The sequence below is a fragment of the Azospirillum sp. SYSU D00513 genome, assembly GCF_017356015.1.
Classification (GTDB): Bacteria; Pseudomonadota; Alphaproteobacteria; order Azospirillales; family Azospirillaceae; genus Azospirillum.
The window spans coordinates 1-57,671 of sequence record NZ_JAFIQV010000039.1 but is presented as its reverse complement, the minus strand read 5'-3'; the positions used below and the strand labels follow the sequence as shown (position 1 = coordinate 57,671).

The window sequence follows — 57,671 nt, the reverse complement described above, 5'->3', positions numbered from 1 at the left end:
AGACGGCGTGCCAGGGCGGCGGTCGCCTCCTCGTCGGGAAGGGTCAGGGTGCGTGTCGTCGTGCGGTGCGGCATGGCGCGGGATTGTGGCCGACCCGCCCCCGCCCCCGCAAGCCGGAATGGCGACCATCCCGTGCAAGTCACGGGGAGATGCGGCGGAGCATCGGACGCGCACGAAAGCTCTGCCTTCCCGGGCTGCGGCGTGCGGACCTATCGCGCGGCAGCAAGTGCCTGCAAAGAAATGAATTTTTCCGTCATCCCCGCGAAAGCGGGGATCCAGAAGTCCCCACTGCGTGCTGTTTTGGGGAACCCTGGATCCCCGCTTTCGCGGGGATGACGGTTAAGTGGTTGTTTTCTCCCGACGATGTTGCATCGCAAGAAGTTCGCATCTCCTCCCCGCCGGGGAGAGGAGATGGCGAGCGGCATCACGCCCAACAGGGTTGACCCGCGCCGTGAAACCGGACATGGAAGGGCCGTTTTTCGTCCTTTCGGCCCATTCCATCAGCCCCCACCCATCAGACAAGGTATCGCGCCCATGTCGCAAGCTCCCCTTCGCACCGATGTCGTCATCATCGGCGCCGGCCCCGTGGGCCTGTTCGCCGTGTTCGAATGCGGCATGCTGAAGATGCGCTGCCACGTGGTGGACGCGCTGGACATGGTGGGCGGGCAGTGCACGGCGCTCTACCCGGAAAAGCCGATCTACGACATTCCCGCCCATCCCGGCATCGAGGCCGCCGACCTCATCGACAAGTTGGCCGAGCAGGCGGCCCCCTTCGCGCCGACCTACCATCTGGGCCAGCAGGTCGAGAAGCTGACCCGCACCGACGAGGGGCGCTGGCTGGTCGAGACCAGCATCGGGACGCGGATCGACGCGCAGGCCGTTGTCATCGCGGCGGGTGCCGGCGCCTTCGGCCCGAACCGCCCGCCGCTGGAAGGGCTGGAGGCGTTCGAGGGCAAGTCGGTCCATTACATGGTCCGCCGCCGCCAGGACTTCGCGGGCAAGCGGGTGGTGATCGCGGGCGGCGGCGATTCCGCCGTGGACTGGACCCTGTCGCTGGCCGACATCGCGGAGAAGGTCTACGTCATCCACCGCCGGCCGAAGTTCCGCGCGGCGCCGGAAAGCGTCGCCCGGATGGAGGCGCTGGTGCGCGACGGGCGGGTGGAGATGGTGGTTCCCTACCAGCTCTCCGGGCTGGACGGCGCTGACGGGCAGCTCACCGCCGTGCGCGTGGCGACGCTGGACGGGGAGGAGAAGGCCCTGCCGGCCGACGCGCTGCTGGCCTTCTTCGGCCTGTCGATGGACCTCGGCCCCATCGCGTCCTGGGGGCTGAACCTGGAGCGCAGCCACATCGGCGTGTCGCTCCCCGGCTGCGCCACCAGCGCGCCGGGCGTTTACGCCATCGGCGACATCGCGACGTATCCCGGCAAGCTGAAGCTGATCCTCTGCGGCTTCGCCGAGGCGGCGCAGGCGGCCCACGCCATCCACCCGCTGGTCTATCCGGGCGAGGCGCTGCACTTCGAGTATTCGACCTCGAAGGGCGTTCCGGGCGCGTAAAGGGCGCATCTGGACGGAAAAAGGGCCGCCGGTGGGGAAACCGGCGGCCCGCTTTCACGGCGGCCCAGGGGATGTGCGGGGGAGCGGGCCGCCGCGAAGGGCGTCAGCCCGGCTGCTGGCCAGCCGGCTTTTCACCCGCCGGCTTCTCGCCGCCACGCTCGTGGCGCATGCCGCCGCCGTGGTGGTCGCCGTCGCGGCCGCCGTGGCGCATCCCATGATGGCCGCCATGCCCGCCGAAGCCGCCGCCGTGGCGCATCGCCTGGCGCATCAGCCCGTCGGCCGTCTTCTGCTGGTCCGGGGTGAGCTGGGCGTAGAGCGTGTCGAGCGCCGGACGCACCTTCTGGAGCTGCTGGAGGCGGGCCGACATCATCGCTTCCATCCGCTCCAGCCGCTGGGGCAGGGCCGCGTCGCGCGGCTGGTCCTTGCGGGCGGCGCAGAGGTCCTTCATCGGCTGCTGGCTGCTCTTGACGGCGTCGGCGAAGCCGGTCCAGGCGGCGCGCTGCTGCTCGGTGATCTTCAGCTTCGTCTCGGCGAAGGCCAGCATGCCGGCAAGGCGGGCGTCCTGGTCCTCGCACATGCGGGCGGCGTGATGGCGGCCGGGGCCGCCCTCGTTGCCCGGACCCGGCTGGGCGAACACCGGCACGGCGAGGCCGAGGCCGAGGGCGAGCGCGGCGGTGGTCAGCAGGGTGCGTTTCATGAGAACTCTCCTTGAAGCATGAAGCTTGGTGTTCGGGCCGGGATGCCGGAGACCGTCGCTCCGTTCCCGATGACCAGACAATGGGCCGCCGACTTTGCGGGTTGATGTCCGCGAACCCGTCCCTTGGTAACAGTGTGTAACGGCCTGTCACCCGCCCCCCGCCGGAACGGAAGGCGGAGCAACGGGTTCGGCGCGGCGGGCGGGTGCCGGGGGCCGGAACGGGCCGGTTTCCGTTACCCTGCGTTACACGTTTCCCCTTCCCCCTCGCGCGCGCGCGTTCGAAACTGGGACCCATGGAACGGACACCGCATCTGCTGGTCGTGGACGACGACCGTGAAATCCGCACCCTCGTCGCGCAGTTCCTGACGCGCCACGGCTTCCGCGTGACCGGCGTGAAGGACGGGGCGGAGATGATGCGCGCGCTGGAGACGGCGCGCATGGACCTGATCGTGCTGGACCTCATGCTGCCGGGGGAGGACGGGCTGTCGCTCTGCCGGCGGCTGCGGGCCGCACCCGACACGGCGCAGACCCCCGTCATCATGCTGACCGCGATGGGGGAGGAGACCGACCGCATCGTCGGGCTGGAGATGGGCGCCGACGACTACCTCGCCAAACCCTTCAGCCCGCGCGAGCTGCTGGCCCGCATCAAGGCGGTGCTGCGCCGGGCGTCGGGGCCGGCGCCGGCCGTGGGTGCCGCCCCCGGCAAGGTGCTGCGCTTCGAGGGCTGGAGCCTCGACCTCGCCAAGCGGGAGCTGCGCTCCCCCGACGGGGCGCTGGTGCAGCTCTCGGCCGGCGAATACGACCTGCTGGTCGCCTTCGCCGAGCATCCGCAGCGGGTGCTGAACCGCGACCAGCTGCTCGACCTCGCGCGTGGGCGCTCGGCGGTGCCCTTCGACCGCTCGGTGGACGTCCAGGTCAGCCGCCTGCGCCGCAAGATCGAGCCCGACCCCGCCGACCCGGCGCTGATCAAGACCGTGCGCGGCGGGGGCTATCTCTTCACGCCGGCGGTCACGGCCGGCTCCTGAAAGCGGTCTCCCCTGAAAGCGCCCCCCTGAAAGCCATCCGATGAAAGCCCTGGTCATGATGCGCCGCTGGATCCCCGACAGCATCGCGGCGCGGATGGCGCTCACGGTGGTGCTGGCCCTGCTGCTGACGCAGGCGATCAGCGCGGCCGTCTACATCACCGACCGCAACGACGGGCCGTCGCCGCACGGTCCGCGCGTGCTGCTCCAGCGCATCACCGCCATCGTCCAGCTCGTGGAGAGCACGCCCGCCCCCGGCCGGCAGCGGCTGGTCGGCGCCATCGACGACCCCTTCCTGCGCGTGGAATGGTCGGAGAAGCGGTCCCGCTTCGGCGCCGTGAAGGAGGGCTTCCCCTTCGACATGATGGCCCGGCGCCTGCGCGACGCCCTCAACGACCCGGCCCGCCCTGTGGTGGTGGAGGTGCGGCGCGATCCCGTGCCGCCGCCGATCGCGGTGGAGCCCGAGCGCCCGCGCTGGAACGAGAATGTCCGCCTCTCGGTCCGCCTCGCCGACGGAAGCTGGCTGAGCTTCACCGGCGGGGACCCGCTGGAGGGGCCGTTCCGGCTGATGCGCTTCGCGCTGTGGATGGGTGCGGTCCTGCTGGTGATCCTGCTGCTGTCGGTCTGGGCGGCGCGCCGCCTGACGGCCCCGCTGGCGGGTTTCGCCACGGCGGCGGAGCGGCTGGGCGTTGACCCGGAGGCGCCGCCCCTGCCGGAATCCGGCCCGCGCGAGCTGCGCGTGGCGATCCGCGCCTTCAACCGCATGCAGGGGCGGCTGGCGCGCTTCGTCGCCGACCGCACCCAGATGATGGCCGCCATCAGCCACGACCTGCGCACGCCGCTGACCCGGCTGCGGCTGCGCGCCGAGCTGGTCGAGGATCCGGAGATGCAGCGCAAGATGCTCTCCGACCTCGACGAGATGGAGGCGATGGTCACCGCGACGCTGGCCTTCGCCCGCGACGACGCCAAGCGCGAGCCGCGCGGGCCGCTCGACCTCGCCGACCTGCTCCAGAGCCTCTGCGAGGACCGGGTGGACGCCGGGCACGAGGCCGCCTACGAGGGGCCGGCGCATGCCACCATCGACGGCCGTCCGGTCGCCCTGCGCCGCGCCTTCGCCAACCTGATGGACAATGCCATCGCCTATGGCGGCGGATGCGCCGTGCGCCTCCTGCCGGAGGAGGGCCAGATCCGCGTGGTGATCGAGGACGAGGGGCCGGGCATCCCGGAGGAGGAGTTCGAGAAGGTCTTCGCCCCCTTCTACCGTCTGGAGCGCTCCCGCTCCCGCGACACCGGCGGGGTGGGGCTCGGCCTTTCCACCGCCCGCACCGTCCTGCGCGGCCATGGCGGCGACGTCGCGCTGGAGAACAGGGCGGAGGGCGGTTTGCGGGTCACGGTCACGCTTCCCCGCTGAGGCCCCATCCGGCGGCCGGGCCATCATCGGCCGAGTTCCGAAAGGCTGCCGTTCCAACACCACGCGCCACGAACGGCCCGCGACCGGATTCTGGTCCGGTTGACAAAGCCCTCCTTTCACATGTAAGAAAATTCTGACACGTAAAAGGAGAGTGGGAGTGCAGAGCGAGGGCGACCGTTTGCTGGCGATGATGTCGGCGCTCGCCAATCCGCAACGGTTGCGGATCGTCGCCGCGCTGACCTTCAAGGGGCGGACATATGTCAGCCAGCTCGCGCGCGAGATCGGCATCAGCCGCCCGCTTCTCCACCTTCACCTGCGCAAGCTGGAGGAGGCCGGGCTCGTGACCAGCCGCCTCGAGCTGTCGAGCGACGGCAAGGCGCTCAACTATTTCGAGGTCGCATCCTTCGACATCGCCCTGACGCCGCAGGCGATCGCCGAGGCGGCTCAATCGCTGAGCGACCCGCCCGCAAAATCCGAAGAGTGAAAGGGGACCGCCATGGCCGACAGGGCCACCATCTTCCTGCTCATCACGATCCTCGTGCTCGTGACCGTTCTCTTGGTCTTCGCCATGAAATATTTCTCCGCCGCCCATCAGGCGCGGCTTCGGATCACGAGCGAGACTGCCTACCGGGATCTCGCGGAGAAGGCGGTCACGGCGCAGGCCGAGAGTGCGGCGGCCCTGTCCTCGCTGCAGGGCAATGTCGCCACCATCAACGCTCGTCTGACGACCGTCGAGAAGGTCCTGAAGGACGTCGGATGATGACGCCGCAGGACATCGCCGAGGAGCGGCGCCAGCTGCGCCGGATGCGGATGGTCTCCCTGCTGGAGGGCTGCACCCTTCTGCTTCTCGTCTTCGTCGCCGTGCCGCTGAAGCATCTGGCGGGTTGGCCCATCGCCACGAGGATCATGGGGCCGGTCCATGGGCTGGCCTTCGTCCTTTACGTCTGGATGCTGATCCAGACCGTTTCCGGCGGCGGCTGGTCGCGCGGCGAGACGGTCCGCATGGTCATGGCGGCCTTCATTCCGTTCGGCGCCTTCCTGAACGAGCGCGCCCTGGCGCGGCGGCAGGCGGCGCTGGCCCCGGCCGTGTGATACCGGGTTCGGAAAATTCCGACCTCCGAACCCGGTACAGGGCCGCGACTGCGGCCCCGCGCCCCATGGCGCGGAAGTCCCGACCACAGGTCAGGACTTCATGAAAGTCGCGTGAGAGGCGAAGAATGGACTATCTCTGGCTGAAGGCGCTCCACATCGCCGCCGTCGCCACCTGGGCCGGCGGAATGCTGGCCGCCGCGCTGACGATCACCGCCGTGACGATCACCGCCGTGACGTTCGCGGCGGCCGGATCGAAAGCCGGGGGCGAAACGGCTGTCCCGTCCGCGACCCTGAACGCCGTGCGGCGCTGGGACCGCCGGGTGACCTCCCCGGCGATGCTGCTCGCCTGGGCGCTCGGGCTGACGCTGGCGCTCCAGGGCGGCTGGTTCACCGCGACCTGGCTGATGGCGAAGCTGGCCCTGGTCGTCCTGCTGTCGGCCCTGCACGGCATGCTTTCCGGCACGCTGCGTCGGCTGGCGCGCGCCGACGGAACGTCCCCGCCCGCGATCCTGCGCTTGGCACCCGCCGGGATCGTCGCATCGCTTCTGGTGATCGCCATTCTCGTCGTCGTCAAACCGTTCTGAGCGGGCGCCCCTATTCGGCGGCGGCCGGGCTGCCCTGCGGGCGGGGCGGGAGGCTGTTGTCCTGGACGGCCTCATTGACCAGGGCCATGCGCGGGATCTGGAGGGAGATGCCCAGCTCGTCGAAGCGGCGCTTGAGACGGCGGTTGTACTCGCGCCCGACGCCCCATTGCTGGAGCGGGCGGGTGCGCAAGGCGCCCATGATGACGACGCCCTCCGGGGCGAACTGGTCCACGCCCCAGATGTCCAGCGGCGCCAGCATGTTGATGGCGAAGGCCGGGTCGGCCTGAAGCTCCGCGCCCACCTCCCTCATCGTCGCCATGACTTGGTCGGGGTCGGCCCCGTAATCGACCGGCACCTTCACCATGAAGACGCCGTAGTCACGCGAGCGGTTCTTCAGCGCCTTGATCTGGCTGAAGGGGATGGTGTGCAAGGCGCCCTCGCCGTCGCGCACGCGGACGGTGCGGATGGTGATGCTCTCCACCGTGCCGGCGCGGTCGCCGGTGTCGATCACGTCGCCGACGGAGATGGTGTCCTCGAACAGGATGAACAGCCCGGTGATCAGGTCCTGGACGAGCTGCTGGGACCCGAAGCCGACCGCGAGCCCGACCACGCCGGCGCCGGCCAGCAGCGGCGCCACGTTGAGGCCGAGGTTGGCGAGCACGGCGATCACCGTCAGCACGCACAGCACCACGAAGGCGACGTTGCGCAGCAGCGGCAGCAGCGTGCGCACCCGGTTGCTGAGCGGCCGGGGCCGGCCACGGCTGTCCACGGGGGTCAGCGCGTGCTCGATGACGCTGTCCACCGTGATCCAGAGCAGCCAGCCGGCGGTAAGCACGGCGGCCATCGACAGGATCGGCGTGGCGATGCGCCAGCCCAGGTCCGTGGAGAACCAGCCGATCAGGTCGATGCCCCAGATCCGCAGGCAACCGAAGACGATCGCCAGGGTGAAGAAGGCCTGGGCGTAGACGCGCAAGGTGTGGACCATCCGCGCGCCGAACCGGTGCCGGCTGCCATGGCGCCGGGCGTCGAGCCGCGTCTGGACGTTCAGCAGGTAGCGGTCGAGCGTCAGCGCGACGGCCAGCCCGAGGATGACGACGAAGATGGCGGCCATCGCCGACAGGATCGACCAGCCGCCGCCGAGCCGGAGCATCCGCGCCAGCAGGTTGCCGCCGACGAACAGGAAGCCAAGCACGTGCCAGCGCGCGGCGAGCCGGGCCAGGACGCGCCGGTGCAGGGGCTCGTTCGCCGCCGGGGTGCTGCCGTGCCGCCGGACCATCAGGTGGCGGACGGCGCGGCGGTGCCGGACGATGAACCAGATCGCCAGCCCGCCGATGGTCAGGTCGAGCAGCAGGGACAGCACGTCCGCCGTGGCGTAGCCGATGGTGATGCGCGTCACCGGGTCCTTGAGGACGCCGCTGATGATGGCCGCGCCGGCGATGGTGGCGATCAGCGGCACGACCCGGCGCTGGCTGTAGGCGACGAGCCGCCAGCCGCGCGTGGGGCCGGTCAGCATCAGACCGTGGTTCACGATCTCCCGGACCAGCGCCGCCCAGACCACCGGGGCCGCCACCATGAACATGATGCGGGTCTGCGCCGGGCTTTGGACGGACAGCACCGGCCAGACGGCGAGCACCGCCACGGCTGCCGCGACCGGCAGGACCGACCAGGCGAAGTTCACCAGCACGCTGCGCAGGAGCTGGTGGTTCTTGGGCGGCGGCAGCCAGCGGCCGCGCCGTCGGCGGATCAGCGCGCGCGACAGCCCCCAGGCGGCCAGAGCCAGCGCCCAGGCCGACCCGGCCCAGACGGCGAAACGCTCCAGCGCGCCGCTCTCCACCCCGCGCTCCAGCCGCGTCCGGAGCTGTACTGAGGCGCCGTCCAGCGTGTCGCCCAGCGCCACGCCGGGCAGGTCCTGGCCGGCGGTGGCAAGGCCGGTGCTGATGGCGCCCAGCAGGCCGCTGTTCTCCGCGTCCTCCGCCGCCTCGCCGGCCGGCGCCGTCCCCGACGCGCCGGTGCCCTGGGTGCCGGCCTGTCCGGAGCCAGCTTGAGCGGCGAGGCTCGCGCGGAGCTGTTCCAGCCCGGCGACGAAGCCGTCCCGGCTCTGCGCGTCCTTCAGGAGGGACAGGACGCGGTCCACCGCCTCCAGGCTGGCCCGGGGGTCGGCGGCCGGTGTTCCGGGCGCGGAAGCCGGTGCCGCGGCAGCTTGCGGCGTGGTGGCCGGCGCCTGGGCTCCGGCGCCATTCGGGAGCGCGAGGAACGAGAGGGCGAGCGACAGCAGGAGTGCGAGGAACGGAAAGCGTCTGAAAACCACGAAATACCCCTTTGCTGCGCCGGCGCCCGGACGGCCCGCGTGCCCTGCAAACAGGAGCCGGCGGGATCGGGTTGCATGCGCCCGGCGCGGTGCTCCGTCCGGAGGCGTCCCTTCGGCCTGCCTCTCCGGATCGCTCCGGCGCGGCGCCGGGCGGAACAAAGTGGCTGCCGGCGCGGCACGCCGGGACCTTGCGCGCGTTAAGGAATCGCCGCCTGTCCGGCGCCATCCAGGGAGACCGTCCATGCCCGATATCGACCGCACGCCAGCCCCGGTGGATTCCCGCCCCCATGTCGTGATCGTCGGGGCGGGGTTCGGCGGCCTCGCCTGCGCCTCCGCGCTGGGCGGCACGAACATCCGGGTCACCGTCATCGACCGGAACAACTACCACCTGTTCACCCCGCTGCTCTACGAGGTCGCGACCGCCACCCTGTCGCCCGCCGACATCGCCGAGCCGATCCGCCGCATCCTCAGCCGCTACCCCAACGTCGACGTCGTGCTGGGCGAGGTGCGGGGCGTGGACCACGGCGCCCGCAAGGTGGTGCTCGCCGACGGCAGCTTCGTGCCCTACGACCGGCTGGTGCTGGCGACCGGCTCCGTCTACAGCTACTTCGGCCATGACGACTGGGCGAAGATCGCGCCGGGCATGAAGACCATCGAGAACGCCCGCCAGATCCGCGGCCGGCTGCTGATGTGCTTCGAGCAGGCGGAAATGTCCCGCGACCCCGCCCAGCAGCGCGCCCTGATGACGGCCATCGTGGTCGGCGGCGGGCCGACCGGGGTGGAGACGGCCGGCTCCATCGCCGAGCTGACCCGCCACACGCTGGCCCGAGATTTCCGCCGGATCGACCCGCGCCTGTCCCGCGTCCTGCTGGTGGAGGCCGGCCCGCGCATCCTCGCCAGCTTCCCCGAGGAGCTGTCCGGCTACGCGGAGCGCAAGCTGGCGCGGCTGGGCGTCACCGTGATGACCGGCAAACCGGTGGAGGAGATCCGCCCCGACGGCGTCACCATCGCCGGGGAGTTCATCCCGGCCGGCACCATCGTCTGGGGCGCCGGGGTGAAGGCCTCGCCCGCCGGTGGCTGGCTCGGGGTCGAGACTGACCGGGCAGGCCGCATCCCGGTGGCGCCCGACCTGTCGGTGCCCGGCTTCGAGGGCGTCCATGCCCTCGGCGACACGGTCGCCCTTCCCGGCGACGATGGCGCGCCGCTACCCGGCCTGGCCCAGGTCGCCAAGCAGCAGGGCGAGCATCTGGGTGCAGCACTGGAAGCGAACCTCCTGCGCGGGGAGGCGATGCGGCCCTTCCGCTACCGCAGCCGCGGCAACACCGCCATCATCGGCCGCAACGCCGCCGTCTTCGATTTCGGCAAGCGCCGGCTGAAGGGCTGGCTGGCTTGGGTGCTGTGGGCCTTCATTCACGTCTATCTGCTGGTCGGCTTCCAGAAGCGCATCCTGGTGACGATGCAATGGCTGTGGCGCTACGCCACCTACCAGCGCGGCGCCCGGCTGATCACCCAGGAAACCCCGGCCCCCTTCGCGAAAACCACCGCCTCGCCCGTGGCCGAGGACAGCCAGCCCTTCGAGCGGCGGCGGTCGGTGGGGTAGGGGCGCAACGGAAAGCCGCTGGACATCCTCCCCAAGGGGCGCTTCCCTCCGGGCGGCAACGCCTGGAGGAGTGCTCTCATGTCCTTTCCCTCATTCCTCATCGACGCGGTCATCGACCGGGCCATCGACGCTGGGCGCATCGTCGGGGCGGTGGTGCTGGTCGCGCGCGACGGGGAGGTCCTGCACCGCCGCGCCGCCGGCCTCGCCGACCGGGAGGCGGGCCGGCCGATGCGCGAGGACGCGCTGTTCCGGCTGGCCTCGGTGACGAAGCCCATCACGTCGGCCGCGGCGCTGGCGCTGATGGAGCGGGGGCGGCTGGGGCTCGACGACCCGGTGCGGCGCTGGCTGCCGGACTTCCGGCCGAGGCTCGCCGACGGGCGGGAGCCGGTGCTGACGGTGCGGCACCTGATGACCCACACGGCCGGGCTCGCCTACGGCTTCCTAGAGCCGGACGGCGGCCCCTACCAGCGGGCCGGCGTGTCGGACGGGATGGACCAGCCGGGGCTGTCCTTCGCCGAGAACCTCCGCCGCATCGCCTCCGTCCCGCTCGCCTACGAACCCGGAACAGCCTGGAGCTATTCGGTCGCGACGGACCTGCTGGGCGCCGTGCTCGCGGAGGCCGCCGGCATGCCGCTGCCGGACCTCGTGGAGGAGCTGGTGACCGGGCCGCTCGGCATGGTGGACACGGCCTTTTCAGTGCGCGACCCCGCGCGCCTCGCCGTGCCCTACGGCGACGCCCCGGACAAGGTGGGGGCGCCGGTCCGCATGGGGGAGCCGCACCGGGTCCGCCACGGCCAGGGGCATGTCCGCTGCTCGCCGGCCCGCGCCTTTGACCCGGCTTCCTTCCCGTCGGGCGGGGCGGGCATGACCGGCGGCGCCGGGGACGTGCTGCGCCTGCTGGAGGCCCTGCGACGGGGCGGCGCGCCGGTGCTGGCGCCGGAGAGCGTCCGGGCCCTGACCACGAACGCCATCGGTGATCTCACCGTCACCACGGCGGCACCGGGCTGGGGCTTCGGGCTCGGCGTGGCGGTGCTGAAGGATCCGCGCCCGAGCGGCACGCCGCAGGCCGCCGGCACATGGCGCTGGGGCGGGGTCTACGGGCATAGCTGGTTCGTCGATCCGGCCGAGCGCCTGACCGTCGTCTCCCTCACCAACACCGCCGTGGCCGGCATGACCGGCGCCTTCCCGGACGCGCTCAGGAACGCGGTGTACGGGCGGGCGTGAGAGGGGCGGGCCTCACAGCACCGGCGCCGTGACGGGGAGGATGCAGCGGATGCGGTTGCCGCCGCCGACGGAGGCCTCGGCCTCCATCCGGCCGCCGTGCAGCTCGATCACGTTGCGGACCACGGACAGGCCGAGTGCCGCGCTGGCGCGCTGGTCGGTCGGGTCGAAGCGGGCGGTGGCGTGCGCCTCCTCCAGGCTCGGGCAGCCGCCGACGCTCAGGGTGATGAACTCGCCCTCCCGCTCGCCGGTCAGCAGGATGCGCCCGTCGGGCGGGTGCTGGCGGATGGCGACGACGACCAGGGTGAAGAGCGCCTGCTTCAGCCGCTTCGGGTCGCCGTCGATCACGCCCAGCGTGCCGGGAGCTGCGACCTCCAGCTTCAGCCCCTCGCGCCGCGCCCATTCGCGCGTCAGGCCGGCCACGCTGTCCAGCAGGTCGGGCACGTCCACGGTGGAGCGGTCGAGCCCATCGACCCCGGCGCCGATGCTGGTCAGGTCCACCACGTCGTCGATCAGCTCCAGCAGCCGTTCGCCCGCCGTCAGCACGCCCTTCACATATTCCATCTGGCGCGGGTTCAGCTCCCCGAAATACTGGTTCGCCAGCACCTCGGCGAAGCCGATGATGCCGTTCAGCGGTGTGCGCAGATGGTGGGAGACGTTGGCGATGAACTCGCTCTTGAGCTGGTCGGCGGCCTCCAGCGCGGCGTTGGAGGCGCGTAGCGCCTGCTCCAGCCGGGCGCTGTCGGTGACGTCGAGGTAGCTGTTCAGCACCGCCCCGTCGGGAAGAGGCAGGGTGGCGAACTCCACGACCGAGCCGTCGGCGCGCTCCAGCCGGCCGGAGCGCACGGCGCGCTCCAGCGTGGTGCCGATCATCTCGTCCTTCAGCTCCTCCCAGTCGGAGCCGCCGTCGAGCAGCGGGCGCATGCGCTCCACCATCTCGGCGATGTGCGGCTCGCCCTGGAGGTCGGCGTCGCGCAGGTTCCAGACGCGGGCGAAGGCCGGGTTGAACAGCTTCAGCCGGCCGTCGCCGCCGAACACGGCGATGCCCTCCGCCAGGTTGTCGAGCGTCTCCTGCTGCACCGCGATCAGCGTGTTGTAGGAGGATTCCAGCGCCAGCGTGTTGGTGACGTCCTCCATGATCATCATCAGCCCGCCGAGCGGGTGGGGGGCGGCCAGCGCGCGCAGCGTCGTGCCGTCGGGGAGGTGCAGAAGCTCCTCCATCGGCTCGATCAGGCGGGTGTAGCGGGACAGCCGCTCCTGCTTGAAGCTCTTGTAGTCGGCGTATTCCGGCAGCCGGCGGTTCGCCCGCAGGTCCTCCAGGATCTCCGCGTGCAGGGGCTCGGTGCGCAGCCACGCCTCGTCCAGCTCCCAGAGCTGGGCGTAGGCCTGGTTGAAGAAGGTCAGGCGCGTGTCGGGGCCGAAGATGGCGATGGCGGTGTTGAGCCGTTCCAGCACGGCCGCCTGGGCGTCGTTGTGGCGCTTCAGCGCGGCGCGGAGATCCTCCAGCGCCGTCAGGTCCAGCGCGTAGCCGACCAGCGCCCCGCTCCCGCCCGTGGCCTGGGCGGCACCATGCAGGGGCGCCTCGGTCACCTCCAGCAGGCGCCGCTCGTTGCCGACCACCACGGGGACGCGCTCGGACTGCGCGAAGCCGCCGTCCCGCGCCCGCTGGGCGAGCGGGCGGCCGGCGCCGTCGGCGGTCAGCTCCGACTGCTTGGCGACCGCCAAGGCCGGATCGCCGTCCACCGCGCGGGCATAGGCGCGGTTGCACCAGAGGATCGTCAGGTCGGCCGAGCGCAGCCAGAGCGGCACCGGCAGCGCGTCGGCGGCCGAGCGCAGGTCCGCGAGCGCGGAGGCGGCGGTGTCCCGGGCCGTGACCGCGGCGGCGGCCGCGTCGGCCTCGGCGCCGATGTCCTCCAGCCAGACCGCATCCTGCCGGACGCCGTCGCCCCGGTCACCATTCAGCGCGGCGCCGCGCCGGCCGGTGAGCCGCAGGAGGCGGCCGTCGCGGGCCCGCGCCTCCATCCGGAACCCCTCGCCCGCCTGCCGCAGCCGTTCCAGCGCGCGGGCCACCGGCTCGGGCTCGGCGAAGGCGGCGGCGAGGTCGCCGGGGGAGAGGGGGTCCGCGCCCTCCCTACCGGCCGGGGGGATGCCCAGCCCTGCCGCGAAGTCCGGCGAAAGGGCGGAAACGCCCGCCGCGTCCCAGGCGCACCAGGGCAGGGGGGCCGCCGCCAGCCTAGCCTCCAGCCGCGCGGCGTCGCCGCACAGCCGGTCGCCATCGCGGCGCCGGGCACGGTCCGCGCGGTGGAGTCCGGCGAGGCCGGCGGCGCTCAGGACCGCGCCGAGCCCGACGACGAGCGGAGCCGGCCCGTTGGCGAGGCCGGCGCCGGCCAGAAGGGCGGCACCGGCGGCGGCGGAGATGTATGGCAGGGACGTCAGCTTCACGGCGGCGGAGACTAAATCACGGGAGGGGCAACGGCAAGCCGGGCGGGGCGGGCAAAGGGGGGTGTGTCACTCGACCGCCTCCAGCCGCAGGGCGCCGATGGCCGAGGCCACCGGGGGCAGTGCTGCCCGCGCGGCGTCGAGCCGCCGCCGGACCTCGGCATCCCCGGCGTCCGGGGCCGCCCGCTCCAGGGCGGTGCAGGCCTCGGCCAGCCGCTTGGCACCGGCGGTGCGGGCGGCACCCGCGGCGGCGTGGGCGGCGGCGCGTACCCCCTCGCGGTCGCCGTCGGCCCAGGCGGCCTCGGCGCGGTCGAGGTTCGGCACGAAGGTCTCCAGGAAGAAGTCCAGCATGTCGAGCGCGTCGGCGTCCAGGGTCCCGAAGGTCTCGCGCAGATGGTGCATGTCCAATACCGGGAGATCGGACGCCAGGGGATCGGGCTCCCGGTCCTGGCGGGCCGTATCGGTGGCGGAATCAGTGGGGGGCGTCTCGCCCGGACGGGCGAGCCAGCGGTCAAGCACCGCCGCCAGCTGCTTCAGCGACACGGGCTTGCTGATGTAATCGTCCATGCCCGCGTCGCGGCAGCGCTCCATCTCGCCGGCCAGCGCGTTGGCGGTCATGGCGACGATGGAGGTGCGCGGGATGGAGTTGTCCGCCCGTTCCCCTTCGGCGATGCGGATCCGGCGCGACAGCTCGTAGCCGTCCATGCCCGGCATGTGGCAGTCGGTGATCAGCAGGCGGTAGGGCTTCGCCCTCCAGGCGGACAGCGCCTCGAGCCCGTCGGCGGTGATGTCCGCCTCCAGCCCGAGCTGGCGCAACTGGCGGAGGATGACCTGCTGGTTCGTCGGATGATCCTCCGCCACCAGGATCGGCGCGTCCCGGCCGCCGCCGCCGAGCGCGGGCGCGGCCAGCGCGGGCGTCTCCGCGGCCGGCTGGCCGCGCCCGGTCAGGGCGGCGACCCCCTGGAACAGCCGGTCGCGGTGGATCGGCCGGTGCAGTTGCCCGATCCTGATGCCGGGGCGCTCGATGCCCTGCTCGCGCTCGTCGACGAGGAGGAGGCAGGGCGGCGGGCCCGCGCCGCAATCCCCCTCCCAGGCATCGGTGATGCGGTCCAGGACCTCCTCCGCCCCGCCGCCGGGCAGCCGGCCCGACAGAACCAGCAGGTCCGCCCCGGTCTCCGTCGCCAGCTCGACCGCCTCGTCGGCGTCGGTCGCGTCGTACACGATGGCCTGCCGGCTCTCCAGATAGCGGATGAGGACGGAGCGCTGCACCGGGTCGCCCTCCGCCACGACGATGGACAGGCCCGACAGGTCGCCGTCGTCGCGCGCCGCCGACCAACGGTCGGCCGTGGAAGAGGTCCAGCGGTCCGTCGTGGAAGAAGCCCAGTGGTCGCCCCCGACCGGGTCGCTGACGGGCAGGTCCACCGTGAACCAGAAGTTCGAGCCCCGCCCCGGGGCGGATTCGACGCCGATGCGCCCGCCCATCATCTCCACCAGCCGGGTGCAGATGGCCAGCCCCAGCCCCGTGCCGCCGAAGCGGCGGGTGGTCGAGCTGTCGGCCTGGCTGAAGGGCTGGAACAGGCGGGTCTGGCCGGCCTCGCTGATGCCGATGCCGGTGTCCTCGACCTCCAGCCGCAGGCGGACGCGGCCACCCGTTCCACCGGCCCGGTCGAGCCGTGCGCGCAGCACCACGCGCCCGGCCTCGGTGAACTTGATGGCGTTGCCGGCGAGGTTGAACAGGATCTGGCGCAGCCGTCCCGGGTCGCCGCGCAGCACCGGCGGAACGGTCGGCTCCACGTCGCAGACCAGCATCAGCCGTTTCTGGTTGGCCTGCGGGGCGAGCAGGTCGGCGACCCCCTCCAGCAGTTCGCCGGGCTCGACCTCCAGCTCTTCCAGGTCGAGCTTGCCCGCCTCGATCTTGGACAGGTCGAGGATGTCGTCGATGATGCGCAGGAGCGCGATGGCGCTGTCGCCCACCGTGGTCAGCAGCCGCTGCTGTTCCGCGTCCAGGGGCGTCAGGGCGATCAGCTCCAGCATGCCCAGCACCCCGTTCATGGGCGTGCGGATCTCGTGGCTCATGGTCGCCAGGAACTCGGACTTGGAGCGGGCGGCCACCTCCGCCTGCTCCTTGGCCTCGCGGAGCTGCTCCTCGACGCGCTTGCGCTCGGTGATGTCGTAGCTCCAGGCGAGGATGGCGGGCTCCCCCTCGAACTCCGTGCGCTGGAGGGTCTGGAGCGCCCAGACCCGGCTTCCGTCGGGGCGGTCCACGGCCACCTCCACGTTGCGCGCCATCACGCCGGCCATGATCGCGCCGACCGCTCCGCGCTCGGTCCCTCCGCCGGCCGCCTCGCCGGCCCCCTCATCGCCGGCCCCCTCATCGCCGGCAGCGCCCCCGGCGCCGCCGGAGGCCAGCGCGTGCCGGTTTCCGACGAAGGCGTCGAGCGGGACGCCGGCCAGCTCGGCCGCGCGGCCGTTGGCGAAGGCGACCGTCCCGTCGGCGCGGGCGATGAGCACGCCGACCGGGCTCTGCTCCAGGATGGCGCGCAGGCGCCCCTCGCTCTGCGACAGCTCGTGCTCGCGCGCCTGGATGGTGGACACGAAGAACTGCAGCGCGCGCGCCATGTCGCCGATTTCGTCGCGCCCATGCGTCGGGATGGCGACCGACTTGCCGGCCTCGTGCGCGACCATCGCCGCCTGCAGGGTCCGCAGCCGGCGCACCACGTTGCGGTGGATGTAGACGAAGATGGCGAGCGCCCCCAGCACCGACAGCAGCGCCATGGTGACGATCCAGCGCTCGCCGCCCCGGATCACCCGCTCGAACTCCGTGGACCGGCGGCCGACATCCTGCTCGATCGCGAAGAAATAGTCCGACACCGCGGCGACCAGCCGGTCGGACACGGTCTGGTTCCTGGTGACGGCGCCCTTGATCGCGCGCTGCAGCGCCATCTCGCTCATGCGGCCGGCGAAGATGTTGCGCTCGCCCAGCCCCAGCGCGGACAGCTCCCGGTGCAGGGGCTCCAGCCGTTCCGCGGCCGCCGGACCCAGGGACGGATGCAGGGCGGGATCCAGGCGGGTCAGGTGGGCGGCGGCCGTGTCCAGCGCCTCCCGGAATTGGCGGCGCATGGCCTCCACCCTGGCCTCGTGGTCGGCGCGGGTGGCAGCCAGCATGATGACGATGGCGCGGGTGGCGGCGCTGTGCCAGCCCCACACCTCGTCCTGGGCCTTGAGGCCTTGGGCTTCGGGCGTCCCGGTGCCGAGGAGCCCGGCTTCGGCGCCGTGGATGCGCCTGGAGAGGTCCACCAGCCGCGCCACCAGCGCGCTGGTGTCCGCGCTGACGTTCAGCTGCCGTTCCACGAGGCTGTTGAGCCGTTCGAGATTTTCGACCAGCTCGTTCTTCCGGCGCTCCAGCTCGGCGACGTCGGCGATGTCGGTCCCGCGGTCGCGCAGCCGCGCCAGCATGTCCTCCAGCAGCATGATCTGGTCGCTGATCCGGGCCATGACGGCCTCGCGCACCGCCTGGCTCTGCACCGCGACCAGGGCGGGAGCGTTGGCAGCGATGGTCCCGCTCTGCTGGGCGAGCTGCGAGGCGCTGATCAGACCCGGCAGCTTGGAGGTGGCGATCTGGTCGAAGGCCTCGTCGAAACGGGAGAACAGCGACACGGCGACGACGCTCGTCACCACGGTGAGGCCGCAGATCGCGACCAGGCCGGCGAAGATGCGGAACGCGACGCCGATCCGGGGAAATCGCATGCGGCAAGACCCCCATTCTCGGCGTTTCGGGCGGCTGTTCCGGCAGTTCTGGTGGCGTTCCGGACCGTTCCGCCGGAAGAGCGCCGCCACACATACGGAATAGCATGCCGCAGCCGGGCCGTGCAATTCGCGCCCGCCACTTTGTCGCGATGATGCCGCAGGATTTTCGCGCGCCTTCCATGCGCCGCGCTTGACCGGCGGCGATTGCGTGTCCGCAATGGAAAGGCGCGCCTTCGGGCGCGCCTTTCAGGAGGGCGGAGAATGGGGCTGGTCCGGTGCCTCGCTGCCTTGAGGCTGTTGCTGGCTGTGCTTTTCTTGGGGCTGCTGTCCCCGGGAATGCCGGCCGCTTCCGCCGGCACGCTCGACCGCGTGCGGCAGGCTGGCGTGCTGCGCTGCAGCATCATCGCCAACGGGATCGGGCTGGCGGTGCTGGACCAGGCCGGCAACTGGCAGGGCTTCTATCCCGACATGTGCCGGGCGGTGGCCGCGGCGGCGGCCGGCAGCGCCGCCAACGTGGAGTTCGTCGAGACGGACGCCGCGGGCCGCTTCGATCTGGTCCGCGACGGGACCGTGGACGTGTCCATGACCAGCGCCACCTGGACCCTGCAGCGAACCGCGTCCCTGGGCATCGATTTTCCGGTGGTCTACCTGTTCGACGGGCAGGGGCTGATGATCCACCGCTCCCAGGGTGCCCGCCGGCTGGAGGAGGTGAGGGGCGGCACGGTCTGCGTGCTCGAGGGCACCACGACCGAACGCAACCTCGACAACTGGGTCGCCCGCACCGGCGGGGCCTTCTCGATCCGCCGCCTGCGCACCCTGGACGGCGCCTACAGCGCCTTCTTCAACCGTCATTGCGACATGATCACGAGCGACCGTACCGGCCTCCATGCCCGGCGCCTGCTGAACGGCTCGAACGGCACCGACCACCTCATCCTGTCCGAAATGCTCTCCAAGGAACCCCTGGGGCCGATGATCCGGGCCGGCGACCGGCAGTGGTTCGACATCGTGCGCTGGGTGGTGCTGGCGATGGTGCTGGCCGAGGAGAAGGGGCTGTCCTCCCGCAACGCCGCCGACATGGCCGTTTCCCTGAAGGAAAGCGACGATCCGGAGATCAGCCGGCTCCTCGGCCTGGCTCCGGGGATGGAGGAGGCCTTCGGGCTCGACAAGGGCTGGGCCGCGCGCGTGATCCTCCAGGTTGGCAATTACGGCGAGGTGTTCGAGCGCAACCTGGGCAGCCGTTCGCCGCTCGGGATCGAGCGGGGGTTGAACGCGCTGTGGACCCGCGGCGGCCTGCATTTCGCGCCACCGCTCGGCTGGTGAAACCAAGCCGGGCAAAAGCGGAAGCTTGACCGCGGGCCTGTCATGCTCCGAAATCGCGGGTGGGCATCGTGGGGGCGGGCAATGCGGTCGGTGGGATGGCTGGGGGCGGCTCTTCTGGGCCTGATGCTGCTCGGCCCGGCGGCCTCGCCGGTTTCGGCGGCCGGCGGTCGGCCCGGGGCCGGCGGCTTGGCCGCCGGGGAAGCCGGGGACACGCTCGACCGGGTCCGCCAGGCGGGGCTGCTGCGCTGCGGCGTGATCACCAGCGGCATCGGCCTGTCCATGCTGGACGAGGGCGGCCAATGGCGCGGCTTCTACCCCGACCTGTGCCGGGCCATCGCGGCGGCGGCGCTGGGAAGCGCGGACAGCGTCGATTTCGTGGAAGCCACGCCGGAGACGCGCTTCACGCTGGTGCACGACCGCAGCGTGGACGTGGTGATCCAGGGAACGACCTGGACGCTGCGGCGTGACGCCGCGATGGAGGTCGACTTTCCGGTGGTCCACCTGTTCGACGGGCAGGGCTTCCTGGCGCACCGCTCGCTCGGGCTGCAGAGCCTGTCCGACCTGAAGGAGGGCACCGTCTGCGTCATCGAGGGCACCACCACGCTGCGCAACCTGGAGGACTGGATCGCCCGCACCGGCTCAGGCCTGGCGGTGAAGGCGATGCGCTCGACCGAAGGGGCGCTGAACGCCTTCTTCAACCGGCACTGCGACCTCTTCACCAACGACCGGATCAGCCTGCACGCGCTGCGGCTGCGCGCGCCCGCCAGCGGCGAGTACGTCGTCCTGCCCGACGTCATCTCCAAGGAGCCGCTGGCCCCGATCATCCGGGCCGGCGACCGCCGCTGGCACGAGATCGTGCGCTGGGTGGTGCTCGCCATGCTGCTGGCCGAGGAGAAGGGCATCACCTCGGCCTCGCTTCCGGCCCTGCGGGAGAGCGGCGATCCGGAGGTGGTGCGGCTGTTCGGCCTGACGCCTGGCATCGGCGCCCCCTTCGGGCTGGACGACGGCTGGGCGGCGCGGGTCATCCTCCAGGTCGGCAATTACGGCGAACTGTTCGACCGCAACCTGGGCGGCGGCTCGGTGCTCGGGATCGAGCGCGGCCTGAACGCGCTGTGGACCCACGGCGGCCTGCATTTCGTCCCGCCGCTCGGCTGGTAGGGGCCGGGCTCCAACACCACTGCCGACACCACCTCCACCCCCGTGGCCGTCCTTCCGGGGCGCTGATTGCCGGGATGTTGCGCATCCGTGACGGCGGAGGCTTCAAATCCGCGGCTTGCGCCGCTATGGTGGCGCCTTCCCGTGGGCGCCGCCCCGCAGCAGGTCCTTTGCGCACGCCATGAACAGACCCAACACCTACCGTTCCGGGCCCGACGAACGCGGGCATTTCGGTATTTATGGCGGGCGTTTCGTCGCCGAGACGCTGATGCCGCTCATCCTCGACGTGGAGGCCGCCTACAAGGCGGCCAAGGCCGATCCGGCCTTCGAGGGCGAGATGCGGACGATCCTGAAGCAGTATGTGGGGCGGCCGAACCCGCTCTACTTCGCCGAACGCCTCACCGAAAAGCTCGGCGGCGCCAAGGTCTACTTCAAGCGCGAGGAGCTGAACCACACCGGCGCGCACAAGATCAACAACTGCATCGGCCAGATCCTGCTCGCCCGCCGCATGGGCAAGAAGCGGATCATCGCCGAGACGGGCGCCGGCCAGCACGGTGTCGCGACCGCCACGGTCTGCGCGCTGTTCGACATGCCCTGCGTCATCTACATGGGCGAGACGGACATCGCCCGCCAGCAGCCCAACGTCTTCCGCATGAAGCTGCTCGGCGCCGAGGTGCGCGCGGTCACGTCCGGCGGCAAGACGCTGAAGGACGCGATGAACGAGGGCCTGCGCGACTGGGTCACCAACGTGTCGGACACCTTCTACATCATCGGCACCGCCGCCGGGCCGCACCCCTATCCCGCGATGGTCCGCGACTTCCAGTCGGTGATCGGCGACGAGGTGCGCGCGCAGATGCAGGAGCTGGAGGGGCGCCTGCCCGATTCGCTGGTCGCCTGCATCGGCGGCGGCTCCAACGCCATCGGCATGTTCCATCCCTTCCTGGACGACCCCTCGGTCCACATGATCGGCGTCGAGGCGGCGGGCCGCGGCATCGACAAGGGGCCGCTCGACCACGCCGCCTCCATCACCGGCGGCCGTCCGGGCGTGCTGCACGGCAACCGCACCTACCTGCTGCAGGACGAGGACGGCCAGATCCTGGAAGGCCACTCCATCTCCGCCGGTCTCGATTATCCGGGCGTCGGGCCGGAGCACAGCTGGCTGCACGACTCGGGCCGCGTCGAGTATGTCTCGGCGACCGACGAGGAGGCCCTGTCGGCCTTCCAGATCTGCGCCAAGACCGAGGGCATCATCCCGGCGCTCGAGTCGGCCCACGCGCTGGCCGAGGTGATCAAGCGGGCGCCCACCCTGCCGAAGGACCATCTGATGGTCATGTGCCTGTCGGGCCGCGGCGACAAGGACATCTTCTCCGTCGCACAGCATCTGGGAGTGAGCCTGTGAGCGCCGACCAGGGTAGAATCGCCAAGCGCTTCGCCGCCCTGAAGGCGGAAGGGCGCGCCGGGCTCGTCACCTTCATCACGGCGGGAGACCCGGAGCCGGGCACCAGCCAAGCCATCCTGAACGGCCTGCCGGAAGCGGGCGCCGACCTGATCGAGCTGGGCATGCCCTTCACCGATCCCATGGCCGACGGGCCGGCGATCCAGGCGTCGGACCTGCGGGCGCTGGCCGCCGGCATGACCGTGCGCCGGACGCTGGAGCTGGTGCGCGGCTTCCGGGCCGGCGACGCCGAGACCCCGATCATCCTCATGGGCTATTACAACCCGGTCCATGCCTATGGCGTTGACCGCTTCCTCGCCGACGCGGTGGAGGCCGGGGTGGACGGGCTGATCGTCGTCGACCTGCCGCCCGAGGAGGACGAGGAGCTGTGCATCCCGGCCATGAAGGCCGGGGTGAACTTCGTGCGGCTCGCCACCCCGACGACCGACGACCGGCGGCTGCCGACGGTTCTGCGGAACACGTCGGGCTTCGTCTATTACGTGTCGATCGCCGGCATCACCGGTGCGGCCAGCGCCGCCAGCACCGACGTCGCCTCGGCGGTCGGGCGGCTGAAGCGCCACACCGACCTGCCGGTCGCCGTCGGCTTCGGCATCAAGACGCCGGAGCAGGCGGCCGAGGTCGCCCGCGTCGCCGACGCCGCTGTCGTCGGCTCGGCCATCGTCAACCGCATCACCGAAGGCCTCGACGCCGAGGGCCGGGCCAAGCCCGGCCTCGTCGGGGAGGTGCTGTCCTTCGTCCGCACGCTGGCCGACGGCGTGCGCGCGGCGCGGGCCTGACCGGCCCCGCGCATCTGGAGTCCGAGACCACCATGAACTGGCTTACCAACTACGTCCGTCCCAAGATCCAGGCTCTCTACGGCGCCCGCAAGGACGTGCCGGACAACCTCTGGCACAAATGCCCGAACTGCGAGGCGATGCTGTTCCACCGCGACCTGGAGGAGAACCTCCACGTCTGCCAGCATTGCGGCTTCCACATGCGGCTCGACCCGGTCAAGCGCATGCAGACGCTGTTCGACGAGGGGCAGTATCAGACCGTCGAGCTGCCGAAGCCGGTCGTCGACCCGCTGAAGTTCCGCGACCAGAAGCGCTACACCGACCGCCTGAAGGAAGCGCAGTCCAAGACCGGCCGCAGCGACGCCATCATCGTCGCCCATGGCGAGATCGGCGGGCAGCCGACGGTCGTCGCGGCCTTTGACTTCGGCTTCATGGGCGGCTCCATGGGCATCGCGGTGGGCGAGGGCATCGTCGCCGCCGCCAAGCTCGCCATCGACCGCAAGGCGCCGCTGATCGTGGTGCCGGCCTCGGGCGGTGCCCGCATGCAGGAAGGCATCCTGTCGCTGATGCAGATGCCGCGCACCACCATCGCCGTGGAGATGGTGAAGGAGGCGGGACTGCCCTACATCGTCCTGCTGACCGACCCGACCACCGGCGGCGTCACCGCCTCCTTCGCGATGCTCGGCGACATCCACATCGCCGAGAAGGGCGCGCAGATCGGCTTCGCCGGCGCCCGCGTCATCGAGAGCACGATCCGCGAGACCCTGCCGGAGGGCTTCCAGCGCGCCGAGTACCTGCTGGAGCACGGCATGGTGGACATGGTCGTCCACCGCCGCGACCTGCGCGCGACGCTGACCCGCACGCTGGGGCTGCTGATGCGTCCGACCGTGCTGGACGGCGAGCTGGAGCTGGCGGAGCGTCCGGCGGCGGCGCCCGAGATGGCCGCCCCGGTCCAGGCCGAGGCGCCGGACGAGACCCCGTCCCAGCAGGGCGCCGACGAGCTGGCCGAGCGCGCCTAACGGTTCCCCGGGAGCATCATGACGACGCAAAACGGTCCCGCCGCCGCCCCTGCGGGCGGCGGCGCCGATCCGGTGCTGGAACGGCTGAAGGGGCTGCACCCGAAGGTCATCGACCTGTCGCTCGACCGGCTGCACCGGCTGCTCGCCGCCCTGGACCATCCGGAGCGGCGCCTGCCTCCGGTCGTCCATGTCGCGGGCACCAACGGCAAGGGCTCCACCGTCGCCTTCCTGCGCGCGATGCTGGAGGCGGCGGGGCTGCGCGTGCATGTCTACACATCGCCGCATCTCGTGCGCTTCCACGAGCGTATCCGGCTGGCCGGGCGGCTGATCGACGATGATCGTCTCGCGGCGCTGCTGGAGGAATGCGAGATCGCCAACGGCGGCGCCCCGATCACCTTCTTCGAGGTGACGACGGCCGCCGCCTTCCTCGCCTTCGCGCGCGAGCCGGCGGATGTGGTGCTGCTGGAGACCGGACTCGGCGGGCGGCTCGACGCCACCAACGTGGTGGAGCGTCCGGCGGTCACGGCGATCACGCGCATCTCCTATGACCACCGCCAGTTCCTCGGCGACACGCTGGCGGCCATCGCCGGCGAGAAGGCCGGCATCCTGAAGCCGGGCGTGCCCGCCGTGATCGCCCCCCAGCCGGCCGAGGAGGCCTGGCGCACCCTGGCCGCGCGGGCCGAGGCCGTCGGTGCCCCGCTGGTGCAATGGGGCGTCGAGCCCCGGGGTGACGGGTTCGTCTATGAAAGCGGCCGGCGGCGGCTGGAGCTGCCCATGCCGGGGCTGCTCGGCGCGCACCAGATCGGCAACGCCGGGGTGGCGCTGGCGGTGCTCGACCAGCTTCCCTTCGCGGTCGGCGAGGAGGCGGTGCGGCGGGGCCTCGCGGGCGTGGAATGGCCGGCGCGCCTGCAACGGCTGACCCGCGGCCCCTTGGCCGAAGGACTGCCGGTGGGCTGGGAGCTGTGGCTGGACGGCGGCCACAATGATTCCGCGGGCGAGGCGCTGGCCGTGCAGGCCGCCGCCTGGGAGGCCGCCGAGCCCGGCCGGCCGCTGCTGCTGGTCTACGGCATGCTGGCGAGCAAGGAGCCGCGCGAGTTCCTGGCGCCGCTCGCCCCGCATGTCCAGGCCATGCGGACCGTCGCCATCCCCGGCGAGGACGCGTCCCTGCCCGCCGAGGGCACGGCGGCGGCGGCGCGCGCCTGCGGCATCCCCGACACGGAGACGGCGGAAAGCGTCGCCGCCGCGCTGGCCGGCCTCGTGGAGCGGCACGCCGCAGCCGGACGCGCGCCGGCGCGGGTACTGATCTGCGGCTCGCTCTATCTCGCGGGCACGGTCCTGGCGGAGAACGGCTGAACGGCGCGGGAAGCGCCGCCCTCAGCGGCGGCGCTTCCCGTCCAGTTCCAGCATGCTGCGCAGGGCGGAGATCGTCTTCTCGAACGCGGTGGGAGCGGCGGCCTTCGCCGGCGGCTCCTTCACCTCTTCCACGAGGTCGAGCGTCTCATCGGGCGCGGGCTCGAACGCTCCGGCCTTGCCGGGGACCCCGTCCTTGCCGTCGGGCTGCCGGCCGCGCCCGCTTTCCGCGACATCCCGCAGCAGCGCCTTGAAGTCCAGCTCCGGACCGTCCTCGGCAGGGTCCTCCACTGCCGGAGCGGAGGGGCGTGCGGCCGCTTCGCCGCGCACCGGCGCCTTCGTGCTTTCCCGGTCCTCCTCCCAGTCCGCGACGGCGTCCATGGCGGCGTCCGTGCCGGGCAGGGTGGCGGTCTCCCCGCCGCCGGAGGGCTTGCGCGCCGCCGGGGGCTTGGGCTTGCGGAGCGGCGCGGGGCGCCCGGCGCCGGAGGCCGGGTCGGCGGCGGCGCGCTGCACCATGTGGCGCAGGGCCTCGATGGTCCGGTCGATCGGCTCCTCCTCGTCCATGGGCGGGCGGTCCCGCTCCCAGGGGGGAGGTTCGCGGTCCGGGTCGCGGATCGCGAAGCCCAATATGTCCCGCGAGGAGGGCTCCTCTTCCTCCGACTCCTTGCCAGCCGGCTTGTCGTCTTCCCAGCCGCCGTCCTCGCCCACATCCTCGCCCATATCCTCGTCGTAATCGTCGCGGACCAGCGCGCGCGGGGAAAAGGCGGGCGGCGGACCGTCCGTGGAGCCGTCCTCCTCCTCGCCCCAGATCTCGGCGAAGCTCGGCAGCGGGTCCCGGGGGAGGGGCGCCCCTGGGGGCGCGAAGGCGGAGCTAGGCTCCTCGTCCTCGCCGCCATCCTGCTCCGTCCGGGAGGGGGCCGCGCGCCGACGGGTGCGTTCAAAATCCTCGTCGTCCGCTTCCAGTATGCCGCGCAGGGCCGCCAGCGTGTCGGCCAGCGATCCTTCGGACGCCGCGGGGCGTGCCGGAGGGCGCTCGGCAAGGACGGGTTCCTCCTCCGCGGTGTCATCCTCCTCGGCGATGTCACCGGCGTGATTCCAGGCCGCGCGGCCGTCCGTATCGGCCTCCTCGACCTCGTCGGTCCAATCCGCCGCGTCCTCGTCGGTCCAATCTCCGGTCCGCCTGCCCGTTCCGGCGGCAGGCGTTTCGTCGAACGCCGCCTCATCCGAGGCGGGCATGCCGAAAACCGGCTTTCCGGGGGCGGCGTCTTCGGTGGGGAGCGGACCCCATTCGTCCTCTTCCGGCGTTCGGTCCACATCGTCCCCGGTGAGCGCGTCCAGATCGGCCGCCGAGATCGGCGCCCAGGCGGTGGAACGCCCGCCGTCCCGCGGCGGCGTGTCCGCCACGGTCTTCTCAGGCGCTTTCCAGTCCGAAGCTCTCGGCGGTTCCGGCGTGCGGGGCTCGGGTAACGGCGCGCGGACGGCGTTCAGCAGTCCCTGGAGCGCGGCCAGCGGCGCGTCGAAGGCCGCCTCGGTCTCGGGCGCGACGCGGTGCCGCTCGGGCATGGCCTCGGCCGGAGCCGGGCGGCTTTCGACGTTGCGCGAATTGCAGCGGGAGCAGCGGAAATGCGGCGCGATCGACAGGACGGGATAGCTGGGGCCGAACCGCCGCACCAGGTCGGCGCGCGGCAACAGGCCGTCATGTCCGCAGGCACAGCAGAGGACCTGCACATCGACCTCGATGTCGCGTAGGTAGAGCATGCGAGCCATGCCCGCACTATACGCCACGGCGGCCGCTTTCCCAATGGAATCCTAGGGCTGTGGGGCAGGCGAGGAGTGATCTTTTCCGTCCCCGCGGCCCTGGCCTTCGAGCCGCTCGCGCACCCTCCGCAACGCATGCGGGTCCCCATGGTCCAGCCGGATCAGCCGCTCCTCCAAGCCCAGTTCGGCGAGCCGGCGGAGGTCGGCCTCCTCCGGCGCGTCGTCCACCCACCACCAGCCGGCGGGGTGCGCCAGATCGATGCCCTCCAGCTTCAGCGCGGACCAGCCCGACGCCGGGATCCCGCCGAGCACGGCGCGCCAGTCCGGCGGCAGGCTGGCGGCTCCCAGCGCGAAGCGGAAGGCCCGGAGCGCGCCATCAGCCGAACCGTTGCGGCAGCGCGTGGAGAGCCAGCGGCACTCGAAACGGGCGGTCGCCCAGGTCAGGAACTCCAGCGCGTCCGGGTCGGGTTCGTAGGCGTCCTGAAAGGCGTCGGTCTGCGGACGGCGCAGCAGGAGCGTTCCGTCGATGTCCAGATAGAGCAGCGGGCGGTCCGATGAAGCGGCCCGATCAGCGGCGTCGGTCATTCACCCTCATCCAAATCCTATCCTTCCTTCAGCGTTGCCCTTGCCGGGTCAGGATGGGCCGGAGCGGAGCGATCTCAAGCGCTCCGGCGGGGTTGCGCCGGATTTTCCGCTGAATCGCAGCGAAAGGCGTGCTATAAGCACCCGCGACGGCCCCGTAGCTCAGCTGGATAGAGCGGCGGTTTCCTAAACCGTAGGCCACAGGTTCGAATCCTGTCGGGGTCACCATTCCAAGAGAGCGCTGTTCCTCCGAAGCAGCCTTGCCGTTGTCAGACTCCGCCAGATTTGCCGGCTCCGTTGGTGACGACAGCCCGATACGCCATGATGCCGTGTATGCCGCGGCCACTGCTTCGGTCGGCCCACCGCGAGTGGACCTTACGCCATGTCTCGGCCGCTTGCCCTGACGGTCTCTCACTTTCCCAAACGGGAGTGATGTAGGGCTTGGACCATTGAATTCGTTTCCGTCGTCCAATCCATGTGGATGAAACCATTCGATTGAAATATCTGGTAGGGAAGGCCGTCTGGAACGAAGAATTGCAGGGCAAGATTTTTTGAGTTGCCTGGCCGTATAGGGAGGCAGAACGGCAAGGCGTCCGTCGCCGCCAAGGGGCGAGTGCCGCTCATGAATTGTTTTTGTTTCGTGCGCACTCCGAACAAGCTGTTACTGCGACCGCGTTGGGATGCGTGGCGGGTGTGAGGTGGTGTTGGTGAATGCTCCGGCCACTTCTCCGCGCCCCTGGTGATTGCCCGCGCCCCAAGGATTTGCCTGCATGCGGATGCGCGTTGAACGAGAAAGCCCTGCCAGCGGAGGACAGGATTGAGCACATCTTCCGCCCCTGGACGGAACGTTTCGACATTCGTGCCCGACTCGCCTGCGGCCTGGCGACGATTGCTGATTGCACTCGCGATAGCCACGGTCGGCAGCGTGGGCGTGTGGTCGGTCGTGATCGTGCTGCCGAAGGTCCAAGCCGAATTCGGCGGCACGCGCGGCGTGGCGTCGCTCGCATACGCCTTGGCGATGATCGGTTTCGGGCTCGGCGGGGTCGTCACAGGGCGCCTGACGGACCGCGTCGGCATCATCCCTGCAATGGCGATCGGCGTACTGTCACTGCTGTTCGGTTATCTCGCGGCTGGCGTTTCGAGGGCGTTCTGGCAATTCAACATGGCGCATTTCCTGATTGGGTTCGGCGCATCGGCGACCTTCGCGCCGTTGATGGCGGAAGCGTCGCGTTGGTTCGTGCGCCGGCGCGGAATCGCGGTGGGGATCGCGGGCAGCGGATTCTATCTCTCCGGCGCCCTCTGGCCTCCGCTCATCAACCGGGGCCTCAACCAGTATGGCTGGCAGACGACGCACATCGCTCTCGGCATTCTATGCGGAGCCGCGATGACGGTTCTTGTCCTCATGCTCCGGTCGAGCATTGGCAGGACGCAGCAGCGCCGGATCGGTGCCGAGGGTCGTCCGAGCGTCGATACCAATCTCAGCCCCAACGTTCTGACGGTGGTTCTCTCGATCGCAAGCTTCTGCTGCTGCATGGCCATGGCGATACCGCAGGTGCACATCGTCGCTTATTGCGGCGATCTCGGTTACGGCGTCGCGCGCGGAGCCGAAATGTTGTCGCTGATGCTGGCCTTCGGTGCCGTCAGCCGGGTCGGATCGGGTCTTATAGCCGACCGGCTCGGCGGCCTCGCGACACTGCTGATCGGATCGGTCGCGCAAGCCTCGGCGCTCACGCTGTATCTGTTCTTCGATGGCCTCACGCCACTCTATGTGGTCTCGGCCTTGTTCGGCCTGTTCCATGGGGGGATCGTGTCGAGCTATGCCATCATCGTTCGCGAGACGATGCCGGCAAGTGAAGCGGCAACGCGCGTCGGCACGGTGATCATGGTCTCCTTGCTCGGCATGTCGGTCGGAGGTTGGATCTCCGGTGTGATCTTTGACATCACCGGCTCATACGACGCGGCCTTTCTGAACGGGATCGGATGGAACGCGCTGAACGCCACCATGGTGCTTCTGCTGCTGTTGCGCTCGCGGGCTCGCGCGGCATTTGCCTGATCCATCCTGGAGCGGAACGGAAAACCTCGCCGACCTTGTTTGGAACCCTCTCCGCCGCCGCGCGGTCCCTGCGAACCTCAGGGCTGCCGTGGCCTGCCCGTGAGCAAGGCTCCTGTCGGGCTGCATATAGGTACAAGTGCTTATCTGGGATTTTAATAAATTTTTACGTGTTTTGTTGGCCAACTGATCTTCAGGCGGTCGGCTTGCTACCGGAGGGGGTCCGGGGGGTGACTGCCCCAGGAAGGATCCGGGAATGAACAGCGTCTCCGTTCGCTCGAAGCTGGCGGCCAGTTTCGCGACACTCTTTCTACTGATCCTCGGGTTGGGCTGGTTCTCCGTGGACCGTCTCGAAGTGGTGAATGCTCTCTCCACGGAGATGGACGAGAACTGGCTGCCGAGCACGCGCCTGACCGGCGCCCTCAACACGGCGACCTCGGATTTTCGCATTGCCGAGGGGATCCATATCCTCTCGCTGGACGAAGCGGGAATGTCCAAGGCCGAAAGCGAGATGGCGGCGATCATCAAGTCCATGGAAGCCATGGACCGCGATTACGAGAAGCTCATCTCCTTGGACGAGGAGCGCCGCCTGTACCAGGACTACAAGCGGCAGTGGGCGGAGTACATGGGGCTGAACAAGCAGGTCGTCGCGCATTCCCGCAAGGGCGAGAACGAGCAGGCGACGACGCTGTTCAAGACCGCCTCCAGCAAGGCCTTCAATGAAGCGAGCGCGGCGCTCTCCAGGCTGGTCGATCTGAACGTCGCCGGCGGTACCGAAGCGAGCAGGCGCGGCGATGTCATCTACGACTCCGCGCGAGGCCTGCTGATCTCGGCGGTCGCTTTCGCGGGCCTCTTCTCCGCCGCTGCCGCCGTCTACATGATGACCAATGTCTCCGCCGCCGTGGGGCGCATGACCGAGGCCATGAGCAAGCTGGCTGGAGGGGACAAGGAAACCCTCGTTCCGGCCACCGATCGCCGCGATGAACTCGGGGCGATGGCCAAGGCCGTCCAGGTCTTCAAGGACAACATGATCGAAGGCGATCGCCTGCGGGCCGAGCAGGAGGAGATCAAGGCCAAGGCGGAGCGCGAGCGCAGGGCAGCGATGCTGAAGCTCGCGGATGACTTCGAGGCGAGCGTGAAAGGCATCGTCGAGACGGTGGCCTCGGCCGCGACCGAGATGCAGGGCGCGGCTTCCTCCATGTCCGAAACGGCGGAAGAGGCGAGCCGGCAGGCCATGGCGGTGGCCTCCTCCGCCGAGCAGACCTCCGCCAATGTCCAGACGGTGGCGACGGCCACCGAAGAACTCTCGGCCTCGATCCAGGAGATCGGGCGCCAGGTCACGGCGTCCACCGGCATCGCCGGGCAGGCGGTCGGAGAGACGGAGAGGACGACCCAGACCATCCGCAGCCTGGTTGCCGCCGTCGAGCGGATCGGCGAGGTGGTGGGCATGATCCAGAACATCGCGGCCCAGACCAACCTGCTGGCGCTGAACGCCACGATTGAGGCGGCCCGCGCCGGCGAGGCCGGCAAGGGCTTCGCCGTCGTCGCGAGCGAGGTCAAGGCGCTCGCCAACCAGACGGCCAAGGCCACCGAGGACATCCAGACGAAGGTTCAGGAGATCCAGCAGGCGACCGGCGGCGCGCAGGTGGCGGTGCAAGGGATCGGGGAAACCATCGGGCGCATGAGCGAGATCGCCGGCACGATCGCCGCGGCCGTCGAGCAACAGGGGGCGGCAACCCGCGACATTTCCAGCAACGTTCAACAGGCCGCGCGCGGAACACAGGAAGTGACCGGGAACATCTCGGGAGTGAACCAGGCCGCTGCGGAAACCGGATCGGCCGCCACGCAAGTCCTGGGTGCTGCCAGCGGCCTCTCCCGCGAGGCGGAAACGCTGCGGCGGGAGGTTCAGACCTTCATCGCGACCATCCGGGCCGCTTGAGGCTTCAAGCCGGCAAGCCTTGGTAAGGAGTGGCCGAGCAGGAATGGGAACGTCTCGGGGGCGGGACGGCGCGGCTTGCCGATGGTCGAGGCGATCCCGCCCGTCCAGCCCCCCTGAACGTGTTCCTCCCGCACCGCGACGAAACCATACCGCACCTGTTCTCCGCATTCGGCCGGCAGACGGGGGAGCTGTCCCGGCCCCCAACAAGCCGGAGTTTTAAAGACATGACGGAGAACGCGCGTCCCCTGGCCATCGTCACCGGGGCTTCCGCCGGCATCGGCTACGAGCTGGCAAAGCAGTGCGCCGAAAACGGCTTCGACCTGATCGTGGCCGCCGACCAGGACGCCATCGAGGAGGCGGCGCGGGAGTTCCGCGGCCTCGGCGCCTCGGTCGAGGCGGTGCAGGCGGACCTCGCGACGCTGGAGGGCGTGGACACGCTCTGCGCGACGGTGCGGGGGCGGCCGGTCGAGGCGCTGCTCGCCAACGCCGGGCACGGGCTCGGGAACGGCTTCCTGGACCAGGATTTCACCGAGGTCCGCCACGTGATCGACACCAACGTCACGGGCACGCTGTACCTGCTCCAGAAGATCGGGCGGGACATGCGGGCGCGGGGCAAGGGCCGGATCCTCATCACCGGCTCCATCGGCGGCTTCCTGCCCGGCAGCTTCCAGGCGGTCTACAACGGCACCAAGGCCTTCATCGACAACTTCTCCTTCGCGCTCCGCAACGAGTTGAAGGACACGGGCGTCACCGTCACCTGCCTGATGCCCGGCCCGACCGACACGGAGTTCTTCGAGCGCGCGGGCATGACGGACACCAGCGTCGGGCAGGGCAAGAAGGACGATCCGGCCATGGTCGCGCGGGTCGGCTTCGAGGCCATGATGAAGGGCGAGGGCGACGTGGTGAGCGGCTGGAAGAACAAGCTCCAGACGACGCTGGCCAACGTCACGCCCTCTGCCATCCTGGCCGAGCAGCACCGCAAGATGGCCGAGCCGGGATCGGGCAAGGGCTGAGGGTCGGCGGATCGCGGCCAGGATCGACCCGCCGCGTCTTCGTTGGCGACGTCCTCGCCGTCGGTCGGTCGGGCCGGCTGGCCAGGACGCCGGCTCAACGGAACAGGTCCCCCTGCCGGGAAGCGCCCCCGCCGGCGGCCCGGAGCCAGCGTTCGATGGCGGCGACGGCGTGCGCCCGTTCCTCGGTCGTCAGCGCCCGGCCGCGCGGGATGCCGTGCCATTTTTCCAGGCAGGAGCGGCAGCAGGTCCCCGTCGCGTGCTGGGCCACGAAGACGGGATGGCCGCGGAAGGGCGTCTGCTTGCCGTCTCCGGGGGGCTGGGCGGGGGCGAGCCGCCGGCCGATCAAGGCGTGCGCGTGCTCGACGACGAGGGCAAGCCCCTTCTCCTCGAGATAGGCCCGGTCCCGCCCGTCCAAACGGAACCGGCGCCGGAAGGGGGATTCCGCCAGGCGGAAAAAGAGTTGGTCCAGGTTCCTCATCGGCAATCTCTCCCTCGGACCAAACCTCACCTCCTTGCCCGGCTGGGCTGGACTTTCCGACGATCCGGCTTGCTCCACAAGCGCCGTTGCGGCCCTGGCCCCTGCTCTGCGACGCTCCTTGGCAGGGTGTTTCCCTGCCCACCTGAATACCGGACTATTCGCATTCATAGATATGTGTTAAGGAATTTGGCGGTTTGAGCAAGCCGGGAGGCGCGGGTGGGAACAACTGCGGGACGACGGGAGCCCGCCCGGAGCCCGGGATGGTCGGTCCGCCGCCTGCTGTGCCTGCTGTTTCTGGCCGCACTCCCGCCGCTTGCCTTCGAACTCTGGGCCATCGCCGAGCTGTACGCCGCCCGTGAGGCGGAGATCCGGCAGGAGGTCCAGCGCCTGCTCGACCTCGTCGAGGACGAGCAGCAGCGCATTGCCCAGGACATCGAAAACGTGCTCGTCACCCTGGCCGAGATGGGGGTGGGGCGCATGGACCCGCCGGTCTGCCAGAGGACCATGGCCGCGCTCCGCGAGCGCTATCCCGGCTACATGGCGGTCAGCGTTTCCGACCGCCAGGGCCGGATCTGGTGCTCGACCGAGCCGTCGGCCCTCGGCATCTCGGTGGCCGACCGCTCCTACCGGCGGGAAGCGCTGGAACAGCCGGGAGTCGTCATAGGCCAGTACATCGTCACCCGCACGACCGGACGGCCCGCCATCCCCTTCGCGCTCGCCTATCCCGGCGCGGGCGGCGCCCCGGCGGGGGTCGTGACGATCCTGCTCGATGTCGGCTGGCTCGAGGGGTACCTTTCGGGCAAACCCTACCCCAGGGACATCGCGGTTCTCATCGCCGACCGTTCCGGAACGGTGCTCGCCCGCATGCCGGAGGTGGCCGGCTTGCCCGGCCAGCCGCTGCCCGACCGTTTCCAGCCGCTTCTGCGCGGCACGAGGAGGGGACTGGCCGAGGTCGAGGGGCTGGACGGGGTCGCCCGGCTCACCGCCTACGCCCCGCTGGCGGTCGGCGTTCCCGGTCTCTACCTGCATGTCGCCCTGGACCGGGCGGCGGCGATGCGGTCGGTCAACGAGGCCGCGATGCGGTCCCTGCTGATCTTCGCGGGGCTGCTGCTGGTGACGGGCGGGGTAGGCGCCTGGGGCATCACCCGTTTCCTGCGCGTCCGCGAGGAGGCGCGGGAGAGCCGGATGCGAGCCGCCACGGTGCTGTCGAGCACCGTGGACGGTGTCGTCGAGGTCGACCGGGGCTGGCGATTCACCTATCTCAACGACCGCGCCAGGGACATGATCGGCATGGGGCAGGAACTGCTCGGCCGGACGGTGTGGGAGGCCTTCCCCGAACTGGCGGCCAGCGAGCTGCGCGCGCGGGTCCAGCACGCCATGGACGCAGCCGAGCCGATCGAGGTCGAGTTCCGCGGGCCGCGCACCGGGCGCTGGTTCTGGGCGCGCGGCTTCCCCTCCTCGGGCGGGCTGGCCGTCTATCTTCTGGACATCTCCGGGCGGAAGCGCGCGGAGGAGGAACTGCGGGGCAGCAACGAGCGGCTGAGCCTCGCGCTGGAATCCGCCCGCGCCGGCACCTTCGAATGGGACATGCGCACCGGCAGCGGGAGCTGGTCGGAGGAGAGCTACCGCATCTTCCAGCTCGATCCCGGCCGCGACCCGGCCACCACCGAGACGTGGCTGCGGGTCGTCCACCCGGAGGACGCGGAGGCCGTTTCCCGGGCCTACCGGACGCGGATGCTGCAGGAGCGGGTGCCCGACTACCGCCTCGAATACCGCATCCGGCACCCGGACGGGAGCCTGCGCTGGGTCCAGTCGATCGGGCGCATCGTCTACGGCGCCGACGGGACGCCGCTGCGGTCCAGCGGCCTCAACATCGACATCACCGAGCGCAAGGCGATGGAGGAGGCGCTGCGCGAGGCCAAGGCGAAGGCGGACGAGGCGAACCTGTCGAAATCCAAGTTCCTTGCCGCCGCGAGCCACGACCTGCGCCAGCCGCTCCAGTCGGCGCTGCTCTTCGCCGGCGTGGTGCAGGCCCATGTCCGGGACGAGGAGGCGCGCGGGCCGCTGGCGTCGCTGGAACGCGCGCTGGACACGCTGAAGAACCTGCTCGACAGCCTGCTCGACGTGTCGCGGCTGGACGCCGGGGTCATCGTCCCGCAGCCGGTCGACCTCGCCGTCGCCCCCTTGCTGGATGAGATCGCCGACGCCTATGGCCCGATCGCCTCGGCCAAGGGTCTGGATTTCCACCTCGACCGGCCCGCCCCGGAGCTGGCCGTCCACAGCGACCCGCTGCTGCTCGGGCGCATGCTGCGCAACCTGGTCGAGAACGCGCTCCGCTACACCGACCGCGGCGGCATCCGCGTCACCTGCGCCGCCGCGGGCGCCGGCCTGCGCATCGGGGTCCATGACAGCGGCATCGGCATTCCGCCCGAGCATCTGAACCGCATTTTCGAGGAGTTCCATCAGGTCGGCAACCCGGAGCGCGACCGCAAGGAGGGGCTCGGACTCGGGCTCGCCATCGTGCGGCGCCTGTCCGGTCTGCTCGGCCATCCGGTCGAGGTGCGGTCCGAGCCGGGGCAGGGCTCCTCCTTCTCCATCCTGGTGCCGCGCGCGGCGGCGCCGGTGCCGCCGGACACCGCCGCCGGAGGGGAGCCGGAAACCGAACCGGCGTTCGGCGTTGAGGGTGGCGGGCAGGGGCGGCTCGCCCTGCTGATCGACGACGACGTCATCGTGCTGACGGGCTTGCGCCGCCTGTTCCAGGAATGGGGGTTCGACACGGCCGTCGCCGGCTCGGCCGAACAGGCGCTGGAGTGCCTCCGTACACTGGCGCGCGTTCCGGACATCATCGTGTCCGACTACCGGCTGCGCGAGAACGAGGTGGGGACGGCCGCCATCGCAAGGGTCCGGGAGCGGGTCGGCCGGCCGGTGCCCGGCATCATCCTGACCGGCGAGATCGGGCCGGAATGCCGGGACGAGGCGGCGGCATTCGGCATTGCCGTCATCCACAAGCCGGTCACGCCGCGCCAGCTCCAGGGCGCCGTGCGGGACACGCTGGGACGCGCCGGGTGACTGTCTTCCGCGACCGGAAGCCCGGTGCCCCGAAGCGGGGGCTGAACGCGGGGCCTTGAAGCGCCTGGGGCGGGAATGCGCATGGGCTGCGCGTCCCCGCCCCTGTCTCCCCCGGATGGAAAGGGGAGGAAAGCCCCGCGCCCGAGGGCGCGGGAACCCATGCTACACCGTTTACTTCGCCAGTTCGACCGCTTCGGCGAGCTTCTGCACCGCTTCCTTGGAGGTCATGTCCGAGTTGAAGTGCGAGGTGACGACGTCGAGGAAGGCGCCGCGCACGGCACCCGGCACGGCCATCTCATGCGCCATGGAGGGCACGAGGCTGTTGGCAGACACGGCCGTCTTCAGGTCGTCCATGGACTTCACAGCGCACTCGTCGAACTTGTCGCGCGGCATGTCCTGGCGGGCGGGGATGGAGCCCTTCAGCGTGTTGAAGGTCTCCTGGAACTTCGGGCCGAGGATCAGCTTCGCCAGCAGCATCTGGCCGGCCTTGCGGTCGGCATTGTCCGACTTGAACATAACGAAGCTGTCGGAGTTCAGGATGAAGCCGGACTGGCCCGGCATGGGCGCGCACAGGAAGTCCTTGCCCGGCACCTTGCCGGCGGCCAGCAGCTCGCCCTTGGCCCAGTCGCCCATGATCTGCATGCCGGCCTCGCCGTTCATCAGCATGGCGGCGGCGCGGTTCCATTCGCGGTTGGAGAAGCCGGCATCGACGTAGCCGCGCAGCTTGCGCATCTGGTCGAACACCTTGACCATCGTCTCGCCGGTCAGGGCCTCCTCGTCCAGCTCCACCAGGGCCTTGCGGAAGAAGTCGGCGCCGCCGAGGCCGAGCACGACGTTCTCGAACAGGGTCGCGTCCTGCCAGGGCTGGCCGCCATGGGCCAGCGGGACGACGCCCGCGGCCTTCAGCTTCTCGGCGGCCGCGTTGAACTCGTCCCACGTCTTCGGAGCCGTCAGGCCGGCCTTCTCGAAGACCTTCGGGTTGATCCACAGCCAGTTGACGCGGTGGATGTTCACCGGCACGGCGACGAAGCGCCCGTCCTGCTTCACGACGTCGAGGATCAGCGGCGGCAGGGTCTTTTCCCAGCCTTCGGCCTTGGCGACCTCGTCGAGGCTGGCGAGCTGGCCCTGTTCGGCCCAGTCCTTGATGTTCGGGCCCTTGAGCTGCACGGCATTCGGCGCGTCGCCGGCCAGCACGCGCGAGCGCAGCACCGTGCTCGCCGCGTCCCCGCCGCCGCCCGCCACCGGCGCGTCGATCCATTTGCCGCCCGCCGCCTCGAAATCCTGGCGCAGCGCGCCCGCGGCCTTGGACTCGCCGCCGGAGGTCCAGAAATGCAGCACCTCGACCGTCGGCTCGGCCTTGGCCGGCGCCGCGGCAAGGCCGCAGGCGAGCACGGTGGCGAGCGCGGTCATCGCGGCCCGGGACATGAACGGAAAGCGCATGGTCCTTCTCCCTCCCTTGTGTGGGATCATTGGTGACCGCCGGTCCGGGCGGCTTTGAGGGGAAATCTAGTGTTCAGTCAGTTCGGCGCACGGATTAATTGGTAACGGCGGCCTTTCACCGGAGCGGCCCTGTTACACGGGTGTTACAAAGCCCGAGTCCCCGCTTCGGCCGCCGCCGGTCTAAACTCCGGAACCACGCTGTACGGAGCTGGAACCCCCGCGCTACAATCCACCGAGCACCCCCCATCCCCTGGCTTCGGGACCGGACGACCATGGAACGCGCGCGCCATCTGCTGATCGTGGACGACGATCCCGAGATCCGGGACATGCTCCATGACTTCCTGGTCAAGAGCGGCTTCCGCGTCTCCACCGCCGAGGACGGGCGGGAGATGGCGAAGGTGCTGGCGCAATGGCCGATCGACCTCGTCATCCTCGACCTGATGCTGCCGGGGGAGGACGGCACCAGCCTGTGCCGGTCCCTGCGGGCGCGCTCGGAGACGCCGGTCATCATGCTGACCGCCATGGGCGGCGAGGTGGACCGGATCGTCGGGCTGGAGGTCGGGGCCGACGATTATCTGGTGAAGCCCTTCAGCCCACGCGAGCTTCTGGCCCGCATCCGGGCGATTCTGCGCCGCTGCGGCAACCAGGAGCCGGCCCGCGAGCGGCTGCGCATCCTGGGCTTCGCCGGCTGGTCGCTGGACCAGGGTCGGCGGGAGCTGCGGACTCCGGACAATGTGGTCGTGCATCTCAGCCACGGCGAGTACGCGCTGCTCTGCACCCTTCTGGAGCGGGCGCCGCAGGTCGTGGAGCGGACCGAGCTTCTGGAAAAGCACCGTGGCGACACCTCCATCCCCTTCGACCGCAGCATCGACATCCAGGTCAGCCGGCTCCGCCGCAAGCTGGAGGAGGGGCCGGCCGGATCGGGCCTCATCAAGACCGTGCGCGGCATCGGCTACCAGTTCACGGTGGAGGTGGCCGAGCTGGGCGAGTCGAGCGCTGCCCTGGCGCGGGGCGCCGGCGGTAGCGGCCGTGCCGCGTGATGGGCTGCGCGGGACGCTGCGCGCCCGCCTGCGGGCGGTGCGCCTGCGCCACCGCATCCTGGCCTCGCTGGCGGCCCTGCTTCTTCTCACCCATGGCGCCGCACTGGTCGCCGACCGGATCATGGACGGCCGCGCGCAGGACCTGCTGAACGCCCACCGGCTCGGCCCCGCCATGGCCGAGGCGGTGGAGGCGGCCGAGCGCGCGCTGGCCGAGGGCAACCCCGCCGGCACGCCCCTGCTGCCCGAGGCGCCGGACCTGACCGCCATCTGGCACGCCTCCGGCCCGCCCGTCCTGCCGCCGGGCTGGCTGCGGGAAGCGGTGCCGGACTCCCCACGCCGCATCCTGGTGGCCGCCGAGGGCGCGCTGCTGCCGCCGCGCGCCGTGCCGGCCACCGCCGTCTCGCAGGGAGAGGCGCTGGCGACGGTGGCGGAGGACACGGCCGCCCAGCTCCACGAGGCGCGGGTCCAGGTCCGGCTCGCCGACGGGAGCTGGCTGGAGTTCGCGAGCCCGCGCTTCTGGCGCGCGCGCGCCACGCCCTTCGAGCTGATGCTGGGCGGGGCGGCGGCGCTGGGGCTGGCGGGGGCGCTGCTGCTGTGGCTGCCCGGCCGGCTGGTGCGGCCGCTGGAGGCGCTGGCCGAGGAGGCGACGCGCCCCGACGACCGTCTGCACCCCCGCCCGCTGACCGAGGACGGGCCGGAGGAGGTCGCCGCCGTCGCCCGCGCCTTCAACCGCACGCGCGACGCCCTGCGCGACACGCTGGAGGGGCGGACGCACCTGCTGGCGGCGATCGGCCACGACCTGCGCACCCCGGCGACCCGGCTGCGGCTACGCGCCGAGTATGTGGAGGACGAGACGCTGCGGACCAAGATGATGGCCGACATCGACGAGATGGCGGCGATGATCGCGGCGACGCTGGAGTTCCTCGGCGATGACGTGCTGCGCGAGGAGGTGGAGGTGGTGGCCTTCGCCAGCCTGCTTCAGAGCCTGTGCGACGACTACGCCGACACCGGCTCGCCGGTGGTCTATCACGAGCCGCCGCCGCTCCAGTTCGAGTCGGTGCGGACCATCTTCGGCGGCGGCGAGCGGCGTGACCGCTTCGACCAGCCGCGCCCCCTGCGCCTCGCCGGCCGCCCGTCGAGCCTGCGCCGCGCCTTCGCCAACCTGATCGACAACGCCATCAAGTACGGCGAGCGCGCCCATGTCGCGGTGGACGCCGACGCCGCCGAGATCACCGTGGAGGTCTGCGACGACGGCCCCGGCATCCCCGAATCGGAGCTGTCCAAGGTCTTCAAGCCCTATGTCCGGCTGGAGGGTTCGCGCAACCGCAAGACCGGCGGCAACGGGCTGGGCCTGTCCATCGTGAAGTCCATCGTCGAGGCCCACCAGGGCCGCATCGAGCTGTCCAACCGCCCGTCCGGCGGCCTGCGTGTCCGCGTGACGCTGCCCCGGATGCTGTAGCGGCCTTCCCGACGGTCAGTCCGGCCAGCGCCGGTGCGTCCAGAGCCACTGGGCCGGGCGCTCCCGGATCCAGCCTTCCAGCAGCAGGTTCAGCCGTTCCATCAGGATGCGGGCCTCGGCGCCGCGGTCGCCGACGTCGGGATGCTCGATGGGCGGCAGGGCGGTGATGCGGAAGCGGGTGCCCTCGATCCGCTCGGTGCGGACGGGCACGATGGGAATGCCGTAGCGGCGGCCGAGCTGGGCGACGGCCGGGGCCGTCATGGCGTCGCGTCCGAAGAAGGGGATGGGGATGCCGTCGTTCATCTTCTGGTCGATCAGCATGCCGGCGTGGCCGCCCTGGGACAGGTGGCGGATGAGCTGGCGGGCGCCCTCGGGGCCCTTGGGGATGTTGATGCTGGTCGCCGCCCCGCGCATCCGCAGCAGCAGCGGCCCGACATGGGGGTTGTTCGGCGCGCGGTAGACCAGCGCCAGCTCCACCCCGCGCTTGCGCATGATGACCGAGGGCATCTCCCAGTTCGACAGATGCCCGCTGACCATGATGCCGGCCCGGCCGTCGTCGCGCATGGCGTCCACATGCTCGGCCCCGACCAGTTCGGCCCGGTCGCCGATGGCGTCGAGATGCGGGTACTCGGCGAAGGTGCGGCCGAGATTGTCCCACATCTCCAGGATGATGCGCTCGATCTCCGCCGGGCTCTTCTCGGGAAAGGCGCGGGCCAGGTTGCGGCGCGCGACGCGGGTGCCGCGCAGCATCGGCCCGACCCGGCGCCCGATCCAGCCGCCGAGGTCCGACGCCCGGTCGGGCGTCAGGGATCCGAAGAAGCGCACGACCGCATGGACGAACAGCCCTTGCAGCGGGTAGGCGACGCGCCGAGTCAGCCAGCGGCGCAAGGGTCCCTGCGGCTTAGCCATGGCGACGCGGGGACGGGACGGTGGGGAGGGGTATCGAGCGATGCACGGGAGGGAAGCTGGAACCGGACGGGATGCGCCGGCCTTGAGCGGCCACGCGGGGGCCGCAGCTTAGCACGCCCGCGCGCGGCGAGGCCACAGCCCGGAACGCCGGCCGGAAAAGGCCCGCCCCCCCCCGCCTTGCGGAAAGGGAACGGGCGGGCTTCGGCCGTCAGATGCGCTGTTCGGTCCGGGGATCGAACAGGTTGGCGCGGGACATGTCGATCATGAAGTCGGCGGGCTCGCCCTCCACCGGCCGGTCGCTCGGCTTGATGCGGGCGACGACCTCCTGGCCGCCGAGCTGGATGTAGGTGATCGTGTCGGCGCCGGTCGGCTCCAGCACGCTGACGCGGCAGCTCACCCGGACCAGCGCCGGGTTGCCGGCGGCGATCGCCGGGTCGTAACAGGTGATGGCCTCGGGCCGTACGCCGAGGATCACCTCCTCGCCCAGCCAGCGGTCGGCCTCCGCCGGGGCTTCGGCCAGGGGCAGGAAGCGGCTGGGACCGGACTCGGACGGACCCTTGGCGGTGACGCTGACCCCCAGCCGGTCGCCCTCGGCCGACAGTGTGCCGCGGATGAAGTTCATGGTGGGGGAGCCTATGAAGCTCGCCACGTACATGTTGGCCGGCCGCTCGTAGACCTCCTGCGGCGGGGCGAACTGCTGGACGACGCCCTCCTTCATGATGGCGATGCGGCTGGCGAGCGTCATCGCCTCGATCTGGTCGTGGGTGACGTAGACCACCGTGGTGCCGAGCCGCTGATGCAGCTTCTTGATCTCGGTGCGCATGTCCACGCGCAGCTTGGCGTCGAGGTTGGACAGCGGCTCGTCGAACAGGAAGATCTTCGGGTCGCGCACCAGCGCGCGGCCCATGGCGACGCGCTGGCGCTGGCCGCCGGAGAGCTGGGCCGGCTTGCGGTCGAGCAGATGCTCGATCTGGAGCAGCTTGGCGACGCGCCCGATGGCCTCGTCCCGCTCGGCCTTGGAGAGGCCGCGCATTTCCAGCGAGAAGCCGATGTTCCGCGCCACCGTCATGTTGGGGTAGAGCGCGTAGGACTGGAACACCATGGCGATGTCGCGGTCCTTCGGGTGGACGCCGTTGATCACGCGCTGGTCGATGCGGATCTCGCCCGCGCTGATCGTCTCCAGCCCTGCGATCATGTTGAGCAGCGTGGACTTGCCGCAGCCGGACGGGCCGAGCAGGACCAGGAACTCGCCGTCGTTGAGGCTGAGGTCGATGCCCTTCAGGACCTCGACGCTGCCGTACTGCTTGCGGACGTTGTTGATGCTGAGAGTCGCCATGTGTGGGTCACCCCTTGACCGAGCCGGCGGTCAGGCCGCGGATGAAGTATTTCCCGGCGAGCGCATAGACGACGAGGGTGGGCAGGCCCGCGATCATCGCGGCCGCCATGTCGACGTTGTACTGCTTCACGCCGGTGGTGGTGTTGACGAGGTTGTTGAGCGCCACCGTGACCGGCTGGGCACCGCCCGCCGCGAAGGACGCCCCGAACAGGAAGTCGTTCCAGATCTGCGTGAACTGCCAGATGATCGTCACCACCATGATCGGCAGCGACAAGGGCAGCATGATCTTCGTGAAGATCTGGAAGAAGCCCGCGCCGTCGATGGTCGCGGCCTTCACCAGATCGTCGGGGATGCTGACGTAGTAGTTGCGGAAGAACAGGGTGGTGAAGGCCAGCCCGTAGACCACATGCACCAGGATCAGCCCGCCGGCCGTGCCCGCCAGACCGAGGAAGCCCAAGGTCTGCGCCATCGGCAGCAGGATCACCTGGCTCGGCAGGAAGCTGCCGAACAGGATCATCGCGAAGACCAGGTTGGCACCGCGGAAGCGCCATTTGGTGAGCGCGTAGCCGTTCAGCGCCCCGAACAGGGTCGAGATGATTACCGCCGGCACGACGATGATGACCGAGTTCAGGAAGTAGGGCGCCATGCCCCGGCAGTCGGCGCCGATGCAGGCGTTGGTCCAGGCGTAGCTCCAGGCGTCCGTGCTGATGTCGCGCGGCAGGGACAGGAGCGAGCCCGTGCGGATCTCGTCCAGGCTCTTGAAGGAGGTCGAGACCATCACGACGAGCGGCAGCAGGTACCAGACCGCGAAGAGCAGCAGGATCAGGTACAGGCCCCAGCGGGCGGCCCTGGCGCCCGCCCCGTCGGCGCGCGGCAGGGACGAGGTCAGGCTAGACACGCTTGCCTCCCTTCAGCTCGGAATAAAGGTAGGGCACGATGATGGCGACCACGGTGGCGAGCATCATGAGCGCGCTGGCCGAGCCGATGGCGATCTGGTTGCGCCGGAAAGTCATCTCGTACATGAAGGTCGCCGGCAGGTCCGAGGCGTAGCCGGGGCCGCCGCCGGTCAGCGCCACGACGAGGTCGTAGCTCTTCACCGCGAGGTGGGCGAGGATGACGAAGGCGCTCATGAAGACCGGCCGGATGGACGGCAGTACGATGCCCCAGTAGATGCGCGGCAGGCTGGCCCCGTCGAGATAGGCCGCCTTGATGATCTCCTGGTCCACCCCGCGCAGCGCCGCCAGGAACAGCGCCATGACGAAGCCGGAGCTTTGCCAGACCGCGGCGATCACCAGCGTGTAGACGGCGGTGTCCTGCTGGACGATCCAGTCGAAGGTGAAGGTCTCGAAGCCGAGGCCGCGCACGAACTCCTGCACGCCGATGCTCGGGTTCAGGATCCATTTCCAGGCCGTGCCGGTGACGATGAAGCTGAGCGCCATCGGGTAGAGATAGATGGTGCGCAGCGCCCCCTCGCCCCGGATGCGCTGGTCGAGCAGGACGGCCAGCACGATGCCGATGGCGAGGCTGATGCCGATGAAGAGCCCGCCGAAGATCAGCAGGTTCTCGATGGCGACGTACCAGCGCTCCAGCTTCCACAGCCGCACATAGGCGTCGGCGCCGACCAGGTCATAGACCGGCAGCATGCGCGAGTTGGTGAAGCTGACGTAGAGCGTCCACAGGATGAAGCCGTAGACGAAGACCAGGATGGCCGCGAAGGACGGGGCCACCACCAGCTTGGACAGGTGCCGCTGGGCCGACGCCCGGAAGCCCGAACCGGCCGGGGCCGGGCGGGCCTTCTCCTCGGCGGGCTGGAAGGGTGGGTTCTGCAAGGTCATGGTGCGATCCTCGCCTGGGGACGGCCGATCATGGAGCATGACGCGGGTCGCGCATTCTGGTCCCTCCCCGTGACAGGTTGCCGTTGGACCGCCGGCGGCGCCGGGGCGCCCCGCGGCCGATTGTCTGGGGCTAGATGTAATCCGCCGATGGTGCGTGAGGCGGATGATTTTGGTAACGGGACGCTTTCACCGCCGCCGGCTTGTTACGCGGCTGTTACACGGAAGCGGGACCGGAGCGGAACAGGGCGCTTTAGTGTGGGTGCGAACAATCGGGACCGGCAACGGCCGCCGGCCCGGAACCCAAGCACGCCGTGAGACACCGCATGACCGACACCGTCTGGCCGGCGCTGGTCGCCGACATCGGGGGCACCAACGCCCGCTTCGCCATCGTGACCGGGCCGGGCGCCGCCCCGGCGCAGGTTCGCAGCCTGCCCGCCGCCGATTACCCGAACCTGCCCGACGCCATCGCCGCATATCTGGATATGACCAGGGACATGACCGGGGAGCGGCCCCGTTCGGCCTGCATCGCGGTCGCCGGGCCGGCGGTGGGGGACCGGATCCTGCTGTCCAACCGCAGCTGGGACTTCTCCGTGCGCGCGGTGGCGGAGCGTTTCGGCTTCCGGCCGATGCTGCTGATCAACGACTGCGAGGCGCTGGCCCTGTCGCTGCCGCATCTCGGGACCGGCCAGCTCCTGCGGCTGGGCGAGGGGGAAGAGATGGGGGAGGCCGGGCGGCCGCTCGCCCTCATAGCACCCGGTACGGGGCTCGGCATGTCGGGCGTGATCCCGGCGGGGCGGGGCTGGGTCGCCCTGTCGGCGGAGGGCGGCCACGCCGACCTGGCCCCGGTGGACGATCTGGAGATCGAGGTGCTGCGCATCGTGCGAGCCGAGCGGGGCCGGGTGTCGATCGAAAGCGTGCTCTGCGGCTCCGGCCTGGAGCGGCTGCACCGCGCCGTCGCCACGGCGCTGCTGGAGCCGGACGAGCCATTGCCGGCCAGCGAGATCACGAGGCGCGCCATCGGCGGCACGGACGCGCTGTGCGAGCGCACCCTGACCGTCTATTGCGGCCTGCTTGGCGGGGCGGCCGGAAATCTTGCCCTGTCGCTGGGCGCGCGGGGCGGCGTCTTCGTCGGCGGCGGCATCCCGCCGCGCTTCGCCGCCTTCCTCGCCGCCAGCCCCTTCCGCGCGCGGTTCGAGGCGAAGGGCCGCATGGCCGCCTATCTGCGGCCGGTGCCGACCTGGCTGGTGCTCGCCGAGAACCCCGCGCTGAACGGGGCGGCGGCGCATCTGGCCCAGCACGCGAACATGGTCCGTTAAGAGCTGAACGTCCCTTGGCACCCGCGGCTCCGCGCCGTACCTTGCCCCATCGACCAACGCGGAGCCGACCGGAATGACCAGCCCGACCACCAGCCTGCCGAGGGTGGAGATCGAATATTGCCGCCAGTGCCGCTGGATGCTGCGGGCGGCCTGGATGGCGCAGGAGCTGCTGACGACCTTCGAGGAGGAGATCGGCGGGGTGACGCTGGTGCCCGGCACCGGCGGCGTCTTCGTCGTGCGGGCGGAGGGGCGGACCGTCTGGTCGCGCAAGGAGGAGGGCCGCTTCCCGGAGATCACCGAGCTGAAGCAGCGCGTCCGCGACCATGTGGCGCCCGACAAGCCGCTGGGCCACACCGACCGCGCCCGCGCCGCCAAGGCCCCGTCCGATCCGGAGTGACGGGCGCCGGGCCCATGAACGCGAAACGGCGGAGGCCCGAGAGCCCCCGCCGTTTCGCCTGTCGCTTGCCCTGTTTTCAGAGGGGCAGGCCGAGGCGGCGGTCCAGCGAGAGCTTGTCGCCGCCACGCAGCAGGACCGCGATGGCGAGCAGGCCCCACATCAGCGGGTACTCGTAACCGCCGGCGGTCCAGAAGAAGCCGTTGGGCAGATGCACGCCGAAGGCGGCGACCGCCATCAGCACGGCGATGGCGAGCGCCGCCGGGCGGGTCAGCAGGCCGAGCACGAGCGCCAGGCCGCCGAAGAACTCCACCAGACCCGCCGCCAGGGCGAAGAGCCAGCCGGGGTTCATGCCGAGCTGCGAGGCGAAGAACTCGCCCGTGCCGGCGATGCCGTAGCCGCCGAACCAGCCGAACAGCTTCTGCGCGCCATGCGGCATCAGAAGCAGGCCCGTGGTGACGCGGACCAGCGGGTAGCTGAGGCTGCCCAGCTTCTCGGTGATGGAGGACAGGTCGGGGGTCGTGGTGGCGGTGTGCTGGATGGTCATTGGGGTTCTCCTTACGATCGGCTCCGCTCGGGAGCCCGGGGTGAGTGGCGCGTCCTGCGCCGTTCGTGAGGTAAGGAGTACGGTCTTTCGGATCGGCGATAAACGCCGGGGTTGGAACAGGATTGTTGCGAATGAAGCAACGAACGTGACGCTCGCCATACCTGCAAAGCGATGTTTCAACAGAAACAACCACTTATCCGTCATCCCCGCGAAAGCGGGGATCCAGGCCGGACAAGCGCTTTTCCGCGAAGCATCTGGATTCCCGCTTTCGCGGGAATGACGGAAGAATGCTTTCTTGCCAGTAAGTTGAAGCGTCCCATCACCCCACCGCCGCCCCCAACCGCGCCGCCAAGTCCCCCCTATCCCCCACCCGGATGCGCTCCAGCCCGAGCCAGCCGGCCATGGCGCGGAGTTCGGCGGCCAACGCTTCCGCTGTGTGGGCCGGGGCGTGGGGTTCGGCGTGGGTGGCGAGCGCGTGGAGGGTGCCGGCGGCGCGTTCGGCCTTCAGGTCCACCCGCGCGACGGGGCGGTCGCCGAGCAGGAAGGGCAGCACGTAGTAGCCGTGCTGGCGCTTCTCCGCCGGGGTGTAGATCTCCAGCCGGTAGTGGAAGTCGAACAGCCGTTCCGTGCGGGAGCGCTCCCAGACCAGCGGGTCGAAGGGCGACAGCAGGGCGGCGGCGTCGGCGCGCCGGGGCAGGCGGGCGTCGCGGTGCAGATAGGCCGGCGCCTTCCAGCCCCGGACGGCGGCGGGAATGAGGGTTCCATCCTCCACCAGCTCGGCGATGCGGGGTTTCACGTCCTCGGCGTCCAGCCGGAAATAGTCGCGCAGGTCGCCCGCCGTGGCGATGCCGTGCGCCTGGGCGGCGAGCGCCAGCAGCCTCCGGTGCGCCTCCGCCTCGTCCGGGGTGGGCAGGGCCAGCACGGCAGGCGGGATCACCCGTTCCGGCAGATCGTAGAGCCGCTCGAAGCCGCGCCGCGTCCGGGTGGTGATGCGCCCGGCCCAGAACAGATACTCCAGCGCGCATTTCGCGTCGCTCCAGCCCCACCAGCTCCCGCTGCCCCGGCTGCCCTCGATCTCCTTGGCGGAGACCGGCCCGCGCTCCGCCACCAGCCTCAGCGCCCCTTCCACGAAGTCCGGCCGCTCCGCCGCGATGCGCGCCAGCCGGCCATAGATGCCCTGGCCCCGCGCGGCGCGGTCCATCCGCCAGCGCAGCAGCGGGTGCAGCTCCAGCGGCAGCAGCGAGGCCTCGTGCGCCCAGTATTCGAACAGGCTGCGCCGGGCGCCCCAGGCCGCGCTCTCCAGAAGTTCCGCCGGATAGGCGCCGAGCCGCGAGAAGAGCGGCATGTAATGCGCCCGCACCAGCACGCTGACGGAATCGATCTGCAGAAGGTTCGTGCGGGCGAGGACCCGCGCCAGGTGGCCGCGGTTCACCGGCCCGTCCGGGCGCGGCTTGCCGAAGCCCTGCGCCGCCAGCGCGATGCGGCGGGCCTGGGCGGGGGAGAGGTCGAGTGGGGTCATGGCCGTCCGTCGCGCTGCAAGAAATGGCTTTCCGCCCGGACCGCCGGAGAAGCGGCCGTCAGGCCCGGAAACCCTGGAAATTCTCCATGGGTCCCAAACAGGACCTCATTCTGAACCCGAATATTATCACGGCAGACTACCACTTTAGAAAGGGAATGCTCAGAGGGGAGGCGGTACCAAGGGGGTAGGACTACCGCTTTATTGCAGATGGATTGAACGGCATGGCCTCCCCGATCACGAGCACCCTCACCATTACGGCCTGGCGCAGCGGCACCCATTACAAGGACCCGCATTTCAAGCTGCTGGTGGACGACAAGGTCGTCGGCGAGGCGTATGTCAGCGCGACCGCCGCCAAGGACTTCACCTTCAAGGTCAGCGTCGATCCGGACGAGGCCCACAAGATCCAGGTCGTTTACGACAACGACGATCCCGCCCGCGACCTGCATGTGCGGGGGATCAAGATCGACGGGCAGGAAATCCGGTCGACCTCCCAATACGCCTCCTACGACAAGGGCGCGGTGGACGGCATCTATGTGGTGCCCGGAGCCGAGGGGCTGTACTGGGGCGGCGCCCTGACCTTCGGCGTTCCCGAGCAGTTCTTCGGCGGCGCCTACGTGCCGCCGCCGGCCCCGCCGGCCCCGGTGCTCAAGACCGTGGACGTCATCGTGAAGGCGTCGAACTCGCTCGGCGGCGGGGACAGCGCGCATTTCAAGCTGCTGCTGGACGGGAAGATCATCGGGGAGGGCAACGCCACCTCCACCACCGCCCAGACCTACGCCTTCAAGGCGGAACTGGACCCGGCCAAGGCGCACAAGGTGCAGGTGCAGTTCGACAACGACCACTACGCCAACGGCCTGGACCGCAACCTGAACGTCGATTCGGTCACCATCAACGGCCATGTGCTGGCGCCGACCGGCTCGGGCGTGAGCTATGACCGCGGCGCGCTGGACGGCGTCGACGTGCTGGCCGGGCAGCGCACCCTGACCAGCAACGGCACGCTGAGCTTCACGGCCGGCACGAACCTGCTGGGCAACGCCCCGGCGGCGAAGGCGCCGACGGAGGCCGCCTATTACGTCGCCGAGAACGGCAAGGACACATGGTCCGGCCGTCTGGCCGCCCCCAACGCCGCGGGCACCGACGGGCCCTTCGCCAGCCTGGAGAAGGCCCAGGCCGCCATGCGCGCGACCAGCATCGACACGACCTACGTGCGCGAGGGCACCTATCACCGCACCAAGACGCTGGAGCTGACCAGCCAGGACAACGGCGTCACCTTCAAGGCCTATCCGGGCGAGACGGTCGTGCTGTCCGGCGGCGAGGTGGTGAAGGGCTTCACCCACGAGGGCAACGGCGTCTATTCGGCCAAGCTCGCCACCCCGACCGACTTCGACCTGACCATCGGCGGGGAGCGCCAGCGGCTGGCCGAGAAGGGCAACTGGAACCCGGATGACCCGACCGCCGGCTGGTTCTTCGCCGACGCGGCCAGCGGCGGGGCCAGCGGCACGGCCCTGCGCTACCACGGCACGGAGATCGTCCGCGGCGACATCGCCGCCGGCACGAAGATCCAGGTGTTCGACACCGAACGTCTGGAGGACGCCATCCTGGAGGTGAAGGCCATCGACACGGCCACCCGCACCATCACCTTCAAGACCGACGCCGGCTTCGCCCTGCGGGAGGGATCGACCTTCCGCCTGCTGGACAACGCCGCCCACGTCAACAAGGCCGGCGAGTTCGCCTGGCGGGAATCCGACGGCAAGCTGGTCTTCAAGCCGGAAAATCCCGCGACCTTCCAGCAGGACGGCGTCGAGGTGGCGCGGCTGGACACGCTGATCAAGATGAACGGCGCGTCGAAGGTCACCATCGAGGGCTTCACCTTCACCAACACGAAGGCGGGCGGTGACGCGCTGGACATGATCAACGCGGATTACAACCAGATCCGCGACAACAGCTTCTCCAACGTCGGCACCGGCATCTCCCTGGAGCTGGGCTCCTCCAACAACCTCATCACCGGCAATGACCTGGTCCATCTCGCCAAGCATGGCATCGAGATGAATTACGGAAGCAACGCGAACCGCATCACCGCCAACGACATCGCCTTCATCGGCGAGATCTACAAGCATGTCGGCGGCGTGTTCGGCTTCGGCGTCAGCAACAACGTCATCGGCCACAACGACATCTCCCACAGCGCCCGCTACGGCGTCTCGCTGAAGAGCTGGGGGACCGACACCCTCATCAAGAACAACGTGATCGAGTACAACCGGATCACGGACACGTCGCTGGAGACCGCCGACACGGGCGCCATCGAGACGCTCGGGCGCACCGGGGCGGACACCGGCACCATCATCCGCGGCAACTACATCGACGGGGCGATGGGGCTGGCCACCAACGGCAACGACCAGTGGCTGAAGGGCTGGAAGGGGTTCGGCATCTACCTCGACGACATGTCCGGCGGCACCACGGTGACCGACAACATCGTCCAGGACACGAGCTGGGCCAGCATCATGATCCACGGCGGCGACAACAACAAGGTCACCAACAATATCGGCATCCTGGCCAACAACAAGGAAGACTTCATCTGGGTCGCCACCGCGAACCCGTCGCACGGCGCCAAGGCCGTGCCCTACAACAACACGATCCAGAAGAACATCGTCTACGGCGAGCTGCCGCTGGACGACTACACCCAGCTGGAGGCCGCCAACAACCCGGTGGTCAACAACAACCTCGTCTACAACGTGCCGAAGTTCGGCAGCGGCGACACCATCGGCAACCCGCTGTTCGAGAATTTCTGGGCGGGCGACTACTCGCTGCGGGACAGCTCGCCGGCCTACAAGCTGGGCATCCACGACCTGAACTGGACGGCCATGGGCAACGCCTCGCCGCTGGCCGGGGTGAATGACGTGGTGGTCGTCGGGGCGGGGGACTCGTTCTTCTTCTGACCCTTGCGCGGAGAGGGGCGGGCTCAGCCCGCCCTTGAGGAGGCAGGCCGTGTCCGGCGGGCGTGAGGAGCGCTCGCGGGGCACGGCCTTTCTGCCGTCAGATCCGGTGCTTGTGGGCGGCGAGCGCGCCGGCGACCGCCGGCAGCCCGACCTTCGGCCCGGCGAGCAGGGCGAGATAGCCGTCCGGTGAATAGGCCGGCCTCGTCATGCTCGCCCGATGAGCCTTTGCGGCGGCCAGCACAAGCGCCGGGCTGGTCTGGAACAAGCTCTGGCAGAAGGCATCGGGCCGCACCGTGCTCATGCCGTAATGGTCCAGCACCGTCGCGGCGAAATCCGGGATGTTGTGCGTCAGGATGACCGCCGCCTGTGCGGCGACGCCGGTCGCGATCACATGCGCGTCCTTCCTTTGCGCGGCGGTCGAGCACAGGGCGGTGATCCTCGCCAGCTCGGCCGGGTCGGTCGCGCAGTTCGCCGCCGGAAAAGCGCGTTCCATTTCACGGCGCCTGTGCTGCAACGCGCTGAGCGGAATGCCGTAGCGCGCGTGCAGGTTGCCTGTCCATTCCTCGTGGATCGCGTCCGACCACACGGGTTCGAAGGCGTTCGCCTCCGCAAGGCAGAGCAGAAAATCCGTGAGCTTGCCCTGGAAGAGCACGCAGGCGTCGATAACGACCAGGGCCATCCGGGCAGCTTCCGCGACTCGTTCAGAAGTCGTAGGTTTCGGATATCCTTGCGATCTCCGTCAAGCTCTCCCGGCGCGTGACGGCCTGGGTCTCCCGGTACGCCAGGACCTCCGCCCGCGACAGCCGGTGATGGGTGTTGACCTTGCGGGCGCGCAGATGCCCCTTCTCGATCAACCGCATGACCGACGGCCTGGACATGCGGAGCAGATCGGCGGCCTGCCGGGGGGTGATCTCCTCCTCGGGAGACATGGCTGTCGCGGTGTCCTGGGGCGCAGAGACCATATCCACGATCTTCGTCACGCTCCGCAGAAGGTCGATGTCCAAATCGAGGGTGCCGGCCTCCGTGTGAACCGCGACCGTCGAGGTTTTCTCCGGTGCGTTGCGGATCAGGGAGCGCAGGTGATCAGCCGCACGACGGGCGTTGGCGATGTCGGCGTCGTCGATCTCTCGGGCAAATTTGACCAGCATGACGGAACTCCGGTGCGCGACCCACCATACATAAATGGCATCTGCACTATTTGCAACAAGTGCACGATCTGCACACGCCCTACTCGGTTAGCTTTGCAAGGCCGTTCATTGCAGGGCATCCCTGGCTATGCCAGCAATGGCAATCGACACGCCTGAAATGATTGCCAGGACGCCCACATGGCGCGCGGCGAGACCATCGGCGAAGCGACCGAACGCCTCGGGAGCATCCCCGCCGCCCAGTCCGCCATGGAACATCGCCAGCGCGACCCGGCGAAGCTGGTGCGGCTCCTTGCTGCCCAGCCTGCGTCTTTCTAACGCCCGATTTTGAGACAGCCCATCCAGCCCCCGGCCAGCATAATGCGCCGAAGTGTCAAAACCTCTGTCAAAATGGCGGGCCGTTTGGTCAGGGCTCCGAACTCGGGTTAACGAGGCTTTACGCTTGTAAGGGCTTCTGATTCGGTGGGGTCGAAACGACCTTGGGCGAGAAGCGATGACCTCTCTGGATGCCGATTTTGGTGAAACCTCGCGGCTGAAAGCCCATCTGAAGCATTTTTCAGTGATCGAGGACCCGCGTGAGCCCTGGCGGGTCATCTACCCGATGACGGAGATTCTGCTGCTGACGGTGTGCGGGACGATCGCGGATTGTGAGGACTACGAGGCGATCGTGGCGTGGGGGAGAGCCGGCTGGAGTTTCTGCGGCGCATGCTGCCCTACGAGCGGGGGGTGCCGAGCGGCCGCTGGCTGACCCTGTTCATGAACCGGATCAACCCGGCGCTGTTCCAGGACTGCTTTGCGGCCTGGGTGCGCGAGGCCTGGCCCGACCGGCCCGAACTCGTGGCCATCGACGGCAAGACCTCCCGGCGCAGCCACGACCGCGGCACCGTTCAGCCGCCGCTGCATCTGGTCTCCGCCTTCGCCACCACCAGCCGGCTGGTCCTCGGGCAGGAAGCCGTGGCCGACAAGGCGAATGAACTCGCCGCCATTCCGCCGCTGCTGGAGCGGCTGGGGGCGGACGGCGGGCTCAAGGGCGCGGTCGTCAGCATCGACGCCATCGCCTGCAACGCCACCATCGCCCAGGCGGTCCGGGACGCCGGGGCGGAGTATCTGCTGGCGGTCAAAGCCAACCAGCCAACTCTGCGCGCGGAGATCGAGGACTATTTCACCACGGCTCCGGCGTCCCTGCTGGAGCAGGTGGTCAGCGTCGACAAGGGCCATGGGAGCATCGAGCAACGGACCGTCACGCTCGCCCGGGAAGTGGACTGGCTGCAAGGCGGGCGCCGCTTTCCCGGCGACCTGCGCCTGCCCGACGTCGCCGCTCTTGTGCGCGTGCGCAGCCAAGTCGAGTTGAAGGACCGCTGCCGCTTCGAGACCCGCTACTACATCACCTCGGCCAAGCTCTCCGTCCAAGCGGCGGCCGAGGCGGTGCGCGGCCATTGGGGCATCGAGAACCAGCTCCACTGGGTCCTCGACGTCGTGTTCAACGACGACCAGTCCCGCCTGCGCAAAGGCCATGGCGCCAAGAACATGGCGGTCGTCCGGCACTTCGCCATCAACCTCGTCCGAACCGCCCCGGAGCCCTTGAGACAACGCTCCGGCTTGCGCCGCCGCACCTCAAAGCCCGCTCAGCCCAAACCGATCAGCATCAAGCTCAGACGCAAAATCGCTGGATGGGACGCCGAGTACCTCAACGACATCCTCAACGTAAAAATTCGTTAACCTGGATTCGGAGCCCTGGCCGTTTGGTTTGATGGTTCTACAAGTTTAGACAGGGTACAGCGGGAAGATGTTGATAGGGTATGCTCGCGTATCGACGGTTGATCAGACCCTTGAGGGGCAGACCGATGCCCTTGCATGGGCAGGCGTTGAGCCCGGACGCATCTACACCGACAAAGCAACCGGAGCCCACACCGATCGCGCCGGCCTCGCGGAAGCAATGCGAGCGCTCCGCCCAGGTGACACCCTGGTTGCCGTCGCATTGGACAGGCTCGCCCGCTCCCTCAAGGAGCTGATCGGGCTGGCGGAGCGGATCGAGGCAGCTGGCGCCGGCCTCCGGATCCTGAACCAAGGAATCGACACCACCACACCTGGCGGCCGGCTCGTGTTCCACATGCTGGGCGCCATTGCGGAGTTCGAGCGCGCCCTCATCAAGGAACGCACCGCCGCCGGCCTACGGGCCGCCAAGGAGCGTGGTCGGCGAGGGGGGCGCAAGCTCAAGCTGTCGGGCTCCAAGCTCACCGCTGCCCGCGCCATGTGGGCGGACCCGCGCCTTACCGTTGATGACATCGCTGAGCAAGCGGGCGTTTCGCTGAAAACCCTGTACCGCCACCTTGGGCCACGCACGCCTGTTGCAGGCCCAGCAGCTAGCTAAGGTGCTAGCTTACGCATCTCGCCAGGAAGCGAGAAAAATCAAGAGAGTTCTGTTGTGGATAACGACATTAGGGAGCTTGCGGCATTCTGAAACCTACCGTCTAATAGCCCCGTTGCGCATACCAAGGCTCTCCAAAGGCCCTGGAACAACGAAGAACCCCCGCTGGTTTGGTCACCAGCGGGGGTTCTTGCTCCTAGTTTTTACGTGTCCAGTACACGAAATAAGTGCCAAAGAGCTGTGATCAGCCTTAAGCACCGATCAAACCATTCCATGGCATTGCGCATACCAAGGCTCTCCGTTGCTAACATGGTCGATGGATGCGTTTGGACCGCATCCACCCACAACGTATAGCGGCCTTGCCCCTCCAGCAACGCCATAAAAAGGGGTTTGTTCTAGTGACTGTCAAAAAAAGGACTTGCCCGGAGTTGCCCACAGAGGCTTGGGGACAGGCCCTTGGAAGCCCTGGAATCCTTCGCTTTAGGGATGTTACCCACAGCTATATCCCCGATTCGAATCGCTAGATTTCGTGGTTTCCGCGCGAAGCACCAACCATATGCACCCTGATTTTACCTGTTCGGATGGGGAGCAGCACAAGATATGGAGCCACAGATCGCCGAGGTATGCAGATATTCGTCATTAGGTCCTATTGTGATACTATATCTAGTGTTCCGCGCTGCCTAGCACAGCCGCAGCAGCTGATGCTCATGAGACCGCCGTCCCTGTCTTGAAAAGGTGACCTGAAGCCATTTTGTTAAATGTTAAAGATAGGAGATTGTTTTGCAGAGTGAAGGCTCAGAGACAATCAACGTTAGAGATATAATCTTTTACACCGGAAAGGTAACCCGGTTCAACGGAGAGATTTTCGTGGAAGGCAAGAGGAGGCCAGCTGTACTATTTTTAAAAGATTATATTAAAGGCGAGCGAGTGCATCTCGCAACTCCGCTAAACTCTTCAACGAGTGAACTTTGGTGCGGGCCAGTTGCTCGTTATTGTATTCTTCCAACAAAGAAATATGTTGATCACCTTAAATCGCTGTCAGAAGATGAGCTTGAATCTTTCTTAAGAGTTAGGAGCGTAGATTCTGCCAGGTTCAAAAACCTGCGAGAAATCTCTCAAGTAGCTGTTAGTAATTCATTTTACGTTAAGCCTGTTAATGTCTGCAGTAAGTTCGGCAGAGTTGATGGCGTGGACTATGAGATTATCCGAGAGATGTTTAAAATTATCTTGAGTGGCTGGAGAACAACCCAGGAAAGTAGGTACGCTAATCATCGCGCTAAAATCGCGCTTGCCAGCGTACTCCGGCTCGCCAGTCTGCGCCAGCGGGACGCGGACGGGACGCGGACGCTTCTGTCTCGAAAAGGCGAAGAATGATTGCTGCACCCCTACTCGTTTACCGCGATGGAGAGCAGAAGCTGTGGGACACATTCCAGTTCGCTCAGATTCCCTCCCCTGGGGACGCGATCAACATCACCAATCACCAGGACCGAGTGCAGAGGCTGCGGGTGATGTACATAGCTCACGAGCCGCTATCAACGGACTCCGCTGAACCTGATGGTCATGAATTGGCCTGGGTACATGCTGAGTGGGTGGATGAGTTTATGTGAAAACGCGCAGCCGCTACCGATGCCCTTACACCTAACTCTTTCTTGAGAAGGTTCGACCATGAATATGGATGAAGCACAGCAATATGAGAGTGATGATATCAAGGAAATTGATGGCGATAGAATTAATAACATTCCTGATTACCTGGTGTGGGTCAAAAACAAGGTAAACCGGCGATTTGGAATTCAAAAATCTACCATTTCTCCATGGTTCCGTGGAGAGGCTAACGCGGCCTGGAAATTGAAACCAAGTCTATACAGGTGCGAGGTTTCGTATGAATTTGAAAGGGAGATCCTACGCGATTTCAAGCTTTATGCAGCTGAATTTCTTGACCATCGCGAACGGTCAGATATAGATTGGCTGTTTCTTGCTCAGCATTACGGAATACCTACTCGCCTAATAGATTGGAGCGAAAACCCTCTTGTCGCCTTGTTTTTTGCTGTTAATGACTGTAATACTGATGTCGATGGGAAGATAGTATCAATCAACCCTTGGGAACTCAACAAGTCGTCGATCGATATGCTGTCGGTTCCGACAACTGATAGCCCAATTTTCAAAGAATACGTTATAGATCTTACAAACAAAGATCTGCCAAGATCGATTGTTGCTAGAAGGCCAATTGCAATCCGTCCATATCATGTGTTCCGTCGTTCAAATGCTCAGTCAGGAATGTTCACAATACACGGTGTAGATACAAAAGCTTTAGATCAAATGTCGTTTGTTCGCCGCAACAAAGCGGCATGTTTTCGATCCATTCTTGTAAACGGAAAGCAAAAGCTTGCTATAAAGAAAGATCTTCTATCGCTTGGGATATCGCATTCCGCATTGTTTCAGTCCATAGATGATGTTGCGAAGACAATTCGGTTTCGATATTCAAGGGAGTTTTTTCGGTGATTATAGAGCGAGCTGTCTTTACAGCGCGTTGTATTAAATATGACGCATGCTAGACAGCGTACGCGCCTCACCGAATGACTTGACCCTCCAAAGCGATGCAGACTTAACGCAATCCGCTGTAAGTGGATACTGCTGATGTCAGATTATTCTTTGAATAATCTTTATGCCATTGCTCTACCATGTTGGCCACTATCTCGAAAAGGCGACGCTATACACCAGGAGCGGATTACCGAGCCAGATGGCGTGATCGGATCGCCTCGCGCCACGATCGACGCTATGAGGGCACAGATAGAGGCGGCCGAGCGCAAATATGGCCTCCTCCTGTTGGAGCGAGCGATCCTTGAGGCCTCCCGCCCAAACCCCGTCTTAGAGCGTCTTGCTTGAAGTATGAATCGGGCTTGCGCTAGAGCGCCGTGCGTTAAATCTGAAGCAGATATACCTGCGCGCTCTTTTTATCTGGCTGTGTAACGCTCCTAAGCGATCCAGATTTAACGCAGCTCGCTCTAGGTGCTCCGGGTGTGATTCACCCTCCTTGGAGGTGGATCATGGGCCATGGCTATTCCGCGGATCTTCGTGTCTGGATTTATGGGGACATTGAGCAGGGCAGCTCGCGCCGGGCTGCCGCGCGCCGTTTCGGCGTGAGCGCCAGCACCAGCATCCGGCTGGCTCAGCGCATGAAGAAGACCGGCTCGCTGGAGCCGGCGCCGCAAGGGCGCCCGCCCGGCGGCGGCAAGCTGGTCCCCCATGCCGAGCGCCTGATCGGCTGGGTGGAGGCGCAGGGCGACATCACCATGCCCGAGTTGGCAGCCAAGCTGAAAGACGAGTGCGGGGTCACGGTTCATCCCGCCTCGCTGTCGCGCTTCCTGCTCACGCGCGGCTTCACCGTAAAAAAACGCTGCTGGCGAGCGAAGCCGAGCGCGCTGACGTCGCCCAGGACCGCCGGACTTGGCAAAACAGCCGCCAGCCCCGCATGCGCGAGGAGCCGGACCGGCTGGTGTTCCTCGACGAGACCGCCACCACGACCAAGATGACCCGGCTGCGCGGACGGGCACGGCGCGGCCAGCGGCTCAAATCCAAGGCTCCCTTTGGCCATTGGGGCACCCAAACCTTCATCGCCGCCTTGCGCAGTGATGGCCTGACCGCCCCCTGGATCATCAAGGGCGCGATGAACCGAGCCCTCTTCGACAGCTATGTCGAGACCCAACGGGACTATCCGGAATTTCGTGCTCGGCGGGGGTATGCTGAGAACGGAAGGAGCCCCCGATGGCACGACGCAAAGAACCGATTATCCCCG

The 57,671-nt window shown here is 68.9% G+C and carries 47 protein-coding genes, 1 tRNA gene and 1 pseudogene (1 of these 49 running past the window's edge); 32 read left to right on the top strand and 17 right to left on the bottom strand.

Annotated features, from left to right (window positions below):
- Positions 1–74: the start of a tRNA (adenosine(37)-N6)-threonylcarbamoyltransferase complex ATPase subunit type 1 TsaE gene (gene tsaE / locus JUB11_RS24580; protein ID WP_207461426.1), read on the bottom strand. It extends 406 nt beyond the left edge of the window; 74 of the gene's 480 nt are visible here — the first part of the coding sequence; its start codon is at positions 72–74; its stop codon lies beyond the left edge, outside the window.
- 460 nt (positions 75–534) lie between these two features.
- On the opposite strand from tsaE, the gene JUB11_RS24575 reads away from it, so the two are divergent.
- The gene (locus tag JUB11_RS24575) at positions 535–1,554 is read left to right on the top strand and encodes an NAD(P)/FAD-dependent oxidoreductase (protein WP_207461425.1); all 1,020 of its coding nucleotides are present in this window, start codon (positions 535–537) and stop codon (positions 1,552–1,554) included.
- Positions 1,555–1,657: 103 nt separating this feature from the next.
- On the opposite strand, the gene JUB11_RS24570 is transcribed toward JUB11_RS24575, so the two are convergent.
- Positions 1,658–2,251: a Spy/CpxP family protein refolding chaperone gene (locus JUB11_RS24570; RefSeq protein WP_207461424.1), complete on the bottom strand. Its 594-nt coding sequence runs from the start codon at positions 2,249–2,251 to the stop codon at positions 1,658–1,660.
- 293 nt (positions 2,252–2,544) lie between these two features.
- Here JUB11_RS24570 and JUB11_RS24565 point away from each other — a divergent pair, with 293 nt between their 5' ends.
- The 6 genes from JUB11_RS24565 to JUB11_RS24540 all read left to right on the top strand — a co-directional run bounded on the left by JUB11_RS24565 (position 2,545) and on the right by JUB11_RS24540 (position 6,360).
- Positions 2,545–3,276, top strand: coding sequence for a response regulator (locus JUB11_RS24565; RefSeq protein WP_207461423.1), 732 nt, complete (start codon positions 2,545–2,547; stop codon positions 3,274–3,276).
- A 40-nt stretch (positions 3,277–3,316) separates the two neighbouring features.
- Positions 3,317–4,684, top strand: a complete 1,368-nt coding sequence (locus JUB11_RS24560) for an ATP-binding protein (RefSeq protein WP_207461422.1) — start codon at positions 3,317–3,319, stop codon at positions 4,682–4,684.
- A 157-nt stretch (positions 4,685–4,841) separates the two neighbouring features.
- Entirely contained in the window at positions 4,842–5,168 is a 327-nt protein-coding gene (locus JUB11_RS24555) for a helix-turn-helix domain-containing protein (protein WP_207461421.1), read from the top strand.
- 12 nt (positions 5,169–5,180) lie between these two features.
- The gene (locus tag JUB11_RS24550) at positions 5,181–5,444 is read left to right on the top strand and encodes a hypothetical protein (protein ID WP_207461420.1); all 264 of its coding nucleotides are present in this window, start codon (positions 5,181–5,183) and stop codon (positions 5,442–5,444) included.
- Positions 5,441–5,776, top strand: a complete 336-nt coding sequence (locus JUB11_RS24545) for a DUF3817 domain-containing protein (RefSeq protein WP_207461419.1) — start codon at positions 5,441–5,443, stop codon at positions 5,774–5,776. Before JUB11_RS24550 ends, JUB11_RS24545 begins: the two co-directional genes overlap by 4 nt.
- A 125-nt stretch (positions 5,777–5,901) precedes the next feature.
- Positions 5,902–6,360 carry a CopD family protein gene (locus JUB11_RS24540; RefSeq protein ID WP_207461418.1) on the top strand — a complete coding sequence of 153 codons (459 nt, stop codon included), beginning with the start codon at positions 5,902–5,904 and terminating at the stop codon, positions 6,358–6,360.
- Positions 6,361–6,370: 10 nt separating this feature from the next.
- Here the strand turns inward: JUB11_RS24540 and JUB11_RS33425 are convergent, their stop codons facing one another.
- A complete protein-coding gene (locus JUB11_RS33425; protein WP_207461417.1) occupies positions 6,371–8,668 on the bottom strand; it encodes a mechanosensitive ion channel domain-containing protein in 2,298 nt (765 codons plus the stop codon).
- 241 nt (positions 8,669–8,909) lie between these two features.
- Here JUB11_RS33425 and JUB11_RS24530 point away from each other — a divergent pair, with 241 nt between their 5' ends.
- Positions 8,910–10,268, top strand: a complete 1,359-nt coding sequence (locus JUB11_RS24530) for an NAD(P)/FAD-dependent oxidoreductase (RefSeq protein WP_207461416.1) — start codon at positions 8,910–8,912, stop codon at positions 10,266–10,268.
- A 78-nt stretch (positions 10,269–10,346) separates the two neighbouring features.
- Positions 10,347–11,492: a serine hydrolase domain-containing protein gene (locus JUB11_RS24525; RefSeq protein ID WP_207461415.1), complete on the top strand. Its 1,146-nt coding sequence runs from the start codon at positions 10,347–10,349 to the stop codon at positions 11,490–11,492.
- Positions 11,493–11,504: 12 nt separating this feature from the next.
- On the opposite strand, the gene JUB11_RS24520 is transcribed toward JUB11_RS24525, so the two are convergent.
- A complete protein-coding gene (locus tag JUB11_RS24520) occupies positions 11,505–13,931 on the bottom strand; it encodes a PAS-domain containing protein (protein ID WP_348771498.1) in 2,427 nt (808 codons plus the stop codon).
- A 66-nt stretch (positions 13,932–13,997) separates the two neighbouring features.
- Entirely contained in the window at positions 13,998–17,675 is a 3,678-nt protein-coding gene (locus JUB11_RS24515) for an ATP-binding protein (RefSeq protein WP_207461414.1), read from the bottom strand.
- Between the two features lie 336 nt (positions 17,676–18,011).
- Here JUB11_RS24515 and JUB11_RS24510 point away from each other — a divergent pair, with 336 nt between their 5' ends.
- The 6 genes from JUB11_RS24510 (at position 18,012) to JUB11_RS24485 (ending at position 24,751) form a co-directional block, all read left to right on the top strand.
- Complete coding sequence (locus JUB11_RS24510; RefSeq protein WP_207461413.1) at positions 18,012–18,995, top strand: transporter substrate-binding domain-containing protein; 984 nt, start codon at positions 18,012–18,014, stop codon at positions 18,993–18,995.
- An 81-nt stretch (positions 18,996–19,076) separates the two neighbouring features.
- Positions 19,077–20,153, top strand: coding sequence for an amino acid ABC transporter substrate-binding protein (locus tag JUB11_RS24505; RefSeq protein WP_207461412.1), 1,077 nt, complete (start codon positions 19,077–19,079; stop codon positions 20,151–20,153).
- Positions 20,154–20,331: 178 nt separating this feature from the next.
- Positions 20,332–21,549 (top strand): tryptophan synthase subunit beta, encoded by a 1,218-nt coding sequence (gene trpB, locus JUB11_RS32950; protein ID WP_207461411.1) that lies wholly within the window; start codon positions 20,332–20,334, stop codon positions 21,547–21,549.
- Positions 21,546–22,382 (top strand): tryptophan synthase subunit alpha, encoded by an 837-nt coding sequence (gene trpA, locus JUB11_RS24495; RefSeq protein ID WP_207461410.1) that lies wholly within the window; start codon positions 21,546–21,548, stop codon positions 22,380–22,382. Before trpB ends, trpA begins: the two co-directional genes overlap by 4 nt.
- A 32-nt stretch (positions 22,383–22,414) precedes the next feature.
- Complete coding sequence (gene accD / locus JUB11_RS24490) at positions 22,415–23,398, top strand: acetyl-CoA carboxylase, carboxyltransferase subunit beta (RefSeq protein WP_207461409.1); 984 nt, start codon at positions 22,415–22,417, stop codon at positions 23,396–23,398.
- Positions 23,399–23,416: 18 nt separating this feature from the next.
- Positions 23,417–24,751, top strand: a complete 1,335-nt coding sequence (locus JUB11_RS24485) for a folylpolyglutamate synthase/dihydrofolate synthase family protein (RefSeq protein WP_207461408.1) — start codon at positions 23,417–23,419, stop codon at positions 24,749–24,751.
- Positions 24,752–24,772: 21 nt separating this feature from the next.
- On the opposite strand, the gene JUB11_RS24480 is transcribed toward JUB11_RS24485, so the two are convergent.
- Both JUB11_RS24480 and JUB11_RS24475 read right to left on the bottom strand, forming a co-directional pair.
- A complete protein-coding gene (locus JUB11_RS24480) occupies positions 24,773–26,506 on the bottom strand; it encodes a hypothetical protein (protein WP_207461407.1) in 1,734 nt (577 codons plus the stop codon).
- Positions 26,507–26,557: 51 nt separating this feature from the next.
- Positions 26,558–27,091 carry a hypothetical protein gene (locus JUB11_RS24475; protein ID WP_207461406.1) on the bottom strand — a complete coding sequence of 178 codons (534 nt, stop codon included), beginning with the start codon at positions 27,089–27,091 and terminating at the stop codon, positions 26,558–26,560.
- Positions 27,092–27,239: 148 nt separating this feature from the next.
- On the opposite strand from JUB11_RS24475, the gene JUB11_RS24470 reads away from it, so the two are divergent.
- From JUB11_RS24470 to JUB11_RS24455, 4 genes are all read left to right on the top strand, one after another.
- Positions 27,240–27,316, top strand: a tRNA-Arg gene (locus tag JUB11_RS24470).
- A gap of 589 nt (positions 27,317–27,905) precedes the next feature.
- The gene (locus JUB11_RS24465) at positions 27,906–29,141 is read left to right on the top strand and encodes an MFS transporter (protein WP_211112604.1); all 1,236 of its coding nucleotides are present in this window, start codon (positions 27,906–27,908) and stop codon (positions 29,139–29,141) included.
- 253 nt (positions 29,142–29,394) lie between these two features.
- Positions 29,395–31,077, top strand: a complete 1,683-nt coding sequence (locus JUB11_RS24460; protein WP_207461405.1) for a methyl-accepting chemotaxis protein — start codon at positions 29,395–29,397, stop codon at positions 31,075–31,077.
- Positions 31,078–31,301: 224 nt separating this feature from the next.
- Entirely contained in the window at positions 31,302–32,090 is a 789-nt protein-coding gene (locus JUB11_RS24455) for an SDR family NAD(P)-dependent oxidoreductase (protein WP_207461404.1), read from the top strand.
- A gap of 94 nt (positions 32,091–32,184) precedes the next feature.
- Here JUB11_RS24455 and JUB11_RS24450 read toward each other — a convergent pair whose 3' ends face one another.
- On the bottom strand, positions 32,185–32,568 hold the full coding sequence (locus JUB11_RS24450; protein ID WP_207461403.1) for a DUF4186 domain-containing protein: 384 nt from the start codon (positions 32,566–32,568) through the stop codon (positions 32,185–32,187).
- Between the two features lie 216 nt (positions 32,569–32,784).
- Between JUB11_RS24450 and JUB11_RS24445 the strand changes: the two genes are divergently transcribed.
- Positions 32,785–35,637 carry an ATP-binding protein gene (locus tag JUB11_RS24445; protein WP_207461402.1) on the top strand — a complete coding sequence of 951 codons (2,853 nt, stop codon included), beginning with the start codon at positions 32,785–32,787 and terminating at the stop codon, positions 35,635–35,637.
- A 171-nt stretch (positions 35,638–35,808) separates the two neighbouring features.
- Here the strand turns inward: JUB11_RS24445 and JUB11_RS24440 are convergent, their stop codons facing one another.
- Positions 35,809–37,077, bottom strand: coding sequence for an ABC transporter substrate-binding protein (locus tag JUB11_RS24440; RefSeq protein ID WP_247887295.1), 1,269 nt, complete (start codon positions 37,075–37,077; stop codon positions 35,809–35,811).
- Positions 37,078–37,349: 272 nt separating this feature from the next.
- Here JUB11_RS24440 and JUB11_RS24435 point away from each other — a divergent pair, with 272 nt between their 5' ends.
- Both JUB11_RS24435 and JUB11_RS24430 read left to right on the top strand, forming a co-directional pair.
- Positions 37,350–38,117, top strand: coding sequence for a response regulator (locus JUB11_RS24435; RefSeq protein ID WP_207461401.1), 768 nt, complete (start codon positions 37,350–37,352; stop codon positions 38,115–38,117).
- On the top strand, positions 38,107–39,576 hold the full coding sequence (locus JUB11_RS24430; RefSeq protein WP_207461400.1) for an ATP-binding protein: 1,470 nt from the start codon (positions 38,107–38,109) through the stop codon (positions 39,574–39,576). The genes JUB11_RS24435 and JUB11_RS24430 overlap by 11 nt, the downstream gene beginning before the upstream one ends.
- Before the next feature lie 15 nt (positions 39,577–39,591).
- Here the strand turns inward: JUB11_RS24430 and JUB11_RS24425 are convergent, their stop codons facing one another.
- The 4 genes from JUB11_RS24425 to JUB11_RS24410 form a co-directional block, all read right to left on the bottom strand.
- A complete protein-coding gene (locus tag JUB11_RS24425) occupies positions 39,592–40,485 on the bottom strand; it encodes a lauroyl acyltransferase (protein WP_207461399.1) in 894 nt (297 codons plus the stop codon).
- Between the two features lie 208 nt (positions 40,486–40,693).
- Positions 40,694–41,821, bottom strand: a complete 1,128-nt coding sequence (gene ugpC / locus JUB11_RS24420) for a sn-glycerol-3-phosphate ABC transporter ATP-binding protein UgpC (RefSeq protein WP_207461398.1) — start codon at positions 41,819–41,821, stop codon at positions 40,694–40,696.
- Positions 41,822–41,828: 7 nt separating this feature from the next.
- Complete coding sequence (locus JUB11_RS24415; protein WP_247887296.1) at positions 41,829–42,710, bottom strand: carbohydrate ABC transporter permease; 882 nt, start codon at positions 42,708–42,710, stop codon at positions 41,829–41,831.
- 1 nt (position 42,711) lies between these two features.
- A complete protein-coding gene (locus tag JUB11_RS24410) occupies positions 42,712–43,656 on the bottom strand; it encodes a sugar ABC transporter permease (RefSeq protein WP_207461396.1) in 945 nt (314 codons plus the stop codon).
- Between the two features lie 323 nt (positions 43,657–43,979).
- Between JUB11_RS24410 and glk the strand changes: the two genes are divergently transcribed.
- Entirely contained in the window at positions 43,980–44,972 is a 993-nt protein-coding gene (glk, locus tag JUB11_RS24405; protein WP_207461395.1) for a glucokinase, read from the top strand.
- 73 nt (positions 44,973–45,045) lie between these two features.
- On the top strand, positions 45,046–45,369 hold the full coding sequence (locus tag JUB11_RS24400) for a SelT/SelW/SelH family protein (protein WP_207461394.1): 324 nt from the start codon (positions 45,046–45,048) through the stop codon (positions 45,367–45,369).
- Positions 45,370–45,445: 76 nt separating this feature from the next.
- On the opposite strand, the gene JUB11_RS24395 is transcribed toward JUB11_RS24400, so the two are convergent.
- Both JUB11_RS24395 and JUB11_RS24390 read right to left on the bottom strand, forming a co-directional pair.
- A complete protein-coding gene (locus JUB11_RS24395) occupies positions 45,446–45,913 on the bottom strand; it encodes a DoxX family protein (RefSeq protein ID WP_207461393.1) in 468 nt (155 codons plus the stop codon).
- Between the two features lie 319 nt (positions 45,914–46,232).
- Positions 46,233–47,432: a crosslink repair DNA glycosylase YcaQ family protein gene (locus JUB11_RS24390; protein WP_207461392.1), complete on the bottom strand. Its 1,200-nt coding sequence runs from the start codon at positions 47,430–47,432 to the stop codon at positions 46,233–46,235.
- A gap of 221 nt (positions 47,433–47,653) precedes the next feature.
- Here JUB11_RS24390 and JUB11_RS24385 point away from each other — a divergent pair, with 221 nt between their 5' ends.
- Positions 47,654–50,365 carry a carbohydrate-binding domain-containing protein gene (locus JUB11_RS24385; RefSeq protein ID WP_207461391.1) on the top strand — a complete coding sequence of 904 codons (2,712 nt, stop codon included), beginning with the start codon at positions 47,654–47,656 and terminating at the stop codon, positions 50,363–50,365.
- Positions 50,366–50,462: 97 nt separating this feature from the next.
- On the opposite strand, the gene JUB11_RS24380 is transcribed toward JUB11_RS24385, so the two are convergent.
- Positions 50,463–51,044, bottom strand: a complete 582-nt coding sequence (locus JUB11_RS24380; protein ID WP_207461390.1) for a PIN domain-containing protein — start codon at positions 51,042–51,044, stop codon at positions 50,463–50,465.
- Positions 51,045–51,066: 22 nt separating this feature from the next.
- Positions 51,067–51,513, bottom strand: a complete 447-nt coding sequence (locus JUB11_RS24375) for a helix-turn-helix domain-containing protein (protein ID WP_207461389.1) — start codon at positions 51,511–51,513, stop codon at positions 51,067–51,069.
- Between the two features lie 177 nt (positions 51,514–51,690).
- On the opposite strand from JUB11_RS24375, the gene JUB11_RS24370 reads away from it, so the two are divergent.
- The 7 genes and pseudogenes from JUB11_RS24370 to JUB11_RS24340 all read left to right on the top strand — a co-directional run.
- Positions 51,691–51,828, top strand: a complete 138-nt coding sequence (locus JUB11_RS24370; protein ID WP_207461388.1) for a hypothetical protein — start codon at positions 51,691–51,693, stop codon at positions 51,826–51,828.
- A gap of 175 nt (positions 51,829–52,003) precedes the next feature.
- Positions 52,004–53,229 (top strand): annotated as a pseudogene (locus JUB11_RS24365) (ISAs1 family transposase).
- Between the two features lie 67 nt (positions 53,230–53,296).
- A complete protein-coding gene (locus tag JUB11_RS24360; RefSeq protein WP_207461387.1) occupies positions 53,297–53,881 on the top strand; it encodes a recombinase family protein in 585 nt (194 codons plus the stop codon).
- An 864-nt stretch (positions 53,882–54,745) separates the two neighbouring features.
- Positions 54,746–55,252, top strand: coding sequence for a hypothetical protein (locus JUB11_RS24355; protein WP_207461386.1), 507 nt, complete (start codon positions 54,746–54,748; stop codon positions 55,250–55,252).
- A 291-nt stretch (positions 55,253–55,543) separates the two neighbouring features.
- The gene (locus tag JUB11_RS24350) at positions 55,544–56,377 is read left to right on the top strand and encodes an FRG domain-containing protein (protein ID WP_207461385.1); all 834 of its coding nucleotides are present in this window, start codon (positions 55,544–55,546) and stop codon (positions 56,375–56,377) included.
- Positions 56,378–56,922: 545 nt separating this feature from the next.
- The gene (locus JUB11_RS24345) at positions 56,923–57,408 is read left to right on the top strand and encodes a transposase (protein ID WP_207461384.1); all 486 of its coding nucleotides are present in this window, start codon (positions 56,923–56,925) and stop codon (positions 57,406–57,408) included.
- Positions 57,372–57,671 (top strand): transposase (locus tag JUB11_RS24340; RefSeq protein ID WP_207461383.1); only part of this gene is annotated, 300 nt, incomplete at its 3' end. The genes JUB11_RS24345 and JUB11_RS24340, both read left to right, overlap by 37 nt.

Excerpts from the sequence above, each read along its gene's own strand:
- JUB11_RS24360 (WP_207461387.1), top strand. The coding sequence starts at position 53,297 with ATGTTGATAGGGTATGCTCGCGTATCGACGGTTGATCAGACCCTTGAG.
- JUB11_RS24570 (WP_207461424.1), bottom strand. The coding sequence starts at position 2,251 with ATGAAACGCACCCTGCTGACCACCGCCGCGCTCGCCCTCGGCCTCGGC.
- JUB11_RS24540 (WP_207461418.1), top strand. The coding sequence starts at position 5,902 with ATGGACTATCTCTGGCTGAAGGCGCTCCACATCGCCGCCGTCGCCACC.
- JUB11_RS24410 (WP_207461396.1), bottom strand. The coding sequence starts at position 43,656 with ATGACCTTGCAGAACCCACCCTTCCAGCCCGCCGAGGAGAAGGCCCGC.
- JUB11_RS24370 (WP_207461388.1), top strand. The coding sequence starts at position 51,691 with ATGGCGCGCGGCGAGACCATCGGCGAAGCGACCGAACGCCTCGGGAGC.
- JUB11_RS24380 (WP_207461390.1), bottom strand. The coding sequence starts at position 51,044 with ATGGCCCTGGTCGTTATCGACGCCTGCGTGCTCTTCCAGGGCAAGCTC.
- JUB11_RS24400 (WP_207461394.1), top strand. The coding sequence starts at position 45,046 with ATGACCAGCCCGACCACCAGCCTGCCGAGGGTGGAGATCGAATATTGC.
- JUB11_RS24515 (WP_207461414.1), bottom strand. The coding sequence starts at position 17,675 with ATGCGATTTCCCCGGATCGGCGTCGCGTTCCGCATCTTCGCCGGCCTG.
- JUB11_RS24375 (WP_207461389.1), bottom strand. The coding sequence starts at position 51,513 with ATGCTGGTCAAATTTGCCCGAGAGATCGACGACGCCGACATCGCCAAC.
- JUB11_RS24450 (WP_207461403.1), bottom strand. The coding sequence starts at position 32,568 with ATGAGGAACCTGGACCAACTCTTTTTCCGCCTGGCGGAATCCCCCTTC.
- JUB11_RS24460 (WP_207461405.1), top strand. The coding sequence starts at position 29,395 with ATGAACAGCGTCTCCGTTCGCTCGAAGCTGGCGGCCAGTTTCGCGACA.
- JUB11_RS24525 (WP_207461415.1), top strand. The coding sequence starts at position 10,347 with ATGTCCTTTCCCTCATTCCTCATCGACGCGGTCATCGACCGGGCCATC.
- JUB11_RS24530 (WP_207461416.1), top strand. The coding sequence starts at position 8,910 with ATGCCCGATATCGACCGCACGCCAGCCCCGGTGGATTCCCGCCCCCAT.
- JUB11_RS24510 (WP_207461413.1), top strand. The coding sequence starts at position 18,012 with ATGCCGGCCGCTTCCGCCGGCACGCTCGACCGCGTGCGGCAGGCTGGC.
- JUB11_RS24350 (WP_207461385.1), top strand. The coding sequence starts at position 55,544 with ATGAATATGGATGAAGCACAGCAATATGAGAGTGATGATATCAAGGAA.
- JUB11_RS24440 (WP_247887295.1), bottom strand. The coding sequence starts at position 37,077 with ATGCGCTTTCCGTTCATGTCCCGGGCCGCGATGACCGCGCTCGCCACC.
- JUB11_RS24545 (WP_207461419.1), top strand. The coding sequence starts at position 5,441 with ATGATGACGCCGCAGGACATCGCCGAGGAGCGGCGCCAGCTGCGCCGG.
- JUB11_RS24345 (WP_207461384.1), top strand. The coding sequence starts at position 56,923 with ATGGGCCATGGCTATTCCGCGGATCTTCGTGTCTGGATTTATGGGGAC.
- JUB11_RS24565 (WP_207461423.1), top strand. The coding sequence starts at position 2,545 with ATGGAACGGACACCGCATCTGCTGGTCGTGGACGACGACCGTGAAATC.
- JUB11_RS24385 (WP_207461391.1), top strand. The coding sequence starts at position 47,654 with ATGGCCTCCCCGATCACGAGCACCCTCACCATTACGGCCTGGCGCAGC.
- trpB (WP_207461411.1), top strand. The coding sequence starts at position 20,332 with ATGAACAGACCCAACACCTACCGTTCCGGGCCCGACGAACGCGGGCAT.
- JUB11_RS24435 (WP_207461401.1), top strand. The coding sequence starts at position 37,350 with ATGGAACGCGCGCGCCATCTGCTGATCGTGGACGACGATCCCGAGATC.
- JUB11_RS24480 (WP_207461407.1), bottom strand. The coding sequence starts at position 26,506 with ATGCTCTACCTACGCGACATCGAGGTCGATGTGCAGGTCCTCTGCTGT.
- JUB11_RS24505 (WP_207461412.1), top strand. The coding sequence starts at position 19,077 with ATGCGGTCGGTGGGATGGCTGGGGGCGGCTCTTCTGGGCCTGATGCTG.
- JUB11_RS24455 (WP_207461404.1), top strand. The coding sequence starts at position 31,302 with ATGACGGAGAACGCGCGTCCCCTGGCCATCGTCACCGGGGCTTCCGCC.
- ugpC (WP_207461398.1), bottom strand. The coding sequence starts at position 41,821 with ATGGCGACTCTCAGCATCAACAACGTCCGCAAGCAGTACGGCAGCGTC.
- JUB11_RS24560 (WP_207461422.1), top strand. The coding sequence starts at position 3,317 with ATGAAAGCCCTGGTCATGATGCGCCGCTGGATCCCCGACAGCATCGCG.
- JUB11_RS24475 (WP_207461406.1), bottom strand. The coding sequence starts at position 27,091 with ATGACCGACGCCGCTGATCGGGCCGCTTCATCGGACCGCCCGCTGCTC.
- JUB11_RS24395 (WP_207461393.1), bottom strand. The coding sequence starts at position 45,913 with ATGACCATCCAGCACACCGCCACCACGACCCCCGACCTGTCCTCCATC.
- JUB11_RS24485 (WP_207461408.1), top strand. The coding sequence starts at position 23,417 with ATGACGACGCAAAACGGTCCCGCCGCCGCCCCTGCGGGCGGCGGCGCC.
- glk (WP_207461395.1), top strand. The coding sequence starts at position 43,980 with ATGACCGACACCGTCTGGCCGGCGCTGGTCGCCGACATCGGGGGCACC.
- JUB11_RS24425 (WP_207461399.1), bottom strand. The coding sequence starts at position 40,485 with ATGGCTAAGCCGCAGGGACCCTTGCGCCGCTGGCTGACTCGGCGCGTC.
- JUB11_RS24390 (WP_207461392.1), bottom strand. The coding sequence starts at position 47,432 with ATGACCCCACTCGACCTCTCCCCCGCCCAGGCCCGCCGCATCGCGCTG.
- JUB11_RS24575 (WP_207461425.1), top strand. The coding sequence starts at position 535 with ATGTCGCAAGCTCCCCTTCGCACCGATGTCGTCATCATCGGCGCCGGC.
- JUB11_RS24550 (WP_207461420.1), top strand. The coding sequence starts at position 5,181 with ATGGCCGACAGGGCCACCATCTTCCTGCTCATCACGATCCTCGTGCTC.
- accD (WP_207461409.1), top strand. The coding sequence starts at position 22,415 with ATGAACTGGCTTACCAACTACGTCCGTCCCAAGATCCAGGCTCTCTAC.